General features: G+C 70.8%; 56 protein-coding genes and 1 tRNA gene (2 of these 57 running past the window's edge). 37 read left to right on the plus strand and 20 right to left on the minus strand.

What is annotated here, in order from left to right:
* The 6 genes from Q0937_RS09240 to arsB all read right to left on the minus strand — a co-directional run.
* Positions 1-297: the start of an ABC transporter ATP-binding protein gene (locus Q0937_RS09240; RefSeq protein ID WP_299302767.1), read on the minus strand. 1,467 nt of this gene lie to the left of the window's left edge; 297 of the gene's 1,764 nt are visible here — the first part of the coding sequence; the start codon lies at positions 295-297; its stop codon lies off the left edge, out of view.
* A 410-nt stretch (positions 298-707) separates the two neighbouring features.
* Entirely contained in the window at positions 708-1,409 is a 702-nt protein-coding gene (locus Q0937_RS09245) for a TrkA family potassium uptake protein (RefSeq protein WP_299302770.1), read from the minus strand.
* A complete protein-coding gene (locus tag Q0937_RS09250) occupies positions 1,402-2,763 on the minus strand; it encodes a TrkH family potassium uptake protein (protein WP_299302773.1) in 1,362 nt (453 codons plus the stop codon). The genes Q0937_RS09245 and Q0937_RS09250 overlap by 8 nt, the downstream gene beginning before the upstream one ends.
* A gap of 162 nt (positions 2,764-2,925) precedes the next feature.
* Positions 2,926-3,282: an iron chaperone gene (locus tag Q0937_RS09255; RefSeq protein ID WP_299302775.1), complete on the minus strand. Its 357-nt coding sequence runs from the start codon at positions 3,280-3,282 to the stop codon at positions 2,926-2,928.
* Between the two features lie 71 nt (positions 3,283-3,353).
* Positions 3,354-3,806, minus strand: a complete 453-nt coding sequence (locus Q0937_RS09260; RefSeq protein WP_299302778.1) for a low molecular weight phosphatase family protein — start codon at positions 3,804-3,806, stop codon at positions 3,354-3,356.
* Entirely contained in the window at positions 3,803-4,924 is a 1,122-nt protein-coding gene (gene arsB / locus Q0937_RS09265; RefSeq protein ID WP_299302781.1) for an ACR3 family arsenite efflux transporter, read from the minus strand. The genes Q0937_RS09260 and arsB overlap by 4 nt, the downstream gene beginning before the upstream one ends.
* Before the next feature lie 84 nt (positions 4,925-5,008).
* Here arsB and Q0937_RS09270 point away from each other — a divergent pair, with 84 nt between their 5' ends.
* Positions 5,009-5,413 (plus strand): helix-turn-helix transcriptional regulator, encoded by a 405-nt coding sequence (locus Q0937_RS09270; protein WP_299302784.1) that lies wholly within the window; start codon positions 5,009-5,011, stop codon positions 5,411-5,413.
* 35 nt (positions 5,414-5,448) lie between these two features.
* Entirely contained in the window at positions 5,449-5,862 is a 414-nt protein-coding gene (locus Q0937_RS09275) for an arsenate reductase ArsC (protein WP_299302786.1), read from the plus strand.
* Positions 5,863-6,002: 140 nt separating this feature from the next.
* On the opposite strand, the gene Q0937_RS09280 is transcribed toward Q0937_RS09275, so the two are convergent.
* Together Q0937_RS09280 and Q0937_RS09285 are read right to left on the minus strand one after the other, a co-directional pair.
* Positions 6,003-6,701 carry an LrgB family protein gene (locus Q0937_RS09280; RefSeq protein ID WP_299302788.1) on the minus strand — a complete coding sequence of 233 codons (699 nt, stop codon included), beginning with the start codon at positions 6,699-6,701 and terminating at the stop codon, positions 6,003-6,005.
* Positions 6,698-7,195, minus strand: a complete 498-nt coding sequence (locus tag Q0937_RS09285) for a CidA/LrgA family protein (protein WP_299302791.1) — start codon at positions 7,193-7,195, stop codon at positions 6,698-6,700. Before Q0937_RS09285 ends, Q0937_RS09280 begins: the two co-directional genes overlap by 4 nt.
* Positions 7,196-7,576: 381 nt before the next feature.
* On the opposite strand from Q0937_RS09285, the gene Q0937_RS09290 reads away from it, so the two are divergent.
* The gene (locus tag Q0937_RS09290) at positions 7,577-8,224 is read left to right on the plus strand and encodes a hypothetical protein (protein ID WP_299302794.1); all 648 of its coding nucleotides are present in this window, start codon (positions 7,577-7,579) and stop codon (positions 8,222-8,224) included.
* A 143-nt stretch (positions 8,225-8,367) separates the two neighbouring features.
* Here Q0937_RS09290 and Q0937_RS09295 read toward each other — a convergent pair whose 3' ends face one another.
* Entirely contained in the window at positions 8,368-9,951 is a 1,584-nt protein-coding gene (locus Q0937_RS09295) for an AbgT family transporter (protein WP_299302797.1), read from the minus strand.
* Positions 9,952-10,097: 146 nt separating this feature from the next.
* Positions 10,098-11,468: a M20 family metallopeptidase gene (locus Q0937_RS09300; protein WP_299302800.1), complete on the minus strand. Its 1,371-nt coding sequence runs from the start codon at positions 11,466-11,468 to the stop codon at positions 10,098-10,100.
* A gap of 485 nt (positions 11,469-11,953) precedes the next feature.
* Between Q0937_RS09300 and Q0937_RS09305 the strand changes: the two genes are divergently transcribed.
* The 23 genes from Q0937_RS09305 to Q0937_RS09415 all read left to right on the plus strand — a co-directional run bounded on the left by Q0937_RS09305 (position 11,954) and on the right by Q0937_RS09415 (position 32,680).
* Positions 11,954-13,594: a sodium-dependent transporter gene (locus Q0937_RS09305; RefSeq protein WP_299302803.1), complete on the plus strand. Its 1,641-nt coding sequence runs from the start codon at positions 11,954-11,956 to the stop codon at positions 13,592-13,594.
* 112 nt (positions 13,595-13,706) lie between these two features.
* A complete protein-coding gene (locus Q0937_RS09310; RefSeq protein ID WP_299302805.1) occupies positions 13,707-13,814 on the plus strand; it encodes a methionine/alanine import family NSS transporter small subunit in 108 nt (35 codons plus the stop codon).
* A 470-nt stretch (positions 13,815-14,284) separates the two neighbouring features.
* On the plus strand, positions 14,285-15,235 hold the full coding sequence (locus Q0937_RS09315) for a hypothetical protein (protein WP_299302808.1): 951 nt from the start codon (positions 14,285-14,287) through the stop codon (positions 15,233-15,235).
* Positions 15,232-15,663, plus strand: coding sequence for a phage holin family protein (locus Q0937_RS09320; protein WP_299302811.1), 432 nt, complete (start codon positions 15,232-15,234; stop codon positions 15,661-15,663). The genes Q0937_RS09315 and Q0937_RS09320 overlap by 4 nt, the downstream gene beginning before the upstream one ends.
* Positions 15,660-16,271, plus strand: a complete 612-nt coding sequence (locus Q0937_RS09325; protein ID WP_299302814.1) for a DUF3618 domain-containing protein — start codon at positions 15,660-15,662, stop codon at positions 16,269-16,271. Before Q0937_RS09320 ends, Q0937_RS09325 begins: the two co-directional genes overlap by 4 nt.
* 267 nt (positions 16,272-16,538) lie before the next feature.
* Positions 16,539-16,626: transfer RNA gene (locus tag Q0937_RS09330), tRNA-Ser, on the plus strand.
* A 308-nt stretch (positions 16,627-16,934) separates the two neighbouring features.
* Entirely contained in the window at positions 16,935-18,230 is a 1,296-nt protein-coding gene (locus Q0937_RS09335) for a hypothetical protein (RefSeq protein ID WP_299302817.1), read from the plus strand.
* A 136-nt stretch (positions 18,231-18,366) separates the two neighbouring features.
* The gene (locus tag Q0937_RS09340) at positions 18,367-19,662 is read left to right on the plus strand and encodes a hypothetical protein (protein ID WP_299302820.1); all 1,296 of its coding nucleotides are present in this window, start codon (positions 18,367-18,369) and stop codon (positions 19,660-19,662) included.
* Between the two features lie 33 nt (positions 19,663-19,695).
* Positions 19,696-21,042 (plus strand): hypothetical protein, encoded by a 1,347-nt coding sequence (locus Q0937_RS09345; protein ID WP_299302823.1) that lies wholly within the window; start codon positions 19,696-19,698, stop codon positions 21,040-21,042.
* A gap of 186 nt (positions 21,043-21,228) precedes the next feature.
* Complete coding sequence (locus tag Q0937_RS09350; RefSeq protein ID WP_299302826.1) at positions 21,229-22,332, plus strand: hypothetical protein; 1,104 nt, start codon at positions 21,229-21,231, stop codon at positions 22,330-22,332.
* Positions 22,332-22,901, plus strand: a complete 570-nt coding sequence (locus Q0937_RS09355) for a hypothetical protein (protein ID WP_299302829.1) — start codon at positions 22,332-22,334, stop codon at positions 22,899-22,901. Before Q0937_RS09350 ends, Q0937_RS09355 begins: the two co-directional genes overlap by 1 nt.
* A 37-nt stretch (positions 22,902-22,938) precedes the next feature.
* On the plus strand, positions 22,939-24,726 hold the full coding sequence (locus Q0937_RS09360; RefSeq protein WP_299302832.1) for a hypothetical protein: 1,788 nt from the start codon (positions 22,939-22,941) through the stop codon (positions 24,724-24,726).
* A gap of 1 nt (position 24,727) precedes the next feature.
* On the plus strand, positions 24,728-25,192 hold the full coding sequence (locus Q0937_RS09365) for a hypothetical protein (RefSeq protein ID WP_299302835.1): 465 nt from the start codon (positions 24,728-24,730) through the stop codon (positions 25,190-25,192).
* A gap of 11 nt (positions 25,193-25,203) precedes the next feature.
* The gene (locus Q0937_RS09370; RefSeq protein WP_299302838.1) at positions 25,204-26,004 is read left to right on the plus strand and encodes a hypothetical protein; all 801 of its coding nucleotides are present in this window, start codon (positions 25,204-25,206) and stop codon (positions 26,002-26,004) included.
* Positions 26,005-26,016: 12 nt separating this feature from the next.
* Entirely contained in the window at positions 26,017-26,574 is a 558-nt protein-coding gene (locus tag Q0937_RS09375) for a hypothetical protein (RefSeq protein ID WP_299302841.1), read from the plus strand.
* A 4-nt stretch (positions 26,575-26,578) separates the two neighbouring features.
* Entirely contained in the window at positions 26,579-27,457 is an 879-nt protein-coding gene (locus tag Q0937_RS09380; protein ID WP_299302844.1) for a hypothetical protein, read from the plus strand.
* 2 nt (positions 27,458-27,459) lie between these two features.
* A complete protein-coding gene (locus Q0937_RS09385) occupies positions 27,460-28,104 on the plus strand; it encodes a hypothetical protein (protein WP_299302847.1) in 645 nt (214 codons plus the stop codon).
* Positions 28,104-29,117 (plus strand): PASTA domain-containing protein, encoded by a 1,014-nt coding sequence (locus Q0937_RS09390; RefSeq protein ID WP_299302850.1) that lies wholly within the window; start codon positions 28,104-28,106, stop codon positions 29,115-29,117. Before Q0937_RS09385 ends, Q0937_RS09390 begins: the two co-directional genes overlap by 1 nt.
* On the plus strand, positions 29,110-29,805 hold the full coding sequence (locus Q0937_RS09395; RefSeq protein WP_299302853.1) for a PASTA domain-containing protein: 696 nt from the start codon (positions 29,110-29,112) through the stop codon (positions 29,803-29,805). Before Q0937_RS09390 ends, Q0937_RS09395 begins: the two co-directional genes overlap by 8 nt.
* A 23-nt stretch (positions 29,806-29,828) precedes the next feature.
* Entirely contained in the window at positions 29,829-30,362 is a 534-nt protein-coding gene (locus Q0937_RS09400) for an OsmC family protein (protein WP_299302856.1), read from the plus strand.
* A 48-nt stretch (positions 30,363-30,410) separates the two neighbouring features.
* Positions 30,411-31,142, plus strand: coding sequence for a methionine ABC transporter ATP-binding protein (locus Q0937_RS09405; protein WP_299302859.1), 732 nt, complete (start codon positions 30,411-30,413; stop codon positions 31,140-31,142).
* Entirely contained in the window at positions 31,139-31,816 is a 678-nt protein-coding gene (locus tag Q0937_RS09410) for a methionine ABC transporter permease (protein ID WP_299302862.1), read from the plus strand. The genes Q0937_RS09405 and Q0937_RS09410 overlap by 4 nt, the downstream gene beginning before the upstream one ends.
* Before the next feature lie 27 nt (positions 31,817-31,843).
* A complete protein-coding gene (locus Q0937_RS09415; RefSeq protein WP_299302865.1) occupies positions 31,844-32,680 on the plus strand; it encodes a MetQ/NlpA family ABC transporter substrate-binding protein in 837 nt (278 codons plus the stop codon).
* 34 nt (positions 32,681-32,714) lie between these two features.
* Here Q0937_RS09415 and Q0937_RS09420 read toward each other — a convergent pair whose 3' ends face one another.
* Together Q0937_RS09420 and Q0937_RS09425 are read right to left on the minus strand one after the other, a co-directional pair.
* A complete protein-coding gene (locus tag Q0937_RS09420; RefSeq protein WP_299302868.1) occupies positions 32,715-32,834 on the minus strand; it encodes a tyrosine-protein phosphatase in 120 nt (39 codons plus the stop codon).
* Positions 32,835-32,846: 12 nt separating this feature from the next.
* Positions 32,847-34,901: an alpha/beta fold hydrolase gene (locus Q0937_RS09425; RefSeq protein WP_299302871.1), complete on the minus strand. Its 2,055-nt coding sequence runs from the start codon at positions 34,899-34,901 to the stop codon at positions 32,847-32,849.
* Positions 34,902-35,152: 251 nt separating this feature from the next.
* Here Q0937_RS09425 and Q0937_RS09430 point away from each other — a divergent pair, with 251 nt between their 5' ends.
* Both Q0937_RS09430 and Q0937_RS09435 read left to right on the plus strand, forming a co-directional pair.
* Positions 35,153-36,310 carry an LLM class flavin-dependent oxidoreductase gene (locus Q0937_RS09430; RefSeq protein ID WP_299302874.1) on the plus strand — a complete coding sequence of 386 codons (1,158 nt, stop codon included), beginning with the start codon at positions 35,153-35,155 and terminating at the stop codon, positions 36,308-36,310.
* A 37-nt stretch (positions 36,311-36,347) separates the two neighbouring features.
* Complete coding sequence (locus tag Q0937_RS09435; protein WP_299302877.1) at positions 36,348-37,049, plus strand: CE1759 family FMN reductase; 702 nt, start codon at positions 36,348-36,350, stop codon at positions 37,047-37,049.
* A gap of 172 nt (positions 37,050-37,221) precedes the next feature.
* Here Q0937_RS09435 and Q0937_RS09440 read toward each other — a convergent pair whose 3' ends face one another.
* Entirely contained in the window at positions 37,222-37,764 is a 543-nt protein-coding gene (locus tag Q0937_RS09440; protein WP_299302879.1) for a hypothetical protein, read from the minus strand.
* Between the two features lie 309 nt (positions 37,765-38,073).
* Here Q0937_RS09440 and Q0937_RS09445 point away from each other — a divergent pair, with 309 nt between their 5' ends.
* From Q0937_RS09445 to Q0937_RS09465, 5 genes are all read left to right on the plus strand, one after another.
* Positions 38,074-38,856: a sugar phosphate isomerase/epimerase gene (locus tag Q0937_RS09445; protein ID WP_299302882.1), complete on the plus strand. Its 783-nt coding sequence runs from the start codon at positions 38,074-38,076 to the stop codon at positions 38,854-38,856.
* Positions 38,853-39,845, plus strand: a complete 993-nt coding sequence (locus tag Q0937_RS09450) for a hydroxyacid dehydrogenase (protein ID WP_299302885.1) — start codon at positions 38,853-38,855, stop codon at positions 39,843-39,845. Before Q0937_RS09445 ends, Q0937_RS09450 begins: the two co-directional genes overlap by 4 nt.
* Positions 39,846-40,063: 218 nt before the next feature.
* Complete coding sequence (locus Q0937_RS09455) at positions 40,064-41,125, plus strand: LacI family DNA-binding transcriptional regulator (RefSeq protein WP_299302888.1); 1,062 nt, start codon at positions 40,064-40,066, stop codon at positions 41,123-41,125.
* Positions 41,126-41,363: 238 nt separating this feature from the next.
* Complete coding sequence (locus Q0937_RS09460; RefSeq protein WP_299302891.1) at positions 41,364-41,558, plus strand: hypothetical protein; 195 nt, start codon at positions 41,364-41,366, stop codon at positions 41,556-41,558.
* Positions 41,559-41,597: 39 nt separating this feature from the next.
* The gene (locus Q0937_RS09465; RefSeq protein WP_299302894.1) at positions 41,598-42,392 is read left to right on the plus strand and encodes a RimK family alpha-L-glutamate ligase; all 795 of its coding nucleotides are present in this window, start codon (positions 41,598-41,600) and stop codon (positions 42,390-42,392) included.
* A 26-nt stretch (positions 42,393-42,418) separates the two neighbouring features.
* On the opposite strand, the gene Q0937_RS09470 is transcribed toward Q0937_RS09465, so the two are convergent.
* From Q0937_RS09470 to Q0937_RS09485, 4 genes are read right to left on the minus strand one after another with little or no spacing between them, the layout of a single operon-like run.
* A complete protein-coding gene (locus Q0937_RS09470; RefSeq protein ID WP_299302897.1) occupies positions 42,419-44,428 on the minus strand; it encodes a heparinase II/III family protein in 2,010 nt (669 codons plus the stop codon).
* A 3-nt stretch (positions 44,429-44,431) separates the two neighbouring features.
* A complete protein-coding gene (locus Q0937_RS09475) occupies positions 44,432-45,316 on the minus strand; it encodes a sugar phosphate isomerase/epimerase (protein ID WP_299302899.1) in 885 nt (294 codons plus the stop codon).
* Positions 45,313-46,599, minus strand: coding sequence for a DUF993 family protein (locus tag Q0937_RS09480; RefSeq protein WP_299302902.1), 1,287 nt, complete (start codon positions 46,597-46,599; stop codon positions 45,313-45,315). Before Q0937_RS09480 ends, Q0937_RS09475 begins: the two co-directional genes overlap by 4 nt.
* 5 nt (positions 46,600-46,604) lie before the next feature.
* Positions 46,605-47,759, minus strand: a complete 1,155-nt coding sequence (locus tag Q0937_RS09485; RefSeq protein ID WP_299302905.1) for a Gfo/Idh/MocA family protein — start codon at positions 47,757-47,759, stop codon at positions 46,605-46,607.
* A 324-nt stretch (positions 47,760-48,083) separates the two neighbouring features.
* Here Q0937_RS09485 and Q0937_RS09490 point away from each other — a divergent pair, with 324 nt between their 5' ends.
* From Q0937_RS09490 to Q0937_RS09500, 3 genes are all read left to right on the plus strand, one after another.
* The gene (locus tag Q0937_RS09490) at positions 48,084-50,357 is read left to right on the plus strand and encodes a glycosyl hydrolase family 95 catalytic domain-containing protein (RefSeq protein WP_299302908.1); all 2,274 of its coding nucleotides are present in this window, start codon (positions 48,084-48,086) and stop codon (positions 50,355-50,357) included.
* 90 nt (positions 50,358-50,447) lie between these two features.
* Positions 50,448-51,989, plus strand: a complete 1,542-nt coding sequence (locus Q0937_RS09495; protein ID WP_299302911.1) for a hypothetical protein — start codon at positions 50,448-50,450, stop codon at positions 51,987-51,989.
* Between the two features lie 28 nt (positions 51,990-52,017).
* Positions 52,018-52,344 carry a hypothetical protein gene (locus Q0937_RS09500; protein ID WP_299302914.1) on the plus strand — a complete coding sequence of 109 codons (327 nt, stop codon included), beginning with the start codon at positions 52,018-52,020 and terminating at the stop codon, positions 52,342-52,344.
* A gap of 10 nt (positions 52,345-52,354) precedes the next feature.
* On the opposite strand, the gene Q0937_RS09505 is transcribed toward Q0937_RS09500, so the two are convergent.
* Entirely contained in the window at positions 52,355-52,846 is a 492-nt protein-coding gene (locus Q0937_RS09505; protein WP_299302917.1) for a hypothetical protein, read from the minus strand.
* A 412-nt stretch (positions 52,847-53,258) separates the two neighbouring features.
* Between Q0937_RS09505 and Q0937_RS09510 the strand changes: the two genes are divergently transcribed.
* Positions 53,259-54,770 carry an HNH endonuclease signature motif containing protein gene (locus Q0937_RS09510; RefSeq protein ID WP_299302920.1) on the plus strand — a complete coding sequence of 504 codons (1,512 nt, stop codon included), beginning with the start codon at positions 53,259-53,261 and terminating at the stop codon, positions 54,768-54,770.
* Positions 54,771-54,827: 57 nt separating this feature from the next.
* Here Q0937_RS09510 and Q0937_RS09515 read toward each other — a convergent pair whose 3' ends face one another.
* Both Q0937_RS09515 and Q0937_RS09520 read right to left on the minus strand, forming a co-directional pair.
* On the minus strand, positions 54,828-55,337 hold the full coding sequence (locus Q0937_RS09515; protein WP_299302923.1) for a hypothetical protein: 510 nt from the start codon (positions 55,335-55,337) through the stop codon (positions 54,828-54,830).
* 79 nt (positions 55,338-55,416) lie between these two features.
* Positions 55,417-56,049 carry the final stretch of a ribonuclease J gene (locus Q0937_RS09520; protein WP_299302925.1) on the minus strand. It continues 1,053 nt past the right edge of the window, so only the last 633 of its 1,686 coding nucleotides appear in the window; its start codon lies off the right edge, out of view — the gene reads right to left on this strand; the stop codon is at positions 55,417-55,419.

Genomic DNA, 56,049 nt, shown 5'->3' on the forward strand with positions numbered 1-56,049 from the left:
GTCCACGCGCGTGTAGATGGAGCGGCGGATGTCCCGGCCCATCCCCATCGAGACCCGTGCCCCGAACCAGACCGAGGTGATCGCGGTGATCACCTGCACCATCGCGACGATCAGCATCACACCGCCGACGCGCCAGATGTAGTCGGTATCGCCCGTGGCGACACCGTTGTCGATGATGTCGGCGTTGAGGCTGGGCAGGTAGAGCGTCGCGAGCACGGTCGCGAGCTGGAGGACGGCGACGGCGACCACATGCGGCAGGTAGGGCCGGATGTGGCGCCGGATCAGGGTCCAGAGCATGGGGTGGTCTCCCGAGGCAGGATGGAACGGCCCGGCCGACGGGGTGAGCGGCCAGGGTAGCGAGCGAAGACTACGACAGCGGGAGGACAGATTCTGTCCTCGCACCTCGGCGCCGGATCCGGTGGCGATCCCGCGCCCGGTCGATCCTCGTGCGCGCGGACCCTCCCGCGCATCCCCTTTTGGTCGGAGATCTCTTGGTCGGTGATCCCGGGGCACGGCGCCCGACCAGGGTGCGTGACGTCCACGCCGTCGGAGCCACCCTCCACGGTCGGCGTCGCCCCTGGGGCCCGGAAGCCGCCCCGCGGCGCGGAGGGGGCCGATGCCACTTCTCGCCCCTCTCGCTCACCAGGTGACCCGGAGGAAAGTGTCCTCACGAAGCGCTGTGCGGCACCTTTCCTACGCCTCGGTGCTCAGGACATCGCCCGGCTGAACCTCTCCGCCTGCTTCGTGGGGCCGGTGACCAGGATGGTGTCCCCCTCCTGCAGCACCGTGTCCTGGGTGGCGGGCTGCCAGGTGCCGCCCGCAGGCTTCACGGAGGTGACGGTCACGCCGTAGCGGCGGCGGATGCCGCTGTCGCCGAGCCGGGTCCTGGCGAGCTCGGGGCTCAGCGCGGTCTTGACCATCGCGAAGTCGGTGTCGATCTCGATGAAGTCCTGCATCGTGCCCAGCACGATGTGGGCGACCCGGCGACCCATGTCCTTCTCTGGATAGATGACGTGCGAGATGCCGAGCTGTTCGAGGATCAGACCGTGCGGATCGCTCACGGCCTTCGCCCAGATCTTGCGGATGTTGAAGCGCAGCAGCAGCGACGTGACGAGGATGCTGGCCTGGATGTCGCTGCCGATCGCGATGACGACCCGGTCGAACTCGGGGAGGGAGAGCTGACGCAGCACCTCCTCCTGGGTGGCGTCGGCATGGACGACGTGCGTGAGCCTGCCGTTGAGCGACTGGACGATGTCCTCGCGCGCATCGATGCCGAGCACCTCGGCGCCCTCGTCCATGAGCTCGAGGGCGAGGGACTGCCCGAAGCGGCCGAGGCCGATGACCGCGACGGACCTGTCGGAGGTCGGGCCGGCGGAGAGACTGCTGCGGAAGAGTCTGTGCTTAGCCAATGATCGGCCTTTCCTTGGGGAGGTCGTAGAGGAGCGTGCGGCGGCGGAGGGCGAGCCCGGTGGCGACGGTGATCGGGCCCAGACGGCCGACGAACATGAGTGCCACGAGGACCAGCTGCGCGCCGACGGGGAGTCTCGCGGTGATCCCCGTGGACAGGCCCACGGTCGCGAACGCGGAGACCACCTCGAACATGATCTCGTCGAGGGAGAAGTCGGTCATGAGCATGATCGCGACGGTGGAGGCGACCACGAGGCCGACCGCCATCACGATGACCGTGATCGCCTGGCGATGCACCGCCCGCGAGAGCCGCTTGCCGAAGATCGTGACGGCTCCGGCGCCCCGCAGCTCGCCGAGCATGAGGAAGAACAGCACGGCGAAGGTGGTGACCTTGATGCCGCCCGCGGTGCCGGCGGGGCCGCCGCCGATGAACATCAGCAGGTCCATGCCCAGCCAGGTCGCCGGGTCCATGGCGGAGGTGTCGATGGTGTTGAATCCGGCGGTCCGGGTCTGGGCGGACATCGCGAAGCCGTTGAGGATCCGCAGGTGAGGGGGCATCCCGCCGAGGGTCGCCGGGTTCGTCCACTCGAGCGCGGTGATGTGGACGGTGCCGAGCACGAGCAGCAGCGGTGTCGCCGAGAGCACGATCCGGGTGTTCATCGTCCACAGCCGGACGGTGCCGGAGTGCTTCCACAGCTGCATGAGCACGGGGAAGCCGAGCCCGCCGAGCACCGTCGCGCCGCTCGTGGTCAGGAGCACCACGGGGTCGTCGGAGAAGGACATGAGGCTGTCGCTGTAGAGCGCGAAGCCGGCGTTGTTGAAGGAGGAGATCGAGTGGAAAACCCCGAGCCACAGCGCCCGGCCCCACGTCTCGCCGTAGGTGAGCGCGAAGCGCAGGGTGAGGATCACCGCTGCGATCGCCTCGATGAGCAGCGAGATCCGCACGACGCTCATCACGAGGCTGCGCACATCCTCGATGCCGAAGCTCTTGACCTCTGCGGCGGCGGTGAGCTTCGAACGCAGGGACAGCTTGCGGACCACGGCGATGCCCACCACGGAGGCGAAGGTCATCACCCCGAGGCCGCCGAGCTGGATCAGCGCGAGGATCACGACCTGCCCGAAGGTGGTCCAGAAGACGGGGGTGTCGACCACGATCAGTCCCGTCACGCACAGCGCGGAGACCGCCGTGAACAGCGCCTCCATCACCGCGGCACCGCCGGGTCCGGTGGAGGCGGCCGGATGCATCAGCAGCAGCGTCCCCAGGACGGCGCTGAGGGCGAAGGCCAGGAAGACGGTTCGCGTGGGTCGCGGTCGTCGGTCGACGGAGCGAGGCTGGATCAGCCCGAGTGGTGGCACGCGCGGAATGCTACGCCTGCCCGTGGTGGTCCGATGCCCGCGGCGATCAGGAGATCACCGCGACTGGTCTGGACCGTGCGCCACCTGGTGCACTCCTGGACTTTCTCCGGTACCCGGCTCGCGCGCCACCTGCTGCTGCCGTGACGGGCACGGCCCAGGGCGTCAGACTCCGGCGGCCTTCCTCGAGGTCCGCGCGAGCTTCTCGACGAGGCCGTCGGAGATCGGGTTCCTCGCGGTGAAGGTGATGCCGGTCTTCGTCGTCTTCAGCCCAGCGGCGGCGATCTCCTCCGCGTGCTCCGCGATCGCCGCGGGCTGGACGTACAGCCCGCACTGCCGGGTGAACGCCGCGTAGCCCGCGACGATCGTGCCGTCGATCCGGAAGCCCGGCATGCTGTAGGCCACGACCTCGTCCGCGTCAGGCAGGGTGCGGGCCAGCGTCGCGCGCAGCCCCTCCAGCAGGGGTCGGAACGCCTCGTGCGCCTCCCCGATGTAGCTGTCGTGGTCGGATGTCGCCGTCATGGGTGCCTCGCCTCCGCACGCTCCCCTGTCCGCCGTGTCGCGCGGGAGCGTCGCCAGCGTACGCCGGGCGCTCAGCCCTCGTCGGCCGTGAGCTCCGCGAGCAGCTCCTGCACCCGTCGGTCGATGTCGTCGCGCACCAGGCGCATGCGCTCCACGCCCCCGATGCCGCGCTCGGAGGGCTCGTCGGTGACCCAGGTGGTGATGGTCCCTGCCATCCCGGGGACGGGCTCGACCACGGCCTCCTCGCCGAGCACCACGACCCGGTCCACCCGGGCCAGCAGCGCGGGGTCGATCGGCTTGGTGACAGCGGAGGACATGTTCGCGCCGACCTCGGCGATGACCTCGGCCGAGAGCGCATTGACCGCACTGCCCGGCTTCGTGCCGGCGGAGTGGACCTCGACAGCGCCGGCCGCGCGGGCCTCCATCAGAGCCGCGGCCATCTGGGACTTGCCACCGTTCTTCACGCAGACGAACAGGACGGACGGGGTGGCGAGCGAGGACTGGGAGGGATGCGGAGTGCTCATGCGGAGACCTGCTCTGGAGAACGGACGGAGGATGTGGGGACGGTGGGGTCGCTGGGGAACAGTCGCGGGCCCAGCCACAGCGAGACGTAGACCAGGCCGACCAGCACCGGAACCTCGATCAGCGGGCCGACGACCCCGGCGAGCGCCTGGCCGGAGGTGACGCCGAAGGTGCCGATCGCGACGGCGATGGCGAGCTCGAAGTTGTTGCCGGAGGCGGTGAAGGCGACGGTGGTCGACTTCGCGTAGTTCAGTCCGACAGCGCGCGCGGCCAGCAGCGCGACCAGGAACATGACCACGAAGTAGGCCAGCAGCGGCAGGGCGATCCGGGCCACGTCCCAGGGGCTGGAGGTGATCGCCTCGCCCTGCAGGGCGAACAGCAGCACGATCGTGAACAGCAGGCCGTACAGGGCGAAGGGGCCGATGCGGGGCAGGAAGCGGTTCTCGTACCAGTCGCGGCCCTTGGCCCGCTCCCCGAGGGTGCGCGTGAGGAAGCCGGCCAGCAGCGGTATCCCGAGGAACACCAGCACGGAGAGCACGATCGCGCCCACGGAGAACTCCGCAGAGGTCACGGGCAGGCCCAGCCAGGCGGGCAGCACCTGCAGGTAGAACCAGCCCAGCGCACCGAAGGCGAGAACCTGGAAGACGGAGTTGATCGCGACCAGCACGGCCGCGGCCTCGCGGTCACCGCAGGCGAGGTCGTTCCAGATGAACACCATCGCGATGCAGCGGGCGAGGCCGACGATGATCAGCCCGGTGCGGTACTCGGGCAGGTCCGCGAGCAGCAGCCAGGCCAGGGCGAACATGAGCGCGGGGCCGACGATCCAGTTCAGCGCCAGGGACAGGACCATCAGCTTCCGGTCGGCGGTCACACGACGGGTCTCGTCGTAGCGGACCTTCGCCAGGACCGGGTACATCATCACCAGCAGCCCGATCGCGATGGGCACGGAGATCCCGGCGACGGACATGCTCTCGAGCGCCTGGTTCAGGCCGGGCACCAGTCGCCCGAGCGCCAGGCCCAGGATCATGGCCACGATGATCCAGACCGGCAGGAACCGGTCCAGGACCGACATCTCCCCGGCGACACGGGTCGGCGCGCTGGGTGCGGTGGTCGTCGTCATGACGAGGCCTACCTCTTCCTATAGACGGATATCGATGCGAACGCTAGCCTGATATATAGACGTTCGTCAATGTAAGGTGTACCCATGTCCTCCACCACGTCCTCCCGTCCGGTGAGCATCACGATCCGCAGCACCGCCCCGAGCGACCCGTCGTGCGAGCCGGGTTCGTCGGCCGCCCTCGACTGCTGCGCGCTCGGCGCCGGCCCGATCGACGTGGCGGAGGCGGAGCACCTGGCCGTGCGGCTGAAGGCGCTCTCGGACCCGACCCGGCTGCAGCTGCTCTCCCACGTGGCGACGCGCGGCTGCGGGGATGTGTGCGCCTGTGATCTCACCGAGCCGCTGGGCATCTCGCAGCCCACCGTCAGCCATCACATGAAGAAGCTGGTCGAAGCCGGGCTGCTCACCCGCGAGCAGAAGGGCCGCTGGGCGCACTACTCGGTCGTCCCGTCGGCCTTCGCGGAGCTGCGCGCCTTCCTGGACCTGTCCTGACCCGCCGCACCGCCCACCACCACCCAGGAGACCCCATGCCCGATCGCCCCAGCGTCCTGTTCGTCTGCGTCCACAACGCCGGCCGCTCGCAGATGGCCGCCGGCTGGCTGCGCCACCTCGCGGGCGACCGCATCGAGGTGCGCTCGGCCGGCTCCGCCCCCGCCGATTCGATCAATCCCTCCGCGGTCGAGGCGATGGCCGAGGAGGGCGTGGACATCACCTCCGCGACCCCGAAGGTCCTCACGCGCGACGCGGTCCAGCAGTCCGATGTCGTGATCACCATGGGATGCGGCGACGCCTGCCCGATCTTCACCGGCAAGCGCTACGAGGACTGGGAGCTGCCCGACCCCGCCGGCCAGGGCGTCGAGGCGGTGCGCCCCATCCGCGATGACATCCGCGGCCGCGTCGAGGAGCTCATCGCGAGCCTCGAGGTCGAGCAGATCCGATGACGAGCGCCCCATAGGGCGCGCCGTCCCGAGACCTCAGGCGATGCCGGACCTCGGACCGACTGGGCGGGCGAGGCGGGGCGGAACGCGACAGGACGGTGGCGGGCGGACCAGAGCTGGCCCGACCAACGGAGTGCCGACGCTCAGCCCGTCACCACCGCCGCCACGATCGGCAGCACGATGGTCATGACCAGGGCGTTGAGCACCATGGCGGCACTGGACCAGCCACCGGCCACGGAGGACTCGTCGAGCACACGCGAGGTGCCGATGCCGTGGGAGGTCAGGCCCACGGCGAAGCCGCGCGCCCGCTCGTCCCGCACCCGCGCGAGGGTCAGCAGCGCCGGACCGAAGGCCGCGCCGAGCACGCCCGAGACCATGGTGAGCACCACCGCGAGCGGCACCGAGGCCTGCAGCGACTCGGCGATGGACAACCCGACGGGCGAGGTCACCGAGCGGGGCAGCGCGGCGAGCAGCACATCGTCCCCGGCGCCGAAGAGCGTGAGCACCCCGACGGTGATGGCGATGCTGAGCACTCCCCCGGCGACCAGGGCCGCGGTCACGGCCGGTGCCGAGCTGGTCAGCGCCCGTCCGTTGCGCAGCAGCGGCAGGGCGAGGGCGACGGTGGCGGGCCCGAGCAGCATCGTCAGCAGGCTCACCTGCTCGAGGTAGACCGCGTACGGCAGGCCGGTGATGAGCAGGACCGTCGCGACGATCGCGGTGGTGACCAGCACCGGGGAGAGAACTCCGGGCCGGCCGAGCCGGTGGTACAGCCAGTACGCCCCCAGATAGGCGCCGAGGGTCAGGGCGAGCCCGAAGACGGGCAGGTGGATGAGGGTGCTCATGCGGGCGACCCCCCGGGCTGCGGGGCGGTGCCCGGCCCGGTCGAGTCGCTCGGCCCGGTCGAGTCGCTCGGCCCGGTCGAGTCGCTCGGCCCGTCGGGCGCGCCGGCATCCCCCCGTCGGCGACCCTGCCTGCGCAGCAGCGCCTGCAGCACCATCCCGGAGATGATCAGCGGCACCAGGAACGAGCCGCCGACGGCGAGCGCGAGCGGCAGGGCGTTCTCGGCGAGGGACTGCAGCTCGAGCACGATCCCGACGCTGGGCGGGACGAACAGCAGCTGCAGGTGAGCGAGCAGCGGGGTGGCGGCCGGTTCGGCGGCGCGGACCACGGCGCGCGTGGGCCGCAGGATCCCGAGCAGCACGAGCAGCACGATCCCGAGGACCACCCCGGGCACGGGCAGGCCGAGCAGGGCCGACGCGGCCAGGCCCACCATCTGCGCGAGCAGCAGGACCACGAGGCCGAGCAGCACAGGAGGCAGGAGAGCGGCGCGTGACATCCCGGCCAGGGTAGCCCGCGCCGTCCCGTCTGATCTGCGTTGACCACGGCCGAGGCAGCGTCGCGGTTCCCTTCTCCGCGGTAGCCCGGGTCACAACGACTAGCGCAATGAGCGACCTCACGTCGGCCGTCGCACCTCTGACGCTGATGCCTGGCTGACCAGCGAGCGGAGGCCGGAGCAGCTGGGCAGCCGGGCGCTCGTCGGCCCGCCGGGCAGGAGTGGAGGATCACGCCGGACTTGCCGCGACGGGCCCGTCTGTCACAGCGTGAAGGTCCCTCGACGGATGCGGGACGCGGCCCGCAGAGCTCCGGGGCGCCGTCCATGACCATCGCTCGAGGTGCCCCTGCACCTGTCCCTCTCGCACCCTCGGAGGTCTCCGGCGTGACCAGCCCCCTGCACTCCACCCTCAGCCGACGCGCCGCGCTGCGCGGCCTCGGCGTCGTCGGCCTCACGGCCGCTGCCGGCCTGTTCGCCTCCTCGCGGGCCCACGCCGACAGCGACCTCGTGGTCGTCGATCAGATGGGCACGGGCCCCTGGGACGCGGAGAACTGCGGACCGACGTCGGCCGTGATCGCCATGGTCGCCGCCGGTCGGCCGGTCGAGCACTACGTCTCCGGGTCGGAGGGCGCCGCGGAGGGCGGCAATGCCCGCGCCGTCCTGGAGATGCGCGCCCGCTGCGGGCTGTCGCCGTGGGACGACCCGGAGACCAAGAACGTCGACTACGTCGGCGCCTACCTCGAGGATCTCGAGAGGGGGATCCGGGACGCGGACGGCACCGCCACGCATTCCCAGTTCAAGGAGGGGATGGAGGCCGCTGCGCACGGCTCCGTCGTGATCCTGCACGTCCATCACGGCAGGCTGCTCGGCGAGGACGCGGACTACGGCCACTTCGTGGTCGCCCAGGGCCAGGACGAGGAGGGGAACCTCCTGGTCTCCGATCCGGGACGAGCCCAGAGCATCGGCATCACCGGATACTCGCGCGAACGCCTGCTCGAGGCCCAGCAGGGCGACGCCACGATCGTCAGCTGATCTCCCTCCCGTCCTCCGGCAGCGAGAACGACATCCGGGCCACTTTGCGTCGCCGATCCTGCACCGATTCGCGATCTCGGTGAGCAACCCCACGCTCCGGGGGCGAAGCGGGGGAGATGGCCGAGCCAGTCGACCCCGACCGCTCACTCCATGAAGATGCCGTTGCCCGGCCCCAGGGGCAGGTCGAAGAAGAAGAACACGGCCAGGATCGCCGTCCACACGAGCCAGAACGGGATCACGAACGGGAGCATGCGCGCCATCAGCGTGCCCAGGCCCGCGGCCGGCTCGTACTTCCGCAGCATGCCCAGCAGCACGATCATGTACGGGTTCATCGGGGTGATGACCTGGGTGGCGGAGTCGCCCACCCGGAACGCGGCCTGGGTGAAGGCGGGCTCGTAGCCGATGAGCGCGAACATCGGCACGAACACGGCGCCCATGATCGCCCACATGCCCGAGCCGGAGATGATGAACAGGTTCAGCACGCTGGCCAGCAGGATGAACCCGAGCACCGCGCCGAAGCCGGTGAGGCCCGCGTTCTCGAGGCCCGCCGCGCCGGTGACCGCGATCCAGGTGCCGATCCCCGACCAGTTGAACAGGGAGATGAAGTTGCCCAGGATGAAGGCCAGCACGATGAACGGCAGCATCTCCTTGAGGGCGTCGGACATCATCTGCACGGCGTCACGGGTGCTCCGCAGGGTGCCGACGATGACGCCGTAGGCGGTGCCGACCACCATGAAGTACGCGACCACGATGAACACGATCGAGCTCAGCAGCGGGGACTTCGGCAGGAAGCCGCCCTCCTCGTTCCGCCACGCGGAACCGGCCGGCAGCACGGCCACCAGGATCAGCGCGGTGAGCACGACACCGGCGAGCACCGCGACCAGCAGACCCTTGTTCTCCTTCGGGGTAAGGGCGGCGCGCATGTGCTCAGCGCTGTCCGAGGGGTCCTCGGCGCCCTCGACGGCGACCTCGTCGACCGGGACGTTCTGGCGCTTCAGCCGCGGCTCGATCAGCTTGTCGATGATGAAGCCCGCGACGAAGCCCAGGATGATCGAGGCGACGATGTTGAAGAACCAGTTCGACACCGGGTTGACAGCGGTGAACTCGAACCCGGGCAGCGCCTCCATCACCGAGGTGGTGATACCGGCGAACAGGGCGTCCAGCGAGGTGGGGAAGATGTTGGTGGAGTAGCCGGCGCCGGCGGCGGCGAAGCCGCCGAGCAGGCCTGCCACGGGGTGTCGGCCCGCTGCTTTGAACACCAACGCCGCGAGCGGCGGGACCACCACGAAGGCGGAGTCGGCCATGATCGAGGAGACCACGCCCACGAAGCCCACCACGTACGGGAGCATCCACGCGGGCGAGGAGCCGAACAGCTTGCGGATCCCGGCGGCCAGCAGGCCCGAGTGCTGGGCGATGCCGATCGCGAGCAGGATCGGCATCACGGTGACCAGCGGCGGGAACCCGATGTAATTGATGCCGAGGTTGGTGGTCAGCCAGGCCATGCCCTCACCGGTGAACAGGCCCCTGATCACGGTGGGCTCGTCCGAGCCGGGCACGGAGACGACCACCCCGGCGAGCTCCATCCCGGTGGAGACCAGTCCGGTGATCACGAACAGGACGATGAACAGCATGAACGGCTCGGGCAGCTTGTTGCCCGCCCATTCCACCCAGTTCAGGGCCCGATCGGTGAAGCCGCTCTTGGTCGGCGTGGTCTGTGCTGCGCTCATGATGGCTCCAGTCGGGTGGGTTCAGTGGCGGCTGCCGGTGGGCTTGTCGGTGCGCGGCCGTGCGGGGCGGGGAGGTGTGGGGTGAGGATGTGCGGGGTGGGGGCGTGCGGTCAGTGGACGTGCGGTGGCCAGAGGACGTGCAGCGGTCAGTCGAAGAAGCCCGGGACATCGATCGCTCCGCCGGCAGCCTCGAACTCCGCAGCAATCGCGGCGGCGAGCGCCGGGTCGTGGAGGGCATCGAGCACGGTCGCGGCGAGGCCGTAGGCCCCGTCGGCCGCGGCGGTGCGAGCGTCCTCGGACACCGCCGCCGAGGCGAATTCCCGGGTGTGGAGCGCGACCTCGGGCGGGGCGATGCGGATGACCGGGTGGATGCCGGGGATCCGGTAGCTGACGTTGCCGAAATCGGTGGAGGCCGCGAGTGAGGGCGAGACGACGCCGTGGGGCAGCGGGTCCCGGCCGCGGCGGCGCTGGGCCTGCACCCAGCGGCCGGTCAGCGCCTCGTTGGTGCGCACCGGCAGCGAGGGCGGGTGCTCGTCCCAGCGGATCGTGAGGCCGACGCCGGCCATCAGGGCTGCCCCGCGCGCCACCTCCTCGACGCGCTGCGAGAGGTCCCTGAGCGTCTCGGGGCGCTGGGAGCGCACGTACAGGTCGAGCCGCGCGTGGTCCGGCACGACGCTCGCCCGTTCGCCGCCCTCACGGATCACGGCGTGGATGCGGTCCGTGGGCGGGGTCTGCTGGCGCATCAGTCCGATGCCCTGGTACATCAGGCTCGCGGCGTCCAGCGCGTTGCGCCCCATGTACGGCTGGGCGGAGGCATGGGCGGTGTGCCCGTGGAACTCGACGGTGAGGGTCCGACGGCCCAGCCAGGTCTGATCGGCCAGGTCGTAGCCGTAGGGATGGGCCATGACCGCGGCGTCCAGCCCCTCGAAGGCACCCTCGCGCGCCATGTACTCCTTGCCGGTGTGGCCCTCCTCGGCGGGGGTCCCCAGGAACACCACCCGCCCCGGAACGGCCGACGCGTCCGCCGTCGCGAGCGCGGCGAGCGCCAGGAACGCGCCCAGGCCCATCACGGCGATGACGTTGTGGCCGCAGCCGTGGCCGACGCCCGGCAGCGCGTCGTACTCGGAGAGGATCGCGAAGATCGGCGCATCGTCGTCCTCGGAGCCCGCGCCGCGGATCTCCGCACGGATCGCGGTGTCCAGGCCGTGCACGCCCACCTGGGCGTCGATCCCGTGGGCGGCGAGGACGTCGGCGATGGCGCGGGCGGAACGGTGCTCCTCGAAGGCGACCTCGGGGTGCTCGGCGAGGTCGAGCATCAGCGCGACCATCTCGGCGGCGTCGGCCCCCACCTGCGCCTCGAGACGCTCGTGGAGCGCGGGCGAGGCGCCATCGAAGGCGGAGCCCGGGTGGGCCGAGGTGCGCATCGCCGTCTCGCGCTCCTCATCGAGCTGGCGGAGGTAGGCCGTGGAGACCTCGGTGTGCTGGGCGCCGGAACGCGCTGTCGGCTCGGTCGTCATGCCGGTCACGGTAAAGCACCCACCGGCGTTCGGGCACGAGGTTCCACCAGACGGCTCCGCGAGCAGGAGCGAACGGGTGCGAGCAGGCACGGACGGGCGCGAACTGCGGCGAGCAGGCGCGAGCAGTACTGCCCTCTGACGTGGGTGACCGGACCACCAGCGCGCACAGATTCCGCAGGACGGTACGATCTGCTCAGTGCCCTGCGGCGATCCCGCAGCCGTGCTTCCCGTGCGGACCGCTCACCCTGCGATCCGTGGTCGCCTCCCGGCGGCCACCCCGTCGCCCTCGTGGCGACGAACCCGTCGTCCCCCGATGGACAGCGCCATCGCGCACCGGTGACGCCCCGTCGCTCGACGTCAGCGCCTGTCGCTCCTCGTGGCAGTTCCCGGTCGCCGTCCCCGCGGTGATCCTTCCCCGGGTCGTCATCGTCGTCGGCCCCTCTCCTGCGCCGTTCCCCCGCGGCGCTGCTCCCCGGAGGCTCTTCATGAGTGCATCGTCCCCATCCGCCAGCTCCCCTGCGACGAGCGCCGACCGCGGCGCCTTCTCGGGCCGCACCGCGTTCATCTTCGCCGCCATCGGCTCGGCCGTCGGGCTCGGCAACATCTGGCGCTTCCCGGCCGTGGCCTATGAGAACGGCGGCGGCGCGTTCATCCTGCCGTATCTGGTCGCGCTGCTGACCGCCGGCATCCCACTGCTGTTCCTCGACTACGCGCTCGGGCACCGCTGGCGCGGCTCGGCGCCGGCCGCGTGGCGCCGCTTCACGCGCTGGACCGAATTCATCGGCTGGTGGCAGGTGCTGATCGCGCTGGTCATCGCGCTGTACTACGCGCTGATCCTGGCCTGGGCCACGAACTACACGATCTTCTCCTTCGACCAGCGCTGGGGCGACGACGCCGGTGCCTTCTTCGGCGAGTACACCCAGGCTCTCAGCGGGGCCGATGCCACCGTCAGCTTCGACTTCGTACCGCCGGTGCTGATCTCGATGATCGTGGTCTGGCTCGCGGTGATCGTGGTGATGGCCCTCGGCGTGCACAAGGGCATCGCCGCCGCCTCTGTCGTCTTCATCCCGCTGCTGATCGTCATGTTCATCATCCTGGTGGTGCGCTCGCTGTTCCTGCCCGGCGCCATCGACGGCCTCGACGCCTTCTTCCAGCCCAACTGGGCCGCGCTGACGGACCCCGGCGTGTGGATCGCTGCCTACGGCCAGATCTTCTTCTCGCTCTCGGTGGCGTTCGGCATCATGCTCACCTACTCCTCGTATCTGAAGAAGAAGACCGACCTCACCGGCTCCGGCCTGGTGGTCGGCTTCGCGAACTCAGGCTTCGAGATCCTCGCCGGCATCGGCGTGTTCTCCGCACTGGGCTTCATGGCCCAGGCACAGGGCGTCGCCATCGACGAGGTCGTCACCTCCGGCGTGGGCCTCGCGTTCATCGCCTTCCCGACCATCATCAGCCAGGCCCCGGCGGGCGCCATCATCGGCGTGCTGTTCTTCGGCTCGCTGGTGCTGGCCGGTTTCACCTCGATGATCTCCATCGTCGAGGTGGTCATCGCCGCGGTGCAGGACAAGTTCGGCATGGCGCGCATCCCGGCGACCCTCGCGGTCAGCATCCCGATGGGCGTGGTCTCCACGCTGCTGTTCTCCACCACCATGGGGCTCCCCCTGCTGGACGTCATGGACAAGTGGGCCAATGAGTACGGCATCGTCGCGGCCGCCGCCGTGTCCACGATCGTCGTCTCCTACGTGGTGCGGGGCCTGCCCACCCTGCGCGACCACCTCAACCAGCGCGGCACCTTCCCGATCGGGAAGATCTGGATGCTCTGCGTGGCGGTGATCGCGCCGCTCGTGCTCGGCATCTCGCTGATCCTCAGCACGATCACCCTGGTCACCTCCGAGACCACGTACAGCGAGTACCCCGGCTGGTTCAACCTGGTCTTCGGCTGGCTGATGGCGATCGCCCTGGTGGTCATCGCGATCGGGCTGTCGCTGATCCCGTGGTCGAAGAACTCCAACCTCTACAAGACGGACTCCGACGGCGATCCGATCGCCCCGGAGGTCGTGGCCGGCAAGGGCCTGGTCACGGATCCCGAGGCCGCGACCCCGCACGAGCTGCGCAGCGCGCCGTGACCTCGGGGCGGCGCGGAGAACGGCCGGCCGAGATCCGGCCGGACCCGCACCGCCCCCGTCCGCTCATCCGCCGCTCTGCTCACACCGTCCTTCCCACCACACAGGAGTGATCATGTCCTTCGCCTCCATCGTCATGATGATCATCGCGATCGTCACCGTCTGGGGCGGCCTCGTCGCCGCCATCATCAACCTCACGCGCCACCCCGAGGTCAAGGACTGAGCCCGGTCCAGCTGCCTCGGGCCGAGCGGACTTCGCCTCCCGTTCCTGCTGTCGGCGCGTGGGCGTGCACTACGGAGATATCTCCGCAGCGCGCACCCGCGCGCCGGCTCTCGTTCAGGGTCTGACGGCCCCGGCATCGACGCCGGACCCTCCGATCAACCGGTTGGTACTCCCCCGACTGCCGGCCTCACGCCTTCTCCGCGACTGCCGCAACGGGATCATCCCACCGCCGCCCGGAGGACCCGTGCGTCCCAGGCAGCGGGCCGGCACACCCCTGTGACCCGGTGGTGGACGGCTTGCCTCGCCGCCCGAGAGCGACCGCGCACGAGTCCCGCCGCCCTGGGACGGCGCGGATATTAGCAGGCGTGTCGCGCTATCGACAGGGCCTTTGCAGAGTCACCGGGTGTGCCTAGTGTCATGAGCGTCCTCACACCACGTCGGTGTGCGCTCCGAACACTGGGAGGTACGTCATGACCGATCCTCACCGTCCGCAGGACGAGACCCATCGCGCGGATCCGTGGAGCTCGCCGCCGGTCCCGGTTCCCCCGCAGCAGCCGGTGCCTGTTCCCTCGCAGCAGCGGGTTCCCGATCGCCCGCAGCAGGCCTCCGAGGAATCCACGAGCCAGCAGGCCAAGAACGCCGCCGGCGACGTCGCGCATGACGCCCAGGACGCCGGCCGAGCCGTCGCCGATACGGCGCGCAGCGAGGCCGCCGGGGTGAAGGATGACGCGGTGCGTGAAGGCCGCAAGCTCTGGGACGAGACCACGTCCACGCTCGGCACTCAGGCCTCCGATCAGCTGCACCGGGCCGCGGGCACCGTGCGCACGTTCAGCGATGATCTGGGCCGCATGTCCCGCGGCGAGCAGCCCGAGGAGGGTCTGGCCAAGGACCTCGCAGGTCAGGTCACCGAGCGTACGGATGCGATCGCCGGGTGGCTTGAGAACCATGAGCCGGCCGATGTGCTGACCGAGGTGAAGAGCTTCGCCCGCCGCCGACCGGTGGCTTTCCTGGCGATCGCCGCCGGCGTCGGGTTCGCGGCTGGCCGCCTCACCCGCAGCGTCGCTCAGAGCCACAGCGATGACCACGGCTCGGAGGGACAGACCTCGCATCGTGCGCTGGTCGAGCACCCGTCCCCGGACGCCGCGACCCTGCGCGGTGCCGGCCGGCAGTACTCGTACTCCCCCACGGGCGAGGTACCCCCGCCCCCGGGCGGCGGGACGGCCGTTCCGCCGCCTGTCTCGGGCGCCCAGGTGCCGGGCGGTCCCCAGCCGATCAGCCCCGACGCCACGCCCGTCACCTCGGTGCCGCCGCAGCCGCCCACGCGTCCCCCGCAGCCGCAGCCGGGTGCTGCGCTCCCGGAGCCCCCGCAGCCTCCAGGGCACCGGGCCACCGACCCGTATGGACGGGGTGGGGACCGGTGAGCTCCCCCGTCACCCCTCCCCCCACCGATGCTGAGCGACGCGCGGAGACCGAGTCCGTCGGAGCCCTGATGTCCCAGGTGACGACGGATCTCTCCGTTCTCATCCGGCAGGAGATGGCGCTCGCCAAGGCCGAGTTCACGGCGTCCGCGAAGGAGGCCGGGAAGGGCGCCGGCATGTTCGGCGGCGCCGGCATCGCCGGACACTTCGTGCTGCTGTTCCTGTCGATCGCGCTCTGGGCGGCGATCGGCGGCACCGCCGTCGGCTACGCGTGGTCCGCAGTCATCGTCGCTCTCCTCTGGGCGATCGTGGCCGCTGTCCTCGCCCTGCTCGGCAAGAAGAGCATCGACGAGGTCGACGGGATGCCCCGCACCACGGAGACGCTCAAAGATATTCCCGACGCAGTCACACCTTCGAAGGAATCACGATGACACAGCAGAATCCCGATGAGATCCGTGCCGATATCGAACGCACCCGGGCCACCCTGTCCCGCGACGTCGACGCCATGGCCGAGAAGGTCACGCCCTCGAAGGTCGCCCATCGCCAGGTGGACAAGGTCAAGGACGCGGTGGGCGGCGTCCGGGACCGCGTGATGGGCTCCGCCGAGGAGACTGGCGCGCAGATGTCCGATCGCGCCTCCGAGGCCAAGGGCTCCCTGCTCTCGGCAGCGGATGACGCCTCGCACGCCGCGCGCCGGGCACCCCACCAGGTCGCGCGGAAGACGCAGGGCAACCCTCTCGCCGCAGGCGTCATCGCGCTCGGCGTGGGCTGGCTCGCCGCCTCGCTCATCCCGGCTTCCGACAAGGAGCAGCACCTGGCCTCACGCCTCGAGGAGAAGGCGCAGCCGGTACTCGACGACGTGAAGGATCAGGCGAAGCACGTCGCCGAGGAGCTGAAGGAGCCGGCGCAGCAGGCCGCGGAGACCGTGAAGGAATCCGCGACCGAAAGCGCCGAGGCCGTGAAGTCCGAGGGCCAGTCCCAGAAGGACGACGTCGTGGAGTCCGCCAAGGGCTCCGCAGAGGACGTCCGCCACAGCTGAGATCGCCGGCCGGGGACTGCCCGGCAGGCGTTCGGACCCGCGCGGTCCGGCGTCTGCCGGGCTTCCCTCTGTGACGTCGGCCGTCGCGGGACCCGCCGCACGCTCCGTCGAGGACGGGCGCGTGGGAGCACGCTCTGGCCATATATCCGGAGCGTGCTCCATAGCGCCAGTACTCGTCCACTTCAAGGGCCGAATGTGACCTGCGTCGGTCCGGTTCGCACCACCCCGGGGTGTCGGGTACGCTATCCACTGCTCTTCTAGAGCGCTGGAGGATTCGCCTAGCGGCCTATGGCGCACGCCTGGAACGCGTGTTGGGTTAACGCCCTCGGGGGTTCAAATCCCCCATCCTCCGCCAGTGGAGATAGCCCCTGACCTGCGACGTGATCGCCTGTCAGGGGCTATTTCCCTTTCCGGGGACCGCAGCCCGAGCCGAGAGTGGGCCAGGGGCGCGGTTCCGAGCTCCCGCCGCGCCCCAGGCTCGTGACCGCATCGGAACGTCGCCCGCCGCCCCCGACGTCGATGCACGTCAGCGGGACGGAGCACACCGGGGACCGGCGGTCGTGGCAGCTCCACACGCACCCGTGGGCATCCTTCGCCTTCTTCCGTGCGGCCTGCACGGTTATCCTTCGCCCAGCAGAGGCTGACAAAAGCGAAGGGGAGCTGATGTCGAACGCAGGATGGGGTGGGCCCGGCAACGGGCCGCAGGGCGGGGCATGGCAGCAAGGGGCTCCGCAGGGAGGGGCGCCACAGAGTGGCCAGCCGCAGCCCGGCGACGGGCAGCCCGCCAGCCCGTACGGTGCTCCCTCGCCCGCCCCCTGGCAGTCACCGCCCGCAGCCCCGCAGACTCCCGGCCAACCCCAGGGCCCGGGCGGTCCGGGCGGTCCCGGCCACCCCCACGGTCCCGGCGGCACCCAAGGCCCCGGCGGCCCGCAAGGCCCCGGCCACCCGCAGGGCCCGGGTGGCCCCGGCAGCTTCAGCCAGCAGCCCCCGCGCAGACGCCCCTGGGCGCTGATCGCCGTCGCGCTGGGCTGCGTGCTGGCGATGGTGCTCGTGGTCGGGGGCGGCATCACCTACCTCGTGCTGAGCCGCGATGGGGATGACTCCGCAATCACCGCCGACTCACCGGCAGATTCGCCGACCTCCGGTGCGGTGGAGTCCCCCACTCCTGCGGAGGCGAGCACGCCTTTCGAGGTGGTCGTGCCCTATGACCCGCCGACCGGCACCGTCGATGAGCTGTGGCAGGTCATGTCGGACAACCCGCTGACCGAGGGCACGTTGCCCACGCTCGGCACCTGCGACCTGCCCGCAACTCCGGTGGAGCCGAGCGTCGAGGAGCTGCAAGCCGTGCTGACCGCGGCCTCGACCTGCCTGAACCAGCTCTGGGCCACGACGAGCTCTGACCGCGATCTGCCGTGGCTGAGCCCGAAGGTCGTCGTCTACACGCACCCGGATGTCCCCGCGGAAGCGGTCTGCGACTCCCAGTTCTCCGCAGACGCCCCCCGCATGTGCAACCTGGATTCCACGATCTACTGGCCCGTCGGCTACGGGACCGCCTCGGACCTCACCGATCCGGCGAACGTGCCTGGCGCCTACCTGTGGGACCTCGCCTACACCTATACGAACACCGCGAGCTGGAACAGCTCGCTGACGGTCTACTACGTGACCATGCGCGATGAGCTCGAGACCACCGACCCGCAGCGCTTCGACGAGGCCTGGCGACGGTTCACCCTGCAGAGGTTGTGCCTCGCCTCCGCCGCATCGATGCAGTTCCCGACCGACGCCGAACCCACTCCGGCGGTCCGGGAGATGCTCACCGATCCTGGCAACTGGTCCGAGGGCGAGCCTCCGGAGAACATCAGCCCCGAGTCCCGGTCCCTGTGGATCGAGCGCGGGTTCACCGCCCAGGGCGACCTCTCCGTCTGCAACTCCTGGGTGGCCGATCTCGAGCAGGTGAGCTGACCGTGTCGGCGGTCGGTGCCGCCCTCGCGAGGAGAACGAGATCCGTGGTGACAGCCGAGTGCGGTCCCCGCCCATCGCGCGGCCTGCGCGGATATCCTGCCAGCAGCAATGACGTGGCGGAAGCGAGGGGGAGCTGATGTCCAGCGCAGGATGGGGTGGTCCCGGCAACGGTCAGCAAGGGCCAGATCAGCAGGGACAGAACCAGCAGGGACAGAACCATCCCGGAGGCTGGCAGGCGCCGCCGCCCCCGCCGCAGTCGGCGCCTCCCGCGATGGGCGCTCCGGGCTATGGCGGCACCGGGCAGCACGGACCCGCGGGCCCCGGCTACGGCGGTCCTTCCGGCCCCGGCGGTCCTTCCGGTCCCGGCGGCCCCTATGGCCCCATGTGGTCTCACGGCCCTGGTGGCTTCGGCCAGCAGCCTCAGAAAAAGCGGCCGTGGGCGCTGATCACCGTGGCACTGGGCTGCGTGCTGGCGATGGTGCTCGTGGTGGGCGGCGGTATCACCTATCTCGTGCTCAGCCGCGGTGGGGAGGAGACCCCCGTCGCCTCCGATCCTCCGCCCGAGACCGATCCGGTGATCGACCCGGAGACCGATCCGGGCTCCGAGTCCCCGAGCCAGGACGTCACCACTCCCCCAGAGGAGGAAGGCTCCGGCTTCGAGGTCGTCTCCCCGATCGACCTGCCGCCCGGCGATATCGACGACATGCGGGCAGTCCTGGAGGACAACCCGCTGGTCCACGGCACGCTGCCGTCTCTGCCGGAGTGCGAGCTCCCCGACACTCCGATCTCCCCGACTCCCGAGCAGCTGCAGGCCGTGCTCAACGCCTCGTCCACCTGCCTGAACCGGATCTGGGCCACGGCGAGCTCGGACCGCGGGCTGCCCTGGGCGGGGCCTTCCGTCGTGGTCTACACCTACCCGGACATCCCTGCGGACTCCTCGTGCGATTCGAGCTTCGAAGAGGACTTCCCCCGGATGTGCAACCTCGACAACACGGTCTACTGGCCCATCGGCTACGGCACCGCGCTCGACTTCCCTGACGCGGCGGATGTCCCAGGGGCGTATCTGTGGGATCTCGCCTTCATCTACCAGAACGCTGTGGGCTGGCAGAGCTCGATGTCCATCTACTACGGGACCATGCGGGACATGCTCGAGGACGGCAACGACGAGGAGCTCCTGAACGAGTCCTGGCGGCGCTACAGCCTGCAGATGCAGTGCGTGTCCTCGGCGGTCGCCATGCAGGTCCCCTCCGGGGCCGAGCCCACCCCGGCTCTGCGTGAGGCCCTCACCAAGCCCGAGAGCTGGGTCGAGGGTGAGCCTCCGTACAACATCTCCCCGGAGAACCGGGCGAAGTGGCTGGAGATCGGCTTCAGCTCTGGCGGCGACCTGTCCGCCTGCAACACCTGGTTGGCCGATGCCGAACAGGTGAGCTGAGCAAGGATCAGAGAGTCCGGCGGCAGGAGGATGATGAGCAGCAGGGCCGACGGGATCGATCCCTCCGACGAGCCCGACGACGCCACCACCGTGCAGCGCCCCGCCTTCCCGGGCCATGGCACCACGGCGGGCTCTGCTCCGGCGCCGGCCCCTGGTGGCGGGGCCCCGCGCCCAGTGTCGTCGGACGTCATCGCGCGTGCCCCCTTCGGCCGCGACCTGATCCCCGATCACGCGCCGATCCAGCGCTTCGACCAGCGCCCACGGTTCGAGACCCCGCCACCGCAGCAGGCGACAGCGCAGGCCGCCCCACCTGCCTCCTCGCCCGGCGCCCCCTCGACCCCGCAGCCCCCTCCACCGCACGCAGCACACCCACCCCCGCCTCCCCACACACCACCACCGCCACCACCCGGGATCGACGCCACCACCGGGCCCGGACCCCGCAGGCTGCTGATACCGGCGCTCGCCTTCGGCTGCGCGATGCTCCTGCTGCTGGGGATCGGGGGCGGTCTCACCGCTCTGTGGCTCACCGGTCCTCGTCAACTGCCCTCTCCTGCGGCGAGCGCCGAGCCCGCCACCGCAGCGGAGGAGACCGAGCCGGGTATCTGGCAGCCGCTCGAGCCCGGGCAGGTGCCGACCGGCACCGCGGACGAGCTGCAGCAGGTCCTCGCCGAGAACCCGCTGCTCGAGGCGCGACTGCCGGTCCCGGCGCGATGCTCGCTGCCCGCGACCGAGGGTGGCGCGGTGCCTGCCGCGGAGCTGCCGGCCTATCTCGAGGCGGGCGCCGAATGCCTCGGCGCCGCCTGGGGTGAGGCGCTGGCGCCGACGGGCATCGACTTCGATGCGCCTGCGGTGGTCGTCCACACCGCGGAGGGACCGCCGAGCGAGACCGCCTGCCCGGCCGCGGCCTTCACCGGCTCGGCGCCGGTGATCTGCCATGACGACAACACGCTCTACTGGCCCGCCGACTGGGACCCCGGCTTCTCCCATACCTCTGCGGAGGAGGCGCCGCAGCTGTACCTGTGGCACCTCTCGTACTCGTACACGGTGTTCGTGCTGGCCTCCGCCTCGCTGGACGGCTACTACGGTGCGCTGCTGCTCGAGCTGGCCGACGATCCGGGCCGCGCCGACGAGGCCCAGCGGCGCTGGGCGCTGCAGATCTCCTGCCTGTCCTCGGCGGCGGCCTTCCAGATGCCGCAGGGGGTGCGACCCACCGGTCGGGTGGAGGAGTTCATCAGCTCGGTCGAGGCGCAGGGCGAACCGGTCATCGCCGGTGATCCCGCCCAGGAGTCGCGAGCCGCCTGGGTGGGCACTGGACGGGACAGCCGCGGGTTCCTCGGCGAGTGCTCCGCCTGGAACGCCGACGCCGCCCCCGTGGCGTGATCAGAACGATCGGCCCTCGAGCCTGCGCCCGCCACCCGGCCACCGCTCCGATAGATCCGACACGCCGGGATTGGTAGCTATTCGACCAAATCGGGCATACTGTGGTGTGCGTCACAGTTCGTAGGGTCCACCTCGTCGTCGAGGTCGGCCCCGCGGTCCCGTTTGCTGCACTCCTGGGGGAGAGCAATGGCCACCGAACCTCTGAAGCGTCTGCTCATCCGCTCGATCGGAGCTGCCTCTCCGCAGGATGCCGCCCAGGTCGCACTCGGCCTGGGCGTCACGGTCCCGGCCATGCTCAGAGCGTTCTATCAGGCACCGTCCACGCTGGCGGACGAGCTCCCCGAGCCCACCGCCGTCGCCATCGCCGAGGTGCTGAGCTCCCTGGGCTGCGAGGTCGAGGTCGTCGACCAGGACGGTCCGCCACCGGCGCCGGGGCCCCTGCTCGACGTGGCGGTCCGAGTCCTCGACGAGAGCCGCTTCGAGCTGATCGTCGCTGCGGCCGCCGCGTTCCTCGGCTGCCCCGACGAGGACACCCGTCGGCTGCTGCTCGCCTCCCCACCCGTCCTCATCGGACAGGTGAGCCCTGCCACCGTCGAGGCCCTGCGTCGACGCCTCGGGGCAGGTGCGGAGGTCATCACCTCGGACCCCGCCGCGGCCCGTTACGACCTGCTGCTCGGCGACTGCCCGGCCCCGGTCCGCGCCCGCCTCCTGACCGACCTCCGTGCCCGCGGGATCGACTCCTCCCCCACCGGGCCCTGGCTCGTGCGCGACCTCACCAAGCAGCAGGCGGACAGCATCTGGGACGCGCACCGCCGCGTCCCCACACTCCGGCTCGCCAACCAGGATTTCTACCGTTTCGAGGTGGTCCTCGACGGCGGGCACCCCGACGACGCGGCCATCACCGCCCTCGCGTCGGCCGGGATCCCGGCGGACGTCGTCCCCCGGCTGTTCGACGCGCTGCCGATCATCGTCGCCGACGAGCTGCCAGTACCGGAGGCGAAGCGCCTCCTGGCTGCGCTGGCGGCCGCTGGACTCGAAGCCCATGCGGCGCTCACGACGTTCCTGCAGCTCAGCGTGCACATCACCGACTGGAGCTCCCCTCCCCCGGCACGGGCCGCACTGGTCGCCGTCGGCATCTCGGACCCGCCGACGGCACCCCCCTTCGCCGTGGGCCCGTGGCCCGAGCTCACCGCCCGCCTGGTGCGCGGAATGCTCCTGCGCGCCGGCGCCGAGGCCGACCTCGCCGATCCCGACCTCGCCGATCCCGCACTGCTCGACGCGAGCCGGTGATGATGATGGTCCCCACGCTCACAGACGGCGCCGCCCGGCACCTGGGCATCGCCGAGGCCGGCAAGCTCGCCGCGCTGGCCGACGAGCACGACGAAGCGCTCCGCCACTACCGCGAGGCGCTCCGGATGGCGGTCGCCGCCGGCGCTCCCGAGGTGTTCTTCCGCCACTACACCCAGTGCGTGCTCGAATCGCTCGAGCGCACCGGCTCCTATGCCGAGGTGATCGAGTACTGCGAACGCGCGGATCAGCACTATCGCGGAGTCGAGCACCTCACCGCCTTCCAGCGTCGCGACCACGGCGCGATGCTGGAACGCCTCGGCTCGGTCCTCGCGAAATCCGGCCGGCCCGACGAGTCCCTCCTCCTCCTGAACCGCGCCCTCGACCTCGCCGGCGCGACAGCACTGCCGTTGGCCGCCGCCCTCGCCGACTGGCTGCGCCGCGGACTCACCGTCGACCCCCGGCGCCTCACCGAGCTGCAGGAGAGGCACCACTACTTCACCGTGCGGCCGGACCTGGTGAATCCGACCATCGCCACCGCGCTCCCCACCTCCCTCCCCCGCTCCCGCTAATCCCGACCCCCGGGCCGGCCCTCAGAGAGGACGCCCCATGCCCGACCTAGAATCCATGACCCCAGGCCAGATCCTGGCCGACGCCAGCGTCGCCGACTTCATCACCTCGCTCGGCCTCGGGATCGCCGAGGCCCAGACGGCGCTGGACGCCAACTCGGTGAACCAGCTGCCCGAGTTCGTGAAGCCGATCCCTTCCCTGGGCGGCAAGTCGCTGTTCGAGCTCGGCCTCTCGCCGGCGTTCTACCACTACCAGCACGCCGACCTGACCTGCTCGCTCCAGCTCACCCTCAAGGTGGGCAACACCCTCAACGTCGGCGTCGGACTGAACGGCTCCTACGGGGCCGGCGGCACGAGCACCTCCGAGGAGTCCGCCACGGAGACCGAGACCGAGACCGGCACGTCCTCCTCGACCACCGAGCGCAGCGCCCAGCTCGAGGTCCGCTCCACCTCGACCGGCAACCTGGCCGTCGGCGGACGCTCCTTCGCGCTCACCGGCCCGGATGCACTGGCCCGCATCCGTGCGCTCCAGGAGTCCGTGACCGCCGACGCTGCCGCCGACGTCCCCCGGGTGCTCTACGAGGCACCTCGCGATACGTTCGCGATCAGCACCGATGCTCCGAGCGAACGGGTCGTGACCACCGACCGCACCGTCGCCTTCGTCGGCATGGGATTCGCGCGCGGACTGATCCGCATCGACGCCAACGCGGACACCTCCTACCGGCTCCACGACACCCTCACCGTCGACACCACCGCGCAGGCCGATCTCGACGCCTACGCGACCCACGTCGCCGCCCGCATCCAGGCGGAACCCGGCTTCGAAGCCGTCGCATCGACGCTCACGACCCCCCTGGGTCGCGTCCATTTCCGGACGGGTCGGCACAACATCGAGCAGTTCACCGCCGAGGGAGCGCCCCGCAACGACGTCGCCCGGGAGGCCCTCGAGGGGATCGCCCGGATGAGCCAGGTCCTCGGCGTCCGCCTGGACGTCATCGGCCACACCGATGCCCAGCCCTACTCCGGAGGGCGTGCGGTCTCCGACGCCTCCAACCTGGCCCTCGGGCAGCGCCGGGCCGAGGAGGTGCGGGACGCACTGATCTCCTACGGCGCCCCCGCCGGGAACCTCACCGTCACCTCCGACGGCGTGGCAGGTGCCCGCGCTGCCCGCGGGCCCGCTGACCAGGTCCGCTGGCGCAATGTCGACGTCCTGCTCTCACCACGCGTCAGATTCGTCGTGGTCCGCGCGATGTCAGGGGCGGCGACCCTCTCAGGCGTCACCCCCTCGAACCTCACCCCGCCCTGGGGAACGGGCAATGCGTGGATCCATCTGTTCCGTCCCCAGACGCTGCCCCTGACCGGCACGCAGGTGACCATCGACGGCACCGTCTTCCCGCTCTCCGGCGCCCCCGGAGGCGGCGCGGCCTCGGGATCCGCCGAGGCCTACGCCCACAACCTGGCCGCGCTGATCGGCGCGAACACGACGGTGGACTACACCGCCTCCGCGGACGCGAACGTGGTCACCGTCTACCGCAAGAGCTCGCCGTTCACGCTCACGCTCTACACCACCGAGTCGCGCGAGATGTCCCTCTCCGGTACGGAGGATGTCACCGTCACCCGCCAGTTCACCCGGACCAGCACGTCCTCGAACGAGAGCACCGCGAACAGCAACTCGACGGTGGCCTTCGGTGCCACCCTCGATGTGCGCTACAGCCGGCAGTTCGAGTCCACGATCACCGGCAACTCGTCGATCACGGCCCGGCTGGTCTCGATCCCGGCACCGCCCCAGTTCCTGGAGACCATCCAGGACTATCTGCACCAGGACGACTGACATGTCCGAGACGGTCACGGTCACCACGCAGCTGCTCCAGGCACCTCTGCCCTCCATCGTGGAGCAGCTGGGGGTCTCGATCGCCCGTGCCCAGTTCGCCCTGGACACGAACTCCATCGAGCTGGCCAAGGAGCTCGCCACCACCGAGATCGAGGTGGGCGAGGAGCAGTACAGCCTGCTCACGCTCGGCTTCCTGCCCAGCTTCTATGCGTTCACCGAGGCCACCGTTGAGGCACGGCTCAGCTTCTCCATGACGGAGACCACCGAGTTCAGCATCGAGGCGGGCGTCCAGGCGAGGGTCAACGTGGGCATCGCGATGGTCGCGGCGTCGGTGAACGTCGGCTACGCGCGCAAGTTCTCGGTCTCCGCCGAGGGGCAGTCGTCACTCGCGGCACGCCTGGTCTCCCTCCCGCCACCTGAGGGGCTGCTCGAGCTGATGCGCAGCCACTACCCGCCACCTGAGTGAAGGAATCCGCCATGTCCATCGGTCAAGAACTGCTGAACGTCCCCATGGGGGACATGATCCGGCAGATGGCGTTCGCCATCGCCGACGGTCAGGCGGCGCTGGACGCCTCCTCGATCAACACCGCCGAGATGATGGGCGGCCTGACCACCGTCTACGACGAGACGGGCACGGTCACGTTCGACGACTCCCGCGTCTTCTTCGGCTACGAGTACATGAACCTCCCGGACGCGCTCGCGTACGCCGCCGTCGACGATGCCCTCACCGGCACGCTCGACGTCCAGGAGACGCTGAAACTCACCGAGTTCGTCGAGGACGCCATCGCCGCGCTCCCCGGGGGCAAGATATTCGACGATCTCACTCCGGAAGAGCGGGAGCGCCGGATCCGCGTCCCGGTGCGCCACTCGATGATGGAGCTCGGCTTCACCCCGACGTTCTACCAGTTCGTCGACACGATCATCGAGGTGAAGATCGCCATCAAGATCACCCGCACCCACGAGTATGGCTACGGCCGCAGCACGACCTCAGGGACGCAGTCCTCGCGCAGCGGCCGATCCGGCTTCCTGGGCCTGTTCGGGGACCGGACCAAGGAGTCCGCCGTGACCACCAGCCAGGTCGACGCGTCGTACTCCTCGAAGTACTCGTACTCCGCCGAGGGCGCCTCCATCCTGCGCACGAAGATCGCGCCGGTGCCGACACCGCCCGTGCTCGAGGACCGGATCCGGTCGTTCATGGAGACCGAGGAGGAGATGCGCCGCATAAAAATCGACGCCGAGCGCGCGCTGCTGCCCGAATACACCGACCCCGACGCCTGAGCGAGGTGCACCATGTCCGTGTCCACAGAGATGACCAACACGCCGTTCCCCGAGATGGTGAGACTGCTCGGGACCGGCATCGCCGAGGCCCAGTACGAGCTCGACCTGGTCTCGATGAAGATCGCGCGCATGATGGCCGGCTTCGAGCCCGATCCGGAGCCGGTGCCCGGCGAACCCGCCCCCACGCCGCCCGCGGCGCCGGAGCGCACGATGCTAGTCAAGCTCGGCGACGGCAAGGAGTACTCGCTCCTGGAGCTGGGCTTCACACCGACCTTCTACCAGTTCGTCGACACGCTGATCGAGCTGAAGCTCTCGATCTCGACGACCCGGGAGTCGAACACCGAACGCAGCAGCTCCCAGGTCAATGCGGGCGTCTCGGGCAGCGTGGGCTTCTTCAGCGCCTCGGCGTCGATGAGCGTCAGCTCGGTCTCGGCGAGCTTCTCCGCGAAGTACCAGTACTCCTCCGAGGGGTCCTCGCTGATGCGCACCAAGCTGGTGCCGGTCCCCGCGCCGGAGATCCTGCAGGAGCGGATCCGAGCGATGATCACCGCCACCGTCGCCGAGGCGTGACCTCATGCCTCGGCGCAGCTGGCGCGATCTCACCCCGGGCCCGGGCCCTGTTGAGTCCGCGGGCGTCGGCCATTCCCCACCTGCCGCGCCTGCGCCGACGAGCCCTGAGCTGCTCCACCAGGCTGCTGCCGGCGACTCCCGCCTGGCCGGGCTGCTGGCCGAGCGCGAGCGGCTCGAATCCCAGCTGTCCGGGTTGACCAGCCCGGCCGGCGCAGCCGCCGCCGCCGCGGATGCCCGCTATCCGGTCACCGGGCTCAGGGAGCGCCGCGCGGAGATCGCCTCCTGGGCCGACGCTCGCGATGCCCTGGCCGCCGTCCGGGCCGGCGCGGCATCGCTGGGAGGAGTGCGCCCCCGCGGAGGCACCGCACCGTCCGCGTCGGGGCCGGGCGCCCTCACGGGAGCCGGCAGCGATCTTCGCTCGCAGCTGTCCGGGCCGCTCCGCTCGGGGCTCGGCCGCTATGACCAGGTGCGCAGCGCACTCGATCGGTCCGACGAGTTCCTGACCCGCCCTCAACAGCTGGCCGACGGGCTCGCCAGGCGCCGGCAGCAGGCGCAGGAGCTGATGGCCGGTCCTCTGGATCGCGTCGGCAGCTACGCCGAGACGCGCGACCGGGTGCTCGATACGGACTCCGGCGGCTCCGGCGACCTGTTCGCTCGCGCCGAGGCCGCCCGCCGGCGCGCCCTGGAGCGACGCTCCGCGCTGGACCGCGAAGAGCAGCGCGCCGCCGAGCGTCACGAAGGCCGCCACGCGCTGCGGCACGAACAGGGTCGCGCACAGCGCCGAGAGCAGCGCCGTGAGGAGCGCCGGGCAGAGCAGCAGGACACCGAGCGCCTCGACCGGCGCAGCACCACAGCCAGCAGCAGAGCAGAGAAGGGGGTCTGACCATGCCCGATGGCAGATTCATCGCCGACACGCTGGAGACCGTGATCGTGGGGCTCGCCGACTCGATCACGGAGGCGCAGGAGCAGCTCAGTGCGGTCTCCCCACTGGACAGCTCCGGCCGGCCCGTCCCCCAGTACCGACTGCCCTACCTGGATTTCGAGATCGGTTTCCGGCTGGTCACGGAGACCACGCAGGATGGCCGTCGTGCCTTCCTGTTCTTCAAGCCCGTGGGTCGCTCGAGCAGCAGCAGCGAGGTGACCTCGAAGGTCTCGGGCCGCTTCGTCGCCATCCCGCCCGGTGAGGGCATGCCGCTGCCGGTCCTCTCCTTGACCGCGACGGGCAGCGGGGCCACCCGGCAGCTCGCGGTGCAGGCGTCCAGCACCTCCGGGGAGCTGCTCGCCGGCGCCACCGTGCAGCTCAACATCGATCTCGCGACCTCGCAGGCGCTGTCCGCAGCAGCCGGGGTGGCGGACCCTCGGATCCCCGGCAATGTGGCGCTCGGCGCGGCCGTGCTGACCACGGACCCGCAGGGCCGGGCCTCCACCGAGGTGTCCTTCGGCGACCAGCTGCGGGTGGGATCCGTCGTGCTGATCACCGCCGAGCTGGGCACCACCATGGCCCGCATCACCACCGGGAAGGCAGTCTGATGCCGACACTCGCGATCGGTCGCATCGTCGGCCCCGACAACACCCCGGTCACCCGCCGGAGCATCCTGCTGCAGGGCTTCGGGCCCAGAGGCTGGACCACCCTCGAGGAGATCGACGGCGGAGAGTTCGAGATCGAGCTCCCCGACTCCGTACCGACCCCGCGCACGACGGTTCCGGTGGTACTGCGCCTGCTGGACCAGTCCACCCAGACGCCCCACGTCATCTCCTCCGACCCGATCTGGGTCTCCGAGAGGGACCTGCTGCTGGCCGATTTCGGTCAGCTCCGCCTCCTCGAGGAGCCCTACCATCGCAAGGGCCTCAAAGCCGAGGGCCACTCCGTCATCGGCGCCCCCCAGGAGCAGCCGACGGCCGGCGGCGGTGACGACGACGGTGACAACGACGAGTCAGGGCCGGTCATCCGGGACCTGCGCCGCGAGCTGGCCGACAGCCAGACCGCTCTGGGCGGGGTGCGCCGCGAGCTCACTGACAGCCAGGCCACCCTGGACGGGGTGCGCCGCGAGCTGTCCGAGTCCCTCGCCACTGTGGACCGGCTGACCACGACCCTCGGCACGCCCACGAAGGTCGTGGACCTCATCTCCGGCCTCGGCACCCAGCTGAGCATCACCAACACCGAGCTGGCCCGGCAGACCACACCCTTCCGCCTCGCCGAGGTGAAGCTCGACCTGCGCGGCCGCCTCGGCGACGACGGCCAGACGATCGTGATGGACGGCTCCGGCGACGGCTCCGGGCTCAGCGCGGAGCTCGTCGTCGACGCGGCGACCTCGGCGGTCCCGACACAGGGAGTGCCGAGCGTCCTGGGACTCACCGCATCGGCCGCCTCGCGCGTGCTGCGGTCGGTCGGGTTCCGCATGGAGAGCGCCACCCAGCAGCTGTCGGCCGGTCAGGGGATCCCCGGGCAGGCCGTCACCCAGCATCCGGCGCACGGCGGGACTGCCGAGTTCGGCACCGCGGTGCTCGTGGTCTTCGGAGTGAGGAGTGAGAGCGATGAGTGAGACCCAGCTGATCCATGACGTGGTGGCCGCACCGCTGGGCGAGGTGATCGCCTCCGTCGGCGTCGGTGTCGCCGCCGCGCAGCACGCGCTCGACGAGGCATCTCTGGCCGCCGTGCTGGACCTCTACACCGATTCCGACGACGAACGCATCAAGCTCCTGCAGGCCATCGGATACCGGCCCACCTTCTACGCGCTCCCGTCGACCACCGGCGAGGTGAAGGTGTCGCTCCGGCTCGGCAACGGCGCCGCCGGCACCGATGGCACGGGTGTCACACCGCTGCCCGTCACCCGATCGGAGACCGCGATCGTCCCCGCACGGCTCGGGCTCAACCTCCTGCCGGCGACGCTGTACGCCACTCCCGTCGATGCCGGCTACGCCAACCAGTACGGCTACACGGCGGACATCTCGGCCACCCTCACCTTCACGATCGTGCCGATCCCCCCGCCCCAGGGGGCCGACGAACTCCGCGTGGTGCCCGACCTCGTCGGCCGCACCGTCCTCGCCGCCCGCACCGCCCTCGAGGCGCTGGGGCTCGCCGTGAGGATCATCGAGGCGGGCGGCGCGTCCGTCTCCGTCGCCGACGAGGAGCCGGTGCTCTCGCAGGTGCCCGTCACCGGGACGGTGCGCAGCCTGGGCGACGCGGTCACGCTCACAGTGGCTACCCCCGACGCTCCTCGACCCGGATGAGCATCGCGGCGTAGCCTCGAGCGATGGTGACCGAACCTGCCCCCGATTCCGCTCGCGCTCCAGGGACCGGCGACCCCGCTGCCCGAGCGCTGTACACCGCCCGGGTCGAGAACACCGGTGGCACCTCCGGCCGGGTGCTGGTGAAGGGCTCCTCCGCCGTCGACCTCGGATCTCCCGAGGCCCGCGCGGGCGGGGAGGTCAGCACAGGCGCGGAGGTCGCACTGCCCACGGGCGGTCCCGTCGAGGGAGCTGAGGGATTCAACCCCGAGCAGTTCCTGGCGATGGCCTGGAGCACGTGTCTCGGGGAGACGCTGCGGGTGGTGCTCGCCGAGCAGGGACTCTCCGCGGAGAGCGCGGTGAGCGTCGAGGTGGGGCTGCATCGTGACCCGGCCGGTGGCTTCTGCTTCGCCCCCCGGGCCCTGATGAGCATCGAGGGCGTCGGCCCGGCCCGGGCCCAGGAGCTGGCCGAGGCCGCGCACGCCCGCTGCCCGGTCTCCAAGCTGCTCCGCGGGCAGGGTGAGCCCGTCGTGGAGCTGAGGGGCCACAACAGAGGGTGATGGAGGACATAACCGTCTGACCTGCGTCCTCGGTAGGCTGGCTCGACGATGATCGAGCTGCGGAATGTCACCAAGAGCTTCCCCCAGGGACGCTCCACGGTGACCGCGCTGACAGACATCACCCTCACCATCGAGGACCACGAGATGTTCGGCATCGTCGGCGAATCCGGCTCCGGGAAATCGACGCTGCTGCGACTGATCAATCACCTCGAGGCCCCGACCTCCGGGACCGTGCTGGTGGACGGCGAGAACCTCGGTACCCTGGCTCCTCGCGCACTGCGGGAACGGCGGCGCGACATCGGCATGGTGTTCCAGCAGTTCAACCTGCTGGGCAACTCGACCGTCTTCGACAACGTGGCCCGTCCCCTGCGGCTGCAGCGCCGCCGCGAGCGCGACACCGTGATGCAGATGCTCGAGTTCGTGAAGATGGCGGACCATCACCGCAAGCACCCCAGCCAGCTCTCCGGCGGAGAGAAGCAGCGGGTGGCGATCGCCCGGGCGCTGTCCACCCAGCCGCGGATCCTGCTGTGCGACGAGCCCACCTCGGCCCTCGACTCCGGCACCACCGAGGAGGTCATGGCGATCCTGCGCGACGTCCGCGACCGCTTCGGCACCACGATCATCCTGGTCAGCCACGAACTGGACGTCATCAAGTCCTCCTGTGACCGGGCCGCGGTGCTCGAGCGGGGCCGTCTCGCCGCCCTCACCGAGGTGACCCCGCCGCCCGCGCAGGAGCGCTTCGACTCCTACGCCGAGCGTGCCCGGGAGTTCCTGGGATGAGCGACCTGCTGGCACGACTGACCGAATACCGCGGCGAGATCGTCCTCTCGATCCTCGAGACCGGGATCATGATGGTCAACTCCATGGTCGCCGCGGTGCTGGTGGGGCTGCCGATCGGGACCCTGCTCTATCTCGCCCGGCCCGGCGGGCCCTACCCCCGGCCCTGGCTGCACCGGGCGCTGAACACGTACGTGAACGTCGTACGCTCGGTGCCCTTCCTGCTGTTCGTGGTGGCGCTGATCCCCTTCACCCGCGCTCTGGTGGGGACCTCCTTCGGGACCACCGCGGCGTCGGTGCCGCTGGCCTTCGTGGCCGCGGCGCTCTACGCCCGCTTCTCCGAGCAGACCCTGTTGGACGTGCCCGAGCAGACCGTGGAGCTCGCCCGCTCCCTCGGCGCCGGGCCGCTGCAGCTGATCGGCCTGTTCCTGTTCCCCGAGGCCCGTTCCGGCCTGGTGCTGAGCCTGACCACGGTGACGATCTCGATGGTCAGCTACTCCACGATCATGGGCGTCGTCGGCGGCGGCGGCGTGGGCGACTTCGCGATCCGGTACGGCTACCAGACCTATGAATACGACCTGATGTATACGACGATCCTGATCATGGTCGTGTCCGTGATGGTCATCCAGGGAGCGGGCACCCTGCTTGCCCGCATCATCGACAAGCGGGCGCGCTGAGCGCCCTCGACCAGGAACGAGACCCCCATGAACCGACACCTGATGAACCGCCGCAGCTTCGCCGTGAGCGCCCTCGCCGGGACCGCCACCCTGACCCTCGCCGCCTGCGGCGCGGGCGGATCCGGGGGCGGCGAGGAGGACAAGGTCATCAAGGTGGCCTCCCACCTGCCGCCGATGACCGACGTGGTCACCCTCGCCGGCGAGGTCGCCGCCGAGGAGGGATACACGGTCGAGCTGGTGCAGGTCAGCGACAACGTCCAGTACAACCGGGTGCTCGCCGACGGCGAGGTCGACGCGAACTTCGCCCAGCACGAGCCGTACATGCAGGCCTTCAACGAGGCCAACGGCGCGAACCTGGTGCTGCTGGACGGCATCTACGACGCGAAGGTCGGCTTCTACTCCAAGGCCCACGACACCATCGAGCAGCTCCCCGAGGGCGCGAAGGTCGCGATCCCGAACGACCTCACCAACGAGGGCCGAGCGCTGGCGATCCTCCATCACGAGGGCCTGATCACGCTGCCCGAGGAGGCCGGTTTCGAGGGCCGCGTGAGCGAGATCGTGGACAACCCCCTGTCCCTCGAGTTCGTGAACATCGACCTGCTGAACCTGCCCTCCGCCTACGACGAGGAGGGCATGGCGCTGGTCTACAGCTATCCCTCCTACATCAAGAAGGTGGGCCTGACCCCGGCCGACGCACTCCTGCTCGAGGAGCTCGTGGACCAGCGCTTCACCATCTCCCTGATCGCACGCGAGGACAACCAGGACTCCGAGAAGATCCAGGTGCTGCGCCGGGCGATGACCAGCGACGCCGTGCGCAGCTTCCTCGAGGAGGAGCACAGCGCCACCCTGCTGCCCGCGTTCTGAGGAGGCGCAGCGCTCAGCGCACCGGGCTCAACGCTCACGCATCGTGGCGCAGCCGCGAGCGCAGCAGCACGCCGGTGCGCACGGTGCCACCGCCGACGAGCGGCAGCCCGCCCACGCCCCGCGCGTTGAACGCCCCGAGGAGCAGGCCGGTCATCGTCCCGTCCGCTCAGCCCAGCGTCGCGGGACGCTGCCAGGCGTCGCCGCGCACGTGCTGATCGAGGAAGCCGAGGAAGGTCTCGTACCAGACCTGCGCATTGCCGCGGCCCTGGATCCAGTGGCCCTCGTCGGGGAAGTACAGGTAGCGGTGCTGGGTGCGGCCCTCGGCGTCGCGCGGGGTGGCCGAGAACTCGTGCAGGTCGTACCAGAGGGCGTGGCCCTGCGCGATCGGCACCCGGTAGTCCTTGTCCCCATGGATCACGAGCATCGGCGCGACGATCTCGCTCACGAAATTCTTGGGGTTGTACCGGTCGTTCTGCTCCCGCATGGGACGCTCCCAGCCGGAGTTGTCGGTGGTGTGGCCCATCGTGTCGGTGTCCCACAGGGAGGCGTGGGTGACGATGCACCGGAAGCGGTCTCCGGTGTGCCCGGCCACCCAGTTGGCCATGTAGCCGCCGTAGGAGCCGCCGGCGAAGGCGGTGCGTTCGGCGTCGATGTCCGCACGGGCGACGGTCACATCGGTGAGCGCCATGATGTCGGTGTAGGGGGCGCCGCCCAGCTCGTGCTGGCCGCGGTCGATCATCGCCTGGCCGTAGCCGGTGGAGATGGCGGGGTCCGGCAGCAGCACGGCGTATCCGGCCGCGACGAAGGGGTTCGGGTTCCAGCGGTAGGTCCAGGCGTTCCAGGAACCCCAGGGGCCGCCGTGGGCGAAGACCACCAGCGGGTGCGGGCCCTCACCGTCGGGCAGGCGCAGCCAGGCGCGCAGGTCGGTGCCGTCCTCGGCGGTGGCGGCGATCTCGGTGAGGGTGCCGACGGGCTCGACGGCATCCGCCGGGTTCGGAAGGCCGGCCACCTCGCCGGTGGCGGGGTCGATGCGCACCGGGTGCGGGGCGATGGAGATCCCGGAGGCCGAGGCGATGATCGCGCCGCCCGCCACGGAGGCGGAGGAGAAGGCGAGGTCCTGGCCGGGCCCGCCGGCGAGACGACGCGGCGCGGGATCCGCGACCCCGCCGATCCAGACGGAGCCGCGGCCCTGGTCGTCGCTGGTCGCGATCAGCGTCTCCTCGTCGAGCCACACCGGATCCACCCAGTGGTCCAGCTCGGGCCACACCGGGACGGAGTCCCCGGTGCTCAGATCCAGGAGCTCGACGGCGCTCGAGAGGGTCGCCTGCTGGGTCCAGGTGCGCGAGCGGCCGATGAGGGCGCGGGTGCCGGACGGGCTGAACTCGCCGGGGTCGCACTCGATCTCCGCGGTCGCCTCTCGCAGCAGGCGCGGCGGCTGCTCGCCGGCGAGGTCCAGCAGGTACAGGTCAGGAGTGCCGAGCAGGTCGCCGCGGGAGTCCTGCATCGAGACCAGGGCGCGGGTGCCGGCCCGGTCCACGGTCCAGTCGAGCAGGCGCCCGGCCGGCATCGTGAGGTGGCGGAAGTGCAGGAGCTGCGGCGCCGGGGCGTCGTCGGCCTCCTCCCCCGCGTTCGGGCTCTCCTCCGCCCCGGGAGCGGGGGTCGGCTCGGCCCACGCGAGGTCCTCCGGCAGCGTCGCGATCGCGAGCACGGGGCGGGTGGGGCCCAGATCGTGGTCCCAGTAGCGGGTGGGGAAGCCGGCATGGAGGGCGGCGGTCACCTTCGCCTCGGTGCGCTCCTTGGTGAGCGTGGCGTGCTCGGTCTCGTCCGTGGCCAGCGAGTGCACCTCGAGCTCGGTGAGGAGCCGGCCGCCGGCCAGGTGCAGGCTGCCGAAGCCGCCGGGCCGGGAGGCGAGCTCGCGGGCCTCGCCCCGCACGGGCAGCGCCCACAGCTGGGCGTCGTCGGCCTCCTCGCCGTCCTCACCCACCCGCTTGGCGGTGAAGAAGGTGGTGCCGTCCTCGGCGGCGGCCACAGCGCCGATGGAAGCGTCACCGCGGGTCAGCGGCAGGATGCGGTCGCCGTCGAGCTCCACGAGCGCGCTGCGGTAGGCGGTGCCCTTCGCGTTCGGGGCGGACACCTTCGCGAGGATCCTGCCTCCGTCGGTGGTCTCCAGCCCGGCCAACCGGGTCGCGTCCAACAGGGCCTCGATGCTCTCTCGTGTCATGGGAAGACATCCTGCCACCGTCTGCACCGCGGAGCGGACGGATCTGCGCCCCGGCTCGCCTCCGGCTCCCGCGACCGCCCACCACGCCCGGCCGGGCCGGGCTCCACTGCGGATATGGGGACCGCCGTCACCCCGGGCTTGCACACCCGAAAGATATAGTTTAATCTTGAACCATCGCTTGAGGCGGCCGAGCAGGACGACACCGGCACACCGCTTCCGGGCACCGACATCTACCGCGAGGAGCGACCACCATGCAGTTCGGAATCTTCACCATCGCCGACATCACGCCGGACCCCACCACGGGCAGGGTCCCTACCGAGCACGAGCGCCTGATGTCCATGGTGGAGCAGGGCAAGCTCGCCGAGCAGGTGGGCCTGGACGTCTTCGCGATCGGCGAGCACCACAACCCGCCGTTCGTGACCTCCTCCCCCACCACCACCCTCGCCTACGTCGGCGCGCAGACCTCGACGATCATCCTCTCCACCGCGACCACGCTGATCACCACCAACGATCCGGTGAAGATCGCCGAGGACTACGCGATGCTGCAGCACCTCACCGGCGGCCGTGTGGACCTCGTGATGGGTCGCGGAAACACAGGCCCCGTCTACCCCTGGTTCGGGCAGGACATCCGCAAGGGCGTCGAGATCGCGATCTCGAACTACGACCTGCTGCGCCGGCTGTGGACCGAGGACGTCGTGAACTGGGAGGGCGAGTTCCGCACCCCGCTGCAGCAGTTCACCTCCACCCCGCGCCCGCTGGACGGCGTGGCACCCTTCGTCTGGCACGGCTCGATCCGCTCCCCGCAGATCGCCGAGCAGGCCGCGTACTACGGTGACGGATTCCTGCACAACAACATCTTCTGGCCCATGTCCCACACCAAGCAGATGGTGCAGCTGTACCGCGAGCGCTTCGAGCACTACGGCCACGGCAAGGCCCACCAGGCCTATGTGGGCCTCGGCGGCCAGGCGTTCATGCGCAAGAACTCCCAGGACGCCATCAACGAGTTCCGCCCCTACTTCGACAACGCCCCGGTCTACGGCGGCGGCCCCACGATGGAGGACTTCACCGCGCAGACCCCGCTGACCGTCGGCTCCCCCGAGCAGGTCATCGAGCGCTACCTGACCATGGCGGACCACGTCGGCGACTACCAGCGCCAGATGTTCCTCATGGACCACGCGGGGCTCCCGCAGAAGACGGTCCTCGAGCAGATCGAACTGCTGGGCACCGATGTCGTCCCGGTCCTGCGCAAGGAGCTCGAGGCCCGCAAGCCGGCCGACGTCCCCGAGGCGCCCACGCACGCCCGTCGGGTCGCCGCCGCTGCTGCGAAGAACGGCGCCTTCGACGACGCCTACCGGTTCGAGACCGGCGACAACTGGACCGGCCTGCGCGCCGAGGACGCTCGCAACTGATCACGGCCGGCCCACCCGCTCCTGAGAGGATCACCCCATGACCCGCACCTTCCGTCTCGTCGCCCTCACCGCCGGGCTCTCCACGCCCAGCTCCACCCGGATGCTCACCGACCAGCTCACCCGTGAGTCGGCGGCGGCACTGAGCCGCGACGGCAGCCAGGTCGAGGTGACCACCGTGGAGCTGCGTGAGTACGCCCACGACATCACCGACGCGCTGCTCACCCGCTTCCCCAGCGAGAAGCTGGCGATGGTGATCGAGCAGGTGCGGGCGGCCGACGCGATCATCGCGGTCACCCCGGTGTTCAACGTCGGCCCCTCCGGACTGTTCAAGACCTTCTTCGACGCCGTCGACATGGAGCTGTGGAAGAACAAGCCGGTGCTGCTCGGCGCCACCGCCGGCACGGCCCGCCACTCCCTCGCGATCGACTACGCGATCCGCCCGATGTTCAGCTACCTGAAGTCCGAGGTCGTCTCGACGGCGGTGTTCGCCGCCTCCTCGGACTTCGGCGCCGACACCGAGGGGCAGGCCGACGGGCAGCCGCTCACCGTGCGAGTGCGGCGCGCGGCCGCTGAGCTCGCGACCCTGCTGCAGGCGGGGCTCGGTGACGCCGCGGCGGACGCCGACGGAGCGGCGGCGACGGCTGGGGCCGAGCCGGCACCGGCTCGCGGCGCACGCTCCACGCTCGATGCGGAGTTCGCCGACTTCGTGCCGATGGACCGGCTCCTGGGCCGCGACTGACGCCCACGCCCGAAACCCAGCAGCCCGGCACCGATGATTCGGTGCCGGGCTGCTGACATGGGGCGGGGTTGCCGGGCTGCAGTTCCGACGAGACGCTGCGGCTCCGGCAGCACTGCGGTTCCGCCAGCACTGCGGTTCCGACAGCACTGCGGTCCCGACAGCGCAGTGGCGCTCAGTCCGCGGAGTCGGGCGACTGCGGCGAGTCGGCGCTCTGCGCGGAGACCGGGGAGGCCGCACTCTGCGCCGAGACCGGTGACGCCGCCGACTGCACGGTCGGCTTCGGCGCGGGGGCCTTCTTCGTGGTGGTCGAGGACTTCGGTGCTGACGGGGCCTGCTGCGTCGTCGACCTCGGCGCCGGAGCTGCGGACTGCGCCGACGGAGCCGAGGGCGCGGAGACTGCGGTGACGGCGGGCATCGCCGAGATCGGGGACAGCGGCGAGCCGGCCGAGCTCAGCGTCTCCACCGCCGGGACCTGCTGCGGGGACACCACCTGAGCGGCCGACTCGTCCGAGGCGCGGTCGATGGCCAGATCCGCACCGTCGGCGACGGACTGCTCGGCGGCATCGCCGACCGCCCCGTCGGCGCCCGTGCTGCCGATCCCGGGCCCCTCCGTGGGCATCGAGGCACCCCCGGCGACCAGGGCATAGGCGACACCCGGCACCAGCACGGCGGCGCTGGTGCCCGCCACCACGGTCCAGATGGTCTTCTTCCTCATGGGTGCGCTCCTCGCTCACTCCGCCCGCTGCCGGGCACTCTTCTCGCTCAGCAGTACAGCGGCCGTCGATGAGATCTCCGACAGACCTCCATGAGAGACCTCTCATGTTCAGGCGGGGTGTGCAGGCAGGGCGTGCAGGCAGGTAGAGCCTCGTGCGAGGTGCGCCGATCTGCCGGACGGCCTGTGGCACAGGGTCGCCGATCCCTGCCGCCGAGCAGATAGACTCCCACCGAGGGCAATCGCTTTCCCCCACGCCCCTTCCGCCCACGTCCCTTCCGCCCAGGACGTCTCTTCCGCCCAGGAGGGCCCATGATCCGCCCCGGACTCTGCTCCGTCACCTTCCGCGGCCTCGACGTCGAGGCCGTCGTCGGCCATGCCCGGGCCGCCGGGCTCGAGTGCATCGAATGGGCCGGGGACGCGCATGTCCCGCCCGGCGACGCCGCCGCGGCGCGACGCGCCCGGGAGCTCACCGAACAGGCGGGGCTCGCCGTCGCGTCCTACGGCTCCTACCTGCGCTTCGAGGGATCCGAGGACAACACCCGCGCGGAGGGCGACGCGGTGATCACCACCGCCCGTGAGCTCGGCGCCGCCCGGATCCGGGTGTGGGCGGGGCGCACCGGCTCCGCCGACGTCCCCGCCGCCGGGCGGGCCCAGATCTTCCAGAGAATCCAGGCGTTCGCCGACCGTGCGGCGGAGCACGGCATCGACGTCGGCCTCGAGTTCCATGGCCGCACGCTGACCGATGAGATCGGCTCGACCCTGCACCTGCTCGAGGAGATCGACCGCGCCACCGTGCTCTCCTACTGGCAGCCCCATCAGGGGATGGCCGCGGCGGAGGCTCTCGAGACGCTCCGGCAGGTGCTCCCCCGCACCTCCACGATCCACGTGTTCTCCTGGTGGCCCACGAACGAGCGTCTCCCCCTCTCCCAGCGGACCGAGCTGTGGCAGGACGTCTTCGCGACCCTCGCCGCAGACGGCTCGGACCGCGATGCGCTGCTCGAGTTCATCCCCGGGGACGACCCGGCCCTGCTGCGCCGCGAGGCGGACACCCTGCGTCGGCTGATCGCGGCTGGCGCGGAGGCCGCACGATGAGGGCCCTGCTGGCGATGCCCGCCGGCCTGCCGCAGCGGATGCTCGACGCCGCCCAGCTGGCACGCCTGCGCGAGCTGGCCGAGGTCGACACGGCGCGCGCGGTCCCGGACCTCGCGGACGCCTCCGAGGCGGAGCTCGCGGAGGTGGAGGTGCTGATCACCGGCTGGGGCTCCGGCCCCGTCGACGCCGCCGCACTGGCGCGCATGCCGCGGCTGCGGGCGATCGTCCACACCGCCGGGACGGTGCGCCATGTCGTCACCGATGCCGTCTGGGACCGGGGAGATGTGGTGGTCACCTCGGCCACGGAGGTGAACGCGATACCGGTCGCGGAGTTCGCGCTCGCCCAGATCCTGCTGGCGGGGAAGCGTTCCCTCGCTCAGGAGCACCGTTACCGGGGCCATCATGCGGCGCACCCCGCAGCCCGTTCCGCCCCCGAGATCGGGAACTACGGCGGCGTCGTCGGCCTCATCGGCGCCTCCCGCATCGGGGTGCTGGTGGCCGAGCACCTGCGACCTTTCGATCTCGAGGTGCTGATCACCGACCCCTTCGCCGACGCCGCGACGATCACGAAGCTGGGTGCGACCAAGGTGGATCCGGAGGAGCTGTACTCGCGCAGTGATGTGGTGAGCCTCCATGCACCGGATGTCCCCTCCACCCGCGGCATGGTCAGCCGTGAGCTGCTCGCGCTGATGCGGGACGGCACCACCTTCGTCAACACCGCCCGGCCCGCCCTGGTGGACCTGGACGCGCTGCGCGACGAGGTGGTCTCCGGGCGTCTGGCCGCGGTGCTCGATGTGCACGACGATCTCGCCGACGACGACCCGCTCTGGGATGCCCCGCTGGCCACGATCACCCCGCACATCGCCGGCTCGCAGGGCAATGAGCTGCATCGGATGGGCGAGGCGGCGCTCGAGGAGATCCGCCGCCTCGGCGCCGGGGAGCCGCCGCGCTATCCGGTCGACCCCTCCCGCCGCGACGTCTCGGCCTGAGCGCCCGACTGACCGCTCCGGGCGACAGCCCCGTCCGGCAGCTCCCTCCGACAACTCAGCCTGACGCCGCACGGGGAAGATCACGCCCCTCATCCTCTGCCGTACGCCGTCGCGCGGCGCATGGCCTCGATATGCTGACCCGATGCGGGGACAGCGTTTCCCGACCCCCACCGACCCACACCGAACCTCACCGACCCTCAGCAGAAGAAGGAGTCCCGATGCCCGCCGTACGCCTCAGCGACGTCGCCCAGGACGCCGGGGTCTCCCTGGCCACCGCCTCCCGTGTGCTCAACGGCTCCACCCGCGTGCCGGGGAAGGCCGTCGCCGAGAAGGTGCAGGCCTCCGCCGAGAAGCTCGGCTATGTCGCCAATGCCCAGGCGCAGGCGCTCGCACGGTCTCGCTCCGGCCTGATCGGCCTGGTGGTGCACGACATCGCCGATCCCTACTTCTCGACCATCGCCCGCGAGGTCCAGCAGCAGGTGTTCGCCTCGCAGTCGCAGGTGCTGCTCACCCAGACCGATCGTGAGCTCGAGACCGAGATCAGGGCGCTGCGCTCCCTGCTCGCCCAGCAGGTCGATGCGCTGGTGCTGGTGGGCTCGCACCGCTACGGCACCGAGTCCGACGCCGCCATCGGAGCCCTGCTCCAGGGCTTCGAGCGCAACGGCGGCAAGGTGGTGGGCCTGGGCCAGTCCCTCGGCGTGGGCCGCACCATCGTGACGGACAACGCCGCAGCCTCCCATGAGCTGGCCACGGCCCTGGTCGTCGAGGGCCATCGACGCTTCGCCGTGGTCGAGGGCATCGCCGGGATCCCGTCGGCCGGAGACCGCACCGGCGGCTTCGTCGCCGCGCTCACCGAAGCCGGGATCGAGCCGGAGCTGAGCACCGCCGCGGATCTCACCCGAGACGGCGGCCACCGGCTCGCCGAACGGATCCACGACCATCTGCTCACCGCGCCCGGCCCGGCGGACTCGCCGCTGTGCGTCTTCGCCCCGGCGGATGTCATGGCGCTCGGTGCACTCGGCGAGCTGCGCCGCCGCGGCGTGGAGGTGCCCGGCCAGGTCTCGATCGCCGGCTTCGGCGGGGTGCCTGATGCGGCCGACGCCAACCCGACCCTGACCACCATCGCGCTGCCGCTGGCCGAGATGGCGCGGCAGGCCGTGGAGTGGGCGCTCGTATCGGCGGCACCGGAGGACACCCCCTCGGCGGACCGCCCCCGCGAGGTGCATGTGCGCGGCGATGTGATGCTTGGCGAATCCACGGCGCTCTCCAGCGCCGTCTGACCGCCCGGCCGACGGCGGGAATCCGGGCCGGTGTCGACCCGGGCCACCCCGCCGCCCGCTCCGCGCAGGTCAGCTCACCGCAGGTCAGCTCACTCCAGTGCAGCTCGCCGCAGTGCAGCTCACCGCAGCCGGTCGTGCAGCTGTGCCTCGTACAGCGACTCGGGGTGCCGGCGGTGTCCGTGTTCCACGCCACCGAGTGCGCCGCCGACCAGCCGTGTCCGGTCCCGTAGTCGCCACGGTGGCAGAGGCTGACCGTTCGCCCGGTGACGGGCTCGATCTCCCGCTTTCCTACACCGCACCGTTCTCCCCGGCCGCGATCATCGCGGTCTCCCCGTTGTGGATGCTCGCCTCGCTCACCATCGCGATCGGGTTCAGCCTCCCTCCGTTCCTGGTGGCGAAGGTGTGGGGCCAGGCGCCCTCCGCGCTTTCCTGATTCCGGCCTCTCCGGCGTCGCTCTCAGCGAGACTGGGGCATGGCCGCACATCTCAGTCTGCTGCTCGGGAAACCGCCGAAGCCGGGCTCGCTCCTCGCCGAGGTCGCCGAGAACCTGGCCGCCCACGGCGACCGGGTCGAGGTGCTGCTCCCCCACGAGCAGAGCGTGGACCCCGAGGTGCTGAGCGACCGGGACCTCGTGGTCCATCGCGGACTGCACACCACGCTGACCCCGCTGCTGGAGGCGATCCACGAGCGCGGGATCCCCCTGTGCACACCCTTCGCGGCCGATGAGGCGCTGCGCGACCGACGGGCATGGCGCGGTCACCTGCTCGCGGCGGGACTCCCGCTGCCCCCAGCCGAGGAGCAGGACGACTGGCGGGCAGTCCTCGAGTCCGGCCGCGACCGGGAGGTCGTGGTCAAGGCGCTGTCCGGGCCGGGACGCGGCAGCCAGGTCCTCGCCGGCACCCTCGGCACGCTGCCCGCGGAGGCGCCGTTCCCGGGCCCCTACCTGATCGAACCCCGCCTCCTGGCGGAGGACATCGACCACAAGCTCTACCTCGCCGGCGACGCGGTGCGGGGGCTGCTCAAGCCCTCGACGCTGACCCATGCCCACGTCACCACCGGCGAGCCGTTCGCTCCGGACGGCGAGCTGGTGGAGCTGGCCCTCGAGGTGGGCCGGGTGCTCGATGCCCACCTGTGCGGGGTCGACGTGCTGCGCACCCCCGAGGGCCCGGTGATCATCGACGTCAACGCCTTCCCGGGCTTCCGCGGCGTCGCGGAGGCGCCGGATCTGGTCGCCGCGCACCTGCGCGAGCATGCGCAGAGGGGGTGAGGGCCGATCAGCGACGTGCCGCCACCTCAGCTCCGCGGCGTGCTCTGCCTCCGCACGGTGAGGGTCGCCGCAGCGCCATGCGCCTCGAACGTCAGGCGATGCACCGCGCCGCCCCATGACGCGGACAGCAGCGGGTCCTCGATCGCGCGGCGTTCCAGGCGCCCGGCGCCGAGTGCCCCGTCCCACCGGATCTCGGCGAGCGCCCCGGAGAGCGTCCGGACCCTCAGGAGGCCGGAGCGATGCTCGAGGACCTCCCCGGCGATCACGTGGTGGAGCAGGACGTCGGACGCGACTGTGACGTCGTCCGTCAGGGTGGCCGGGCGGTCGTCCACGGGCTCCAGCTGCCAGGAGTCCTCGATCCTGGCCTCGGCGGTTCCGCCGGAGCTCTGGTCGAGCACCATGCGCCGGAGGTAGGAGCGCACGCCGGCCTCCGCGGGGTAGGCCGCGGCGAGTTCGAGCGCGAGGCGGACCCCGCTCCCGTCGGGCCGCTCTCCCGGGCTGCTCAGCGGCTCCGCCACGGGCACAGCGCGGAACTGCGCCCCCACCCCCTGCCCGTACCCCCGGATCTCGGGCAGGTTGTGCCAGGAGCTGGTCATCGTCCAGATCTCGTAGCGGCGCTCGGTGAAGGTGAGGGCGGTGTAGGTGGGCTGGCCGAGATCGATCAGCACCGGCGCGCCATCGAGCGCGATCAGGTAGGAGCCGACGTCGAGGTGGTTGTGCGCCTCATCGTTGTGGCCGCCCTTGGCGGCGAGGACCAGGCCCGAGGGGTCGCCGTGGCGTTCCCGGGCCACCATCAGCTGCACCTCGGGCAGCCAGGTCAGTGCGGGATAGGGCGGCGGGTTCCCCTCGCCGACGGCGTCGACCCATGGCTGATCGGCGAGGGCGGTGAGCACTCGACCCAGACCGAGCTCCGGCGTCACCGGCGGGACGGCGCCGGTCCCGCGGTGGGCGAGGGACTGCGCGATCACGTCGGCGGCGCCGAGCCGTCGACCCCAGCGATGCAGGACGTCCCAGGGCTGCTCCGCGGGCGGGCGGGCCGGACCGTCGGAGACGTTGACGAACCACCCATCACCGAGGTCCATCCGCTGCGGGAAGCGCAGCAGCTGGCCGACCACCGGGAGAGCCGCGATCGCCGCACCGTCGAGCATCCCGTCGGCGGCCACGAGCAGCAGGTCGACGGTCTCGAGCAGTCGCGAGGCCCCGTTCCAGAAGTAGGAGAACCCCTCGTCGATGCCACCGTCCGCCGGGAAGGAGACGAGATAGCGGTCCAGCTGCGCGATCGACAGGGCGAGGATCGCGTCTCGCCTGTCCCGCTCCGCTTCGTCGTCGAGCAGGAACAGCGCGCCGGCGATCAGGTGCTGGTGGATCCAGCCGGTCCAGTTGTGCGCGGTCCCGTGCAGCCAGTGCCAGTCGCGGCGCGCCAGGTACGGATCGAACACGCGCCGGCGCGCCGCGTGCCGCAGGCGCTCGCGCAGCCCCGGCACCCGGGCATCGAGGGCCTCGCCCAGCGCAAGGTCCGCCCAGGCGATCACCTGGAGCGTCTGTGCGGCACCGAGGTCGACGACGGGCGCATCCGGGTCAGGAACCACCCAGCCGCGCAGGTCATGGGCTTCCTCATGGGCGACCCAGCACCACGTCGAGAGCTCACACAGCAGCATCAGCCCGTCGGCCGCACGATCGATCCAGCGCTCCTCATCGGTGGCCAGCGCGGCGAGCACGGCCTCACCGGTCATGATGCCCAGGCGGCGCACCTCGTCCTCGTACTCGGTGCGCACCCCGTCCCGCCAGTAGCGCGCGTACTGGCTCAGCAGCGGGAACGGCAGCGGCTCCGCGGCGGAGGCGAGCGCGGGGGCGAGCATCGCCGCCCGCAGCGGCTCCGCGGGCCGGCGCGGCAGGGTGATCCGATCCCGGGCGCCGTCCAGGGCGCGGGACAGCTCCGGCGGCAGGGCGGCGCGGGTCACGGCCTCGGGGCCGACGCCGTAGTCGTCGTCGGCCTCGACCCCGAGGCCCCAGGCCTCGCGCAGGAGTGAGGTCATGGCTCAGGCGTACGGCAGGACCAGCTGCTCGAACCGCTCGGCGATGATCTTCGCGGACTCCTCGGCCGGGGTGGCCCAGACGTCCTCGTTGAAGATCTCCACCTCGATGTCGCCGGTGTAGCCGGCGGCCGTGATCATGCGGGTGATCGAGGGGAAGTCGATGAATCCGTCGCCCATGTAGCCGCGGGAGTTCAGCGGCTCCGCGGCCAGCGGCAGGTTCCAGTCGCACACCTGGTAGCTGAACAGGCGATCCGACGCCGCGGCGCGCTGGATGGCGCGCTCGAGGTAGGGATCCCACCACACGTGATAGGTGTCCACGACGACGCCGGCGGCGGGGCTGCCGGAGGCTTCGGCGATGTCGAGGGCCTGGTCGAGGGTGGAGACCACGGCGCGGTCCGCGGCGAACATCGGGTGCAGCGGTTCGATGGACAGCGTCACCCCGCGCTCGGCGGCATAGGGGGCGAGCTCGGCGACCGCCTCGGTGACCCGGGCCCGGGCGCCGATGAGGTCCTTGTCCGCCTTGTCCACCCCGCCGACCACCAGCACCAGGGTGGGTGCACCGAGCGCGGCGGTCTCGTCGATCGCGCGGCGGTTGTCCGCCAGCGCCGCGGCCCGGTCGGCCTCGGCGGAGGCGGTGAGGAAGCCGCCGCGGCACAGACTGCTCACGCGCAGCCCGGCATCGTCGACCCTTCGCCGCAGGGCGTCCAGCCCCACCTCGGCGACGTCCTGGCGCCACAGGCCCACCGCGTCGATCCCTCGGGCGGTGGTGGCCTCGAGGAACTCCTGCAGCGGCGTGGTGCGGAAGGTCCAGCGGTTCAGCGACAGCCGCGGCGTGCCGGTGCCGCGCCGCACGGAGGGCGAGGTGGCGAGGGAGGGGGAGGTGGTCATGCGGGCTCTCCGTTCGAGGTGGTTCCGTCGGCCGCGATCTCGTAGCCGGCCTGGCGCAGCATGCCGTGCCAGCGCTCAGCGGCGAGCGCCGGCTGCTCGAGATTGCCGGTGGCGGCGGCGAGCTCGATGGTGCGCGAGAGGTGCGGGAGGCTGCGGGCGGAGTGCATTCCGCCCACCATCACGAACGCCTGCTGGTGGCCGTTGAGCCAGGCCAGGAACGCGACCCCGGTCTTGTAATGGAAGGTGGGGGCGGAGAAGATGTGTCGGCCCAGCTCCTCCGAGGCGTCCAGGATCCGGGAGGCCTCGGCCGGGTCGCCCGCATCCAGCGCCTGCACCGCGGCCGAGGCGGCAGGAGCCGTCGCGGCGAAGGCTCCCAGCAGGGCGTCGGAGTACTTCCCGAGCACCTGCTCTGCCCCGGAGTCGGCGGTGAAAGTGCCATCGCCCACGATGAGGTGGGAGAAGTGGAAGTCGTCCCCGGTGAGCATGCGCACGCCCTCGGGGAGCCGCTCGCGCACCGCGATCTCGGCGGCGTCGTCCAGCAGGCTCATCTTCACCCCGCGGATCTTCGCGGGGTCCGCCTCGATGATGCGCAGCAGCGTGTCGGCCCCGACGGCGGGGTCGGCGCTGCCGAAGTAGCCCTCCAGCTGCGGATCGAAGACGGTGCCCAGCCAGTGCAGCACGACGGGCTCGGTCGCCGCGTCCAGCACGCGGCGGTAGACGTCCTCGTACTCCGCGGGCGTGGTGGCGGCGCGGGCGAGATGGCGGCTGGCCATCAGCACCGCGCCGGCGCCGGTGGCCTCGGTGGCGCGGAGCTGCTCGATGTACGCCTGGACGATCTCGTCCAGGCTGAGCTCATGCTCGCTCCGCTGATCGGTGTTGACGCCGGCGACCACCAGATCGCTCACGCGGGCGTCGGTCGGGAACACGGCGGAGATCTCCGGATCCTCGAGCGCGGCGCGGGCGGCGTCGGCGGTGCGGGTGATCAGCTCGCGGGTGGCGACCGGATCCAGGCCCATGTTGCGCTGGGCGGTGTCCATCGCGTCGGCCACCCCGAGCCCGCGGGCCCACATGGTGCGCCGGAAGGCGAGGGTCGCGTCCCAATCGATGTCCGCCGGGGCGCCGGGGGTGTTGTCCCCGTGCACCTGCGGCACCACGTGCACCGCCGCATAGACCACGCGGGAGCGCAGCGGCGCGGTCGGCGTGGCGAAGGCGGGCGCGCCGGCGAGCGGTATCGAGCGCAGGGCACCGTCCTCATCCAGCAGGGTCAGCTGCAGGTCGCTCACGGCGCTCACACCTCCGTCAGCGGATCGAGCGCGATCCGGCGGCCCTCGGCGGAGCTGGTCAGGCCCACCTCGGCCAGGCGCACGCCGCGCGCACCGGAGAGGAAGTCGAAGGGGTACTCGCGGCCCTCGACATAGTGCGCGAGGAAGTCCTCCCACTGCACCTTGAAGCCGTTGTCGAACTGCTCGTTGTCCGGCACCTCGATCCAGTCGGCGCGGTAGTCGTGACCGTCCTTGACGTCGGGGTTCCAGACCGGCTTGGGGGTCGCCTCGCGCGGCTGGATGCGGGCGCCGTGCAGGCCCACGACGGCGCTGCCCTTGGTCCCGTCGACCTGGAACTCGACCAGCTCGTCGCGGTGGACGCGCACGTCCCAGCTCGAGTTCATCTGCACCACGGTGCCGCCCTCGAGGCGGAAGACGCCGTAGGCGGCATCATCCGCCGTGGCGACGTATTCCTGGCCCTGCTCATCCCATCGCTTCCCGATATGGGTGGCGGTCTGGGCGTAGACGTCCTCGATGCGGCCGAACAGCTCCTCGATGACGTAGTTCCAGTGGGGGAACATGTCCGCGACGATGCCGCCGCCGTCCTCGGAGCGGTAGTTCCAGGAGGGGCGCTGGGCATCCTGCCAGTCACCTTCGTAGACCCAGTAGCCGAACTCGCCGCGCACCGAGAGGATCTCGCCGAAGAATCCGGAGTCGATCAGGCGGCGCAGCTTCAGCAGGCCCGGCAGGTAGAGCTTGTCGTGGACGACGCCGTTGACGGTGCCGTGCTCCTTCGCGAGCGTCGCGAGCTCGAGCGCATCCTCGAAGGACTCGGCGGTGGGCTTCTCGGTGTAGATGGCCTTGCCGGCGGCGATGGCCTTCTTGAGGTTCGCGACCCGCAGGTTCGTCACCAGCGCGTCGAAGTAGACCTCGTAGTCGGGGTTCGCGAGCGCCTCGTCGACGTCGGTGGTCCACTTCGTCAGCCCGTGGCGTTCGGCGACGGTGCGCAGCTTCTCCTCGTTGCGGCCCACCAGCAGCAGGTCCGGCAGCAGGCGATCACCATTGGTGAGCTCCACCCCGCCCTGCTCCTGGATGGCGAGCAGGGACCGCACCAGGTGCTGGCGATATCCCATCCGCCCGGTGGCGCCGTTGACGATGATCCCGATCCTGCGTGTAGCCATGCGAGTGCTCTCCTTGAGTGTGACCGGCCGCCGTCTGCTCCGATGCAGAACGGCAACCGCTTTCCTATGTGCTCAGTCAAGCACGTCGAGGCGTCCTGGGCAAGCGCTTGTCCATCACTGGCGTCCTGCCGCGGTCCTCCGGCGCTCCCGCTCGGCCTCCTGCCCACCGCGCACTCCCCGGTGACGGCAACAGCGGGCAAGCAATGGCTCAAGTCCCAGGGACCGCCGTAGGAAGCAGGTAGGGTCTTCCGCGATGCGGCGATCGACCCGGCGTGCCAGGGCAACGCAGCCCCGCCACCTCCCCCGCCCGACGAGAGGCCTCCCGTGACGTCCGCCTGCAGCCCCACCCTCGCCCTCCACCGCCAGGGACCCGCCGAGCGCTGGCTCGAGGCCCTCCCGCTGGGCAACGGTCGGCTCGGCGCGATGCTCTGGGGCGATCCCCGCGCCGTCCGGTTCTCGCTCAACGAATCCACGCTGTGGTCCGGCGGGCCGCAGACGGATGTCCCGCACCGCACCGGTCGCCGCGAGGCCGGGGCGGCCCTTGCGCGCTCCCGCACCCTGTTCGAGAACGGCGACGTGCCGGCGGCCCAGCGGGAGATCGAGCGCCTGGGTGCCTCCTGGTCTCAGGCGTATCTGCCGGTCGGTGACCTGTTCGTGCGCCTCGAGGGCCTCCCCGGCACCGACATGCCTGCCGAGCGGATCCTGGACCTCGAGCATGCCGAGCACCGAGTGCAGGCTGAGTCCGGGGAGCACCTGAGCTTCGTCAGCCGGGCCGACGAGGTCCTCGTGCACTTCGCTCCCTGTCCCGACGGGGCGGTCCCGTCCCTGGAGTTCTCCTCCCCGCTGGTCGAGGAGCGTCGTGACGCTCACAAAGGCGGGCTCACGGTGCTGCTGCGCGCCCCGTCGGACATCCCCGCCGGACAGTTCCGGCGGGAGAAGGAGATCGCCTGGGAGAGCACCGGAGCGAGCCGTGCCGCAGTCGTGGTGCGCTGGCAGGCGCAGCACGGGCGCCTCCTGCTGGTCTGCGCGGTGGTCACCACCTGGCAGGGCCTCGGGCAGGCTCCGGACCGGGACGTGCAGGAGGTCCTCGACGAAGCGTCGGCGCAGGCGGAGACCGCTCTCGCCCGCGGCGCGGAGGAGCTGCGGCGGCGCCACCGGGCCGCCCCGCTCCCGGGTGCCGGCGAGGTCGCGCTCACGCTGAGCGGCTCCCCCGAGGCGGAGCTGCTCGCGACCAGCTTCGCCTACGGCCGCCACCTGCTGGCCTCCGCCTCGCGGCCCGGGCTCCCGCCCGCGAACCTGCAGGGGCTGTGGAACACGCGCCTCGAGGCGCCCTGGTCCTCGAACTTTACGGTGAACATCAATCTCGAGATGAATCATTGGGCGGCCGGCGTCGCCCAGGTGCCGGACGCCACGGCGGCGCTCGAGCAGTACGTCGCGATGCTGCGCACCGCCGGGCAGGAGACCGCGCGCCGGCTCTACGGGGCCGACGGCTGGACGGTGCATCACAACTCCGATCCCTGGGGGTACACCGATCCGGTGCGGGGCGAGCCCTCCTGGTCGACGTGGCCGATGGGCGGGCTCTGGCTCGAGCGGGAGCTGGACTCCCTCGCGAGTTTCAGCGGGCGCGACGCGGCCGAGATCGCCCGAGATCGCTTCCCGGCGCTGCGGGAGGCGGTCGCCTTCGCGCTCTGCCTGCTCCACGACAGCGCCGACGGCCATCTGGCCACCTTCCCGTCCACCTCCCCGGAGAACCTCTGGCTCACCGAGAAGGGCACCCCGGTCAGCCTCAGCGAGGGCACCGGGATGGATCGGTGGCTGCTGCACGAGACCGCCCAGCATCTGCTGGAGGCCGCGGCGCTGCTGGGCCAGGAGCAGGATCCGGTGGTGCAGCGCGCCAGGTCGGCGCTCGCCCTGGTGCCGGGCCCGCGGATCGGGGCCGACGAGAGGGTGCTCGAGTGGCACCGCGATGGCCTCGTGGAGGCCGAGCCGCATCACCGGCACGTCTCCCACCTGGGCTTCCTCTACCCCGGCAATGACCCGGTGGACCCGCGCCTGGAGCAGGCCGTGACCCGTTCCCTCGAGGCCCGCGGGGACGAGGCCACCGGCTGGTCCCTGGTGTGGAAGGCGTGCCTCTGGGCGCGTCTGCATCGCGGGGACCGGGTGCAGGCCCTGCTCGAGCTGTATCTGCGCCCCGCCGAGACCGCCGACGGCGAGCGCAGCGGCCTCTACCCGAACCTGTTCTCCGCCCATCCGCCGTTCCAGATCGACGGGAATCTCGGCATCGTCGCGGCCCTCGCCGAATGCCTGCTGCAGAGCCATCGCGGGGAGATCGAGCTGCTCCCGGCGCTGCCGCCGATGATGGCCGACGGGTCCATGCGCGGACTGATCGCCCGGCCCGGCGTCGCGGTGGACATGGCATGGAGCGACGGCGCTCTCACCTCGCTCCAGCTGCACGCGACGGGCCCGGGAGCGTTGGGCACGCACCGGGTGCGCTGCGGGAACCGGGTGGTGAGCGTCCGGTTGACCGGGATGGAGCCGGTGGAGCTCAATGCCGCCGCCCTGCGCAGCGCGCGGAAGTCTGAGACCTCGGGATTCTGAGACCACGGAAGTCTGACACCATGGCGCAGGCTGCGGATTCCGGCGAGGGATGGACCGCGAGCCTGCTGTCGACAGAAGGTGCGTGATGCTGTGAAGGCACGAGGACAGGGACGAGCGGTGCTGAGCCGTCGAGCGGTGCTGAGCCGTCGAGGGTTCGCGGGGGTCGTCGGGATCACGGCCCTGGCGATGACGGGCACCCTCGGCGCCTGCACCGAGAAGGAGGAGGGGCAGCTCCGCATCGACGTCGTCGACGCCGCCCCCGCCTCGACCGTGCTGCCCGGCGAGGATCTCGTCCAGACCGCGCTCACCCTCAGCTCCGCCCTGTTCACGGCAGCCAATGCGGTCCTGGTCGCGACCCCGCAGACCCTCGCAGCGCTCGCCCCCGTGAGCGCCTCCACCGGCATGCCACTGCTGGTCGGCACCGGCCAGGGTGTCGGCGAGGAGATCTCTCGGCTCGGGGCCGTCGCCGTGGTGACCGCCAACGGCACGGATCTCAGCGCGCTCGATGACGGGCTGGAGATCGTCGAGATCGATCCCGCGGAGCAGGATGACCCGGAGCTGCCCGAGCTGAGCAGGCACGGGCAGAGCGTCGCGGTGACCCTGCTCCTGGACCCGGAGGCGACGCTTCCCGCACAGGACCTCGCCTCCGCCGTCATCCAGGCCGTCGGCGGCAGCATCGGCGAGATCCCCGGCGGGGTGCTCGGCCGCAGCAGCGAGACGATCGCCGCGGTCACGGAGGCGGCGGGCGAGGATCCGGCGACCGGCGTGCTCGCCCTCGGGGCGAGCTTCGGCGCGGCCGACGACTGGCCGTCCGCCCTCGAGCGCACCGTCCGCACCCCGCAGCTGCCCGGCGGCGGGCACACGGCCTTCCCGGACCGGCGGATGATCGCCGCCTACGGCTCCCCTGGCGTCCCCTCGCTCGGAATCCTCGGCGAGCAGGGCCTGCAGGAGACGATCACCCGGGTCCAGGAGCTCGCCGCGGAATACGCGGGTCTCACCGAGGAGCCGGTGATCCCTGCCTTCGAGATCATCACCACGATCGCCTCCGCCGAGCCGGGCGCCGATGGTGACTACTCCACCGAACGCGATCTCGAGCTGCTGCGCGAGTGGGTCGACGCGGCCGGCGAGGCCGGGGTCTATGTGGTGCTGGACCTGCAGCCCGGCACGACAGACTTCCTCACCCAGGCACGGCTCTACGAGGACCTTCTGCTCGCACCCCATGTGGGCCTGGCCCTGGATGCGGAGTGGCGGCTCAAGCCCGGCCAGAAACACCTCGTGCAGATCGGTTCGGTCTCTGCAGCGGAGGTGAACGAGGTCGCCTCCTGGCTGGCGGCTCTCACCGCCGAGCACAGCCTTCCGCAGAAGCTGCTGATCCTCCATCAGTTCAGCCGGTCCATGATCAGCGACCGGCAGGACATCGACACCTCCCACCCGGAGCTGGCGATCACGCTGCATGCCGACGGTCACGGAGCCCCCGGGGACAAGCTCGCGACCTGGCGAGCCCTGCAGCAGGACCTGCCGGAGGGGATCTTCATGGCGTGGAAGAACTTCTACGATGAGGACACCCCGATGTTCACGCCGGAGGAGACCTACGAGGTCGAGCCCCGGCCCTGGTTCGTCTCGTACCAGTGAGCTCCTCCTCCTGCCGCGAGAGGCGCAGGTGCTGTCCGGCTCGCTGCTCGACTGGGGCGAGAGTGTCCTGGAGCAGTGCGATGCCGGCGTGTTCCTGACTCTGGATCCGGCGGAGCGCCTGCGCAGGCTCGAGACCCACGAGGCGGTCCGTCGGGCGGGGCAGGAGTTCGACGGCACCGCCTGGGAGGAGTTCCGGAACTGGGCGCGCCGGTATGACGATCCGACCTTCACCGGGCGCAGCCGGGCGGGCCATGAGGCGTGGCTCGAGTCCCTGGAGAAGCCGCTGCCGCACCTGGACGGCGCCCGGCCCGGCGCTCAGCTGGTCGAGGCGGTGCTGGCCTGGGAGCCGCGCTGAGCTCTCGTGCTCAGCCGGCGCGCACGTGCGCGAGGAGAAGACCGATCGGGATGCTGACCACGGTCAGCACGAGCACCGCACGATAGGTCCACAGCGCCCAGGAAGGGCCCGTCGCACCGCGGCCGACGGTGCGGATCATCAGCGCCATCGTCACCACGAGCAGCAGCCCACCACCATCGACGATCCACGGCGACGAGAGCACCGTCCCGGCGATCACGGCGAGGCACCCCAGGTTCCAGGTCAGCAGCTCGGCGCGAAGGACTCCGGGCGAGGGCCGCGGCGCTGCGAGGGCGTGCTGGGCGACGCCGAGACCTGACTGCAGCACGCCGCCGACGAGCACCAGGAACGCTGCAGCCCAGGATCCGTGCTCGAGCCCGAGCGGTCTCGTCACCGCCGCGATGAGCCCTCCGATAATCACCCAGACCACGGCGACCACGCGGAAGGGAAGATCTCCCCGGAAGGGCTGCCCCGCTGCGGAGCGTGAGTCGACATGCTGGGTCATGCTCACCATTGTCTCGCTCCGGACATGCGGGGCAGGTCAGGCGAGCCGGACGGCGCAGTGAGCCCGGCCATGACGTCAGCGGGCGTGCAGCCCCGCTCCCCCACGGCAGTGAGCTCGTCGGCCCTGTCCGCCGTCGGCCCCGTCCGCCGTCGGCCCGTACCCCTTCTCGCCAGCAGTCACCGTTCCTCCCCACGACAGGGTTATCCACATTCCCTTCCGTCCCATCGTGTCGTTTCCGGACCACACCTCTCCTCCACACATGATAGTTATCCACAATATCCACCAATAGGGTTCCGTCCCTGGCGAAGAGAGGGCAAGTGGCGTAAAATAAGATGGAGAGAGCAGGCGTCGAATACACTGATCCGAAATACTGAGAAGCGATCGAGAAGGGGGTGGCAGGATGTCTTCGAGCATGGAGATACGGCCGTCCCACGAGCCTGCCTCCGATACTCCGATCGCCACTGATGCAGAGGCTCCCCGCCCGACGGTTCGCGCCCGCAAGCCGCTGAACCCGGAGAACTTCGCCGCACACGCCTGGTGCGAGCCGGGCTCCTTCGAGGACCACGCCGCGCAGGAACTCTTCGCGACCCATCATGATGAGGCTCGCGACTACGCGGGCCGGCTGCGGAAGCTCGCGATGCTCTGGGATGACACGGTCGACACGGATGATGACGGCGACACCTACGCGATCCTCGTCGCCGATGCGCGGCGGGTCACCCTTGATCAGGCTCGGTCACTGCTTCGGGATGCCTGCACTGCCGTCACCTCTCTCCCTCGCACCCTCGCGCGTCTCGCCGCTGGGCACCTCCCTGTCGCCTGGTTCGAGCAGCTGCTGCGCCGCATTCGTCGCCTCACCTCCGATCAGTGTTGGCAGGTCGATGAGCGTGTGGCGGACTGGGACCTCGAGAACATCAGCTGTGATCGCTTCTCCCGAGAGCTCGGGAAGCTGATCGCCTGGTTCGGATCTGCTGCAGTGCAGGCCAGCCCTGCCGAACAGCGTGACGTCGCCCTCGAGGTGAATCCCGAGCATGATGGCACCGCCCGGCTCGGAATCACCGGGCCGGTCCACGAGATCGTCGCCCTCTCCCACCGCCTCGACGCCGCCGCGCGTGCGGTCCAGAACGAGCAGCGCCGCGCGCTCGAGGACAGCCGCCCCGTGCCGTTCGACATCGATGGCGATGCCAGCCGCGACGGTCACCACCTGACCCTCGCGGAGCTGCGGTACGCGATCCTCACCCGCAGCATGCTCGACACCGGAGGGATCGAGGTCCCGGGGAGTCGGCTCCGACTGAACGTCGTCGTCCCGGTGATGACTCTGCTCGGCGAATCAGAGGCTCCGGGGACGATCGACGGGACGGTTCCGCTGCCCGCCGTGATGGCCCGCCACCTCGCGGCCGGCGAAGACACCTGGTACCGGATACTTACCGAGCCCTCCACAGGCGCGTTTCTCCCCCTGCCGCCGTCGCGATACTCGCCGACCCCCACGATGCAGGAGCATCTGCGCCTTCTCGATCCCGTATGTGCCGTCCCCGGATGCACCAGAAATGTGTGCACCGTCGGCGAAGCCGACCATATCGAAGAATACGATCACGAAAACCCCGAGAATGGCGGACAGACCGAGATCGACAATCTTCACCGATTGTGCTGGAAACACCACGACATGAAGACTCGCGGCCTCATCGACCCCGTGCGCGAACCAGATGGGAGCACCACCTGGATCATCGGCGGACATACCCGCATCCACGCACGCCAGAACCACGATCTGCTCACGCCCGTGCTCGCCAAGGCTCTCCAGCACTCCTGGGACGTCTATCAGGAGATGCTCGCCTGGGAGGACGCACGGCATCGCGGACTCCTCCAGGACGCTGATCCGGCACCGATGCCGCGTCCGGTCCCGGCCGCAGAGCCCGAGCCACCCTACTGACCTGACGCGGGAGGACTGGCTGTTGCTGCACGGGCGATGTCGATCGGCTCCCGCCGCTCAGCTCCCGTCGGCCCCGCGCAGCGCGATCACGCTCTCCGGTGCCCAGACATAGTCGTCATCGCAGCGGAACCCACGCAGCCATGACACCCCGTCGACCACCCGCAGGTAGAAGCCCTTGGGGTCGTCATGGTCCGCGCCCAGCGGGACGGAGAGCACGTGGAGCGCTCCGGTCGGGAGGCGTCCCGCGGAGAGCACCGAATCCGGCGCCGGAGACTGAGATGCCATCGCCAGCCTCAGGTAGGGACCCGTGTCCTGCGGGCAGAGCTCGAATTCCTGCCGCAGCGACGCAGCGATGACCTCGGAAAGAGTGCCGCCCTCCGGAAGGCCCAGGTCCTCGACCCGGCACTGAGCGACCGTGATGGCCTCCGGCGCCCGCTCGTCGAAACAGGGGCGCGCGAGCAGGGTCTCCGCATACGCATTGAGCTGCACCGCCGACGCTGCCAGCCGCTCCCGCAGCTGCTCTCGGGAGAGGCCTCCCACCAGAAGCTGCAGTGCTGGTCCAGTCATGCACTCAGTATCGCCGAAGGCCCCTCCGGCGGCCGCAGCGAGGCCGGGCCGGAGGGGCCTTCGGTAGGACGTCCGCCGATCAGGCGTCGACCACCACGGCCATGACGGCGGGCTCGCGACGGTAGGTGCGGCGCAGGTAGCCGCTGACGGTGTCCACGATGATGTTCTCGATCGCGCCGATGTCCTCGATCTTGTCCTGCTTGGCGCGGGCGAGCGCCTTGTTGACCTGGGTCGATGCACCGTCGAAGGTGCGCTTGTCGTGCACGAAGCCCTTGGTCATGAACTCGACGGGCTCGACCGGCTGGTACGTGTCAGGGTCGATGAGGGCCACCACGGTGACCACACCGCCGCCGCTGAGCAGACGGCGCTCTGCGAGCGTGTCCTCGGTCGCGGCACCGATGGTCTGGCCGTCGACGTAGACCAGCCCGGCCTCGACCTTGCCGGAGATCTTCGCGTGACCGTCGATCAGGTCGACGGTGTAGCCGTCCTGTGCGATGACGATGTGATCCTCCGGCACGCCGGTGCGGCGGGCCAGCTCGGCGTTGGCGTGCAGGTGCTTGGACTCACCGTGCACCGGCATCACGTTCTTCGGACGCACGATGTTGTAGCAGTACACGAGCTCGCCGGCGCTCGCGTGGCCGGAGACGTGGACCTTCGCGTTGCCCTTGTGGACGATGTTCGCGCCGAGATCGGTGAGCTTGTTGATGATCCC

Origin of the sequence: uncultured Brachybacterium sp., assembly GCF_947500705.1 — a bacterium.
Taxonomy (GTDB): Bacteria; Actinomycetota; Actinomycetes; order Actinomycetales; family Dermabacteraceae; genus Brachybacterium.

Excerpts from the sequence above, each read along its gene's own strand:
- Q0937_RS09255 (WP_299302775.1), bottom strand. The coding sequence starts at position 3,282 with ATGACGGCGACATCCGACCACGACAGCTACATCGGGGAGGCGCACGAG.
- Q0937_RS09260 (WP_299302778.1), bottom strand. The coding sequence starts at position 3,806 with ATGAGCACTCCGCATCCCTCCCAGTCCTCGCTCGCCACCCCGTCCGTC.
- arsB (WP_299302781.1), bottom strand. The coding sequence starts at position 4,924 with ATGACGACGACCACCGCACCCAGCGCGCCGACCCGTGTCGCCGGGGAG.
- Q0937_RS09270 (WP_299302784.1), top strand. The coding sequence starts at position 5,009 with ATGTCCTCCACCACGTCCTCCCGTCCGGTGAGCATCACGATCCGCAGC.
- Q0937_RS09275 (WP_299302786.1), top strand. The coding sequence starts at position 5,449 with ATGCCCGATCGCCCCAGCGTCCTGTTCGTCTGCGTCCACAACGCCGGC.
- Q0937_RS09280 (WP_299302788.1), bottom strand. The coding sequence starts at position 6,701 with ATGAGCACCCTCATCCACCTGCCCGTCTTCGGGCTCGCCCTGACCCTC.
- Q0937_RS09285 (WP_299302791.1), bottom strand. The coding sequence starts at position 7,195 with ATGTCACGCGCCGCTCTCCTGCCTCCTGTGCTGCTCGGCCTCGTGGTC.
- Q0937_RS09295 (WP_299302797.1), bottom strand. The coding sequence starts at position 9,951 with ATGAGCGCAGCACAGACCACGCCGACCAAGAGCGGCTTCACCGATCGG.
- Q0937_RS09300 (WP_299302800.1), bottom strand. The coding sequence starts at position 11,468 with ATGACGACCGAGCCGACAGCGCGTTCCGGCGCCCAGCACACCGAGGTC.
- Q0937_RS09305 (WP_299302803.1), top strand. The coding sequence starts at position 11,954 with ATGAGTGCATCGTCCCCATCCGCCAGCTCCCCTGCGACGAGCGCCGAC.
- Q0937_RS09310 (WP_299302805.1), top strand. The coding sequence starts at position 13,707 with ATGTCCTTCGCCTCCATCGTCATGATGATCATCGCGATCGTCACCGTC.
- Q0937_RS09315 (WP_299302808.1), top strand. The coding sequence starts at position 14,285 with ATGACCGATCCTCACCGTCCGCAGGACGAGACCCATCGCGCGGATCCG.
- Q0937_RS09325 (WP_299302814.1), top strand. The coding sequence starts at position 15,660 with ATGACACAGCAGAATCCCGATGAGATCCGTGCCGATATCGAACGCACC.
- Q0937_RS09335 (WP_299302817.1), top strand. The coding sequence starts at position 16,935 with ATGTCGAACGCAGGATGGGGTGGGCCCGGCAACGGGCCGCAGGGCGGG.
- Q0937_RS09340 (WP_299302820.1), top strand. The coding sequence starts at position 18,367 with ATGTCCAGCGCAGGATGGGGTGGTCCCGGCAACGGTCAGCAAGGGCCA.
- Q0937_RS09345 (WP_299302823.1), top strand. The coding sequence starts at position 19,696 with ATGAGCAGCAGGGCCGACGGGATCGATCCCTCCGACGAGCCCGACGAC.
- Q0937_RS09350 (WP_299302826.1), top strand. The coding sequence starts at position 21,229 with ATGGCCACCGAACCTCTGAAGCGTCTGCTCATCCGCTCGATCGGAGCT.
- Q0937_RS09355 (WP_299302829.1), top strand. The coding sequence starts at position 22,332 with ATGATGATGGTCCCCACGCTCACAGACGGCGCCGCCCGGCACCTGGGC.
- Q0937_RS09360 (WP_299302832.1), top strand. The coding sequence starts at position 22,939 with ATGCCCGACCTAGAATCCATGACCCCAGGCCAGATCCTGGCCGACGCC.
- Q0937_RS09365 (WP_299302835.1), top strand. The coding sequence starts at position 24,728 with ATGTCCGAGACGGTCACGGTCACCACGCAGCTGCTCCAGGCACCTCTG.
- Q0937_RS09370 (WP_299302838.1), top strand. The coding sequence starts at position 25,204 with ATGTCCATCGGTCAAGAACTGCTGAACGTCCCCATGGGGGACATGATC.
- Q0937_RS09375 (WP_299302841.1), top strand. The coding sequence starts at position 26,017 with ATGTCCGTGTCCACAGAGATGACCAACACGCCGTTCCCCGAGATGGTG.
- Q0937_RS09380 (WP_299302844.1), top strand. The coding sequence starts at position 26,579 with ATGCCTCGGCGCAGCTGGCGCGATCTCACCCCGGGCCCGGGCCCTGTT.
- Q0937_RS09385 (WP_299302847.1), top strand. The coding sequence starts at position 27,460 with ATGCCCGATGGCAGATTCATCGCCGACACGCTGGAGACCGTGATCGTG.
- Q0937_RS09390 (WP_299302850.1), top strand. The coding sequence starts at position 28,104 with ATGCCGACACTCGCGATCGGTCGCATCGTCGGCCCCGACAACACCCCG.
- Q0937_RS09395 (WP_299302853.1), top strand. The coding sequence starts at position 29,110 with ATGAGTGAGACCCAGCTGATCCATGACGTGGTGGCCGCACCGCTGGGC.
- Q0937_RS09400 (WP_299302856.1), top strand. The coding sequence starts at position 29,829 with ATGGTGACCGAACCTGCCCCCGATTCCGCTCGCGCTCCAGGGACCGGC.
- Q0937_RS09405 (WP_299302859.1), top strand. The coding sequence starts at position 30,411 with ATGATCGAGCTGCGGAATGTCACCAAGAGCTTCCCCCAGGGACGCTCC.
- Q0937_RS09410 (WP_299302862.1), top strand. The coding sequence starts at position 31,139 with ATGAGCGACCTGCTGGCACGACTGACCGAATACCGCGGCGAGATCGTC.
- Q0937_RS09415 (WP_299302865.1), top strand. The coding sequence starts at position 31,844 with ATGAACCGACACCTGATGAACCGCCGCAGCTTCGCCGTGAGCGCCCTC.
- Q0937_RS09420 (WP_299302868.1), bottom strand. The coding sequence starts at position 32,834 with ATGACCGGCCTGCTCCTCGGGGCGTTCAACGCGCGGGGCGTGGGCGGG.
- Q0937_RS09425 (WP_299302871.1), bottom strand. The coding sequence starts at position 34,901 with ATGACACGAGAGAGCATCGAGGCCCTGTTGGACGCGACCCGGTTGGCC.
- Q0937_RS09430 (WP_299302874.1), top strand. The coding sequence starts at position 35,153 with ATGCAGTTCGGAATCTTCACCATCGCCGACATCACGCCGGACCCCACC.
- Q0937_RS09435 (WP_299302877.1), top strand. The coding sequence starts at position 36,348 with ATGACCCGCACCTTCCGTCTCGTCGCCCTCACCGCCGGGCTCTCCACG.
- Q0937_RS09440 (WP_299302879.1), bottom strand. The coding sequence starts at position 37,764 with ATGAGGAAGAAGACCATCTGGACCGTGGTGGCGGGCACCAGCGCCGCC.
- Q0937_RS09445 (WP_299302882.1), top strand. The coding sequence starts at position 38,074 with ATGATCCGCCCCGGACTCTGCTCCGTCACCTTCCGCGGCCTCGACGTC.
- Q0937_RS09450 (WP_299302885.1), top strand. The coding sequence starts at position 38,853 with ATGAGGGCCCTGCTGGCGATGCCCGCCGGCCTGCCGCAGCGGATGCTC.
- Q0937_RS09455 (WP_299302888.1), top strand. The coding sequence starts at position 40,064 with ATGCCCGCCGTACGCCTCAGCGACGTCGCCCAGGACGCCGGGGTCTCC.
- Q0937_RS09465 (WP_299302894.1), top strand. The coding sequence starts at position 41,598 with ATGGCCGCACATCTCAGTCTGCTGCTCGGGAAACCGCCGAAGCCGGGC.
- Q0937_RS09470 (WP_299302897.1), bottom strand. The coding sequence starts at position 44,428 with ATGACCTCACTCCTGCGCGAGGCCTGGGGCCTCGGGGTCGAGGCCGAC.
- Q0937_RS09475 (WP_299302899.1), bottom strand. The coding sequence starts at position 45,316 with ATGACCACCTCCCCCTCCCTCGCCACCTCGCCCTCCGTGCGGCGCGGC.
- Q0937_RS09485 (WP_299302905.1), bottom strand. The coding sequence starts at position 47,759 with ATGGCTACACGCAGGATCGGGATCATCGTCAACGGCGCCACCGGGCGG.
- Q0937_RS09505 (WP_299302917.1), bottom strand. The coding sequence starts at position 52,846 with ATGACCCAGCATGTCGACTCACGCTCCGCAGCGGGGCAGCCCTTCCGG.
- Q0937_RS09510 (WP_299302920.1), top strand. The coding sequence starts at position 53,259 with ATGGAGATACGGCCGTCCCACGAGCCTGCCTCCGATACTCCGATCGCC.
- Q0937_RS09515 (WP_299302923.1), bottom strand. The coding sequence starts at position 55,337 with ATGACTGGACCAGCACTGCAGCTTCTGGTGGGAGGCCTCTCCCGAGAG.